This is a genomic window from Jiella sonneratiae (genome assembly GCF_017353515.1).
Lineage (GTDB): Bacteria > Pseudomonadota > Alphaproteobacteria > Rhizobiales > Rhizobiaceae > Jiella > Jiella sonneratiae.
Window position 1 is genome coordinate 1 of sequence record NZ_JAFMPY010000014.1, and the last position, 56,538, is coordinate 56,538.

The following is a 56,538-nucleotide window of genomic DNA, read 5'->3' on the forward strand; positions in this document are numbered from 1 at the left end:
CGAACCCTCCGCTGATCGCGAGGTGAATCGGACCACAAACCGGCGGAATTGGGAATCCGAAATCGCAAGAAACCCGGTGTCAAAACCCAGCTTTCCTGCAAAATCGAAACCTTGCCGAAGCCAAAAATCCAAACCCTATCAAGCCGTCAGCGATACTTCACGGATGACTCTTTTCGTCGGCGCATGATCGTTGCCGGAAACCGGTTCCCGCGCTTCGCAATCATGCTCTCGCGACGACGAGGTGGCCCGGCGCCGGCTTTCCCTCCTGCATGCGCACGACGATCGGCTCGAACGCGGCGACCTCGAGGCCGGCCGATCGCAGCGCCGCGCGGACATGGCCTTCGCCGTGATGGAAGCGATGGTCGCGGCCGACCGCAAAGCCGGCCTCGCCGCCTTCGTCCGGCGCGAGGCTTTCGGTCGAGGCGACGAACACACCACCCGGCGCGAGCCTTGCCGCGACGGCGAGAAAGAGCGGGCAAAGGTCGCCGATATAGGGCACGACGTCGGCGGCGGTGACGAGATCGAAGGGTTCCGGTTCCTCGAATTCCTGAAGAAAGCCCAGCGCCTCGCCGACATAGAGATGGTCGTACACCCCGGCCTCATAGGCGATCTCGACCATCCGTTCCGAGAGGTCGACGCCGTGCATCTCGTCGACGCGGCCGTCGAGCGCGGCGCCAACGAGCCCGGTGCCGCAGCCGAGATCGAGCGCTCGGTCGAAGTGGTGATGGCCGAGCCGCGCCAGCGCCTTTGCCATCAGGCCGGGCACCCCGTAAGCGAGCTGGCGGACGAGGATGTCTTCGAAGGCCGCCGCCTGCTGGTCGAACAGCGTCGTCACATAGGCCTCGCCGGCCGAGACGGGCGTCTCGCCGCGACAAAGGGCGGCGAGCCTGAGCATCGCCCCGACGTGGTCCTCAGGGTCGATCGCCAGACAGCGCCGATAGGCCTCGGCCGCCGCGTCGATCCGCCCGGCCTTTTCCGCGGCCAGCGCCTCGCCATAGGCGGCGTCGAGGGCTGCCTCGTCGAAGGGCGGCGTGCGGGTCATGGGATAATCCTCGGGCGGTCTGCAGCGGCATCGGCCCGGATGGCGGGGAGCGATCGTCCGCAAGCAGGATGGTTGGAATGACGATGTCGGAGCGTCCGTCCTGCGCTCTCGCGGACGCTCGGCGCCGTCGGCCGTCAGCCGGCAATCGGGCGCTCGACGTCAGTGCCCGCGGTCCCGACCGATTGCAAGAGCGCCAGCGCCGCCGCCTCGAGGGTCGCCATCGGCACACTCATGAACACCTCCGGCAGCGGAAGTTGCAGGACGAGATCGCCGACCCCCTCGTCGCTGGACGGCAGGTGGAAGAAGCCGAAGCGCTCGACGCCGAGACCGTCGGCGGCGAGCGCCAGGCGGTAGAGCGTGTCGTTGCAGAGATAGCCGCCGGCATTTGACGACCATTCGAAGTCGATCCCCGCCCGGCGCAGCGCCCCGGCGACGGCGCGCCAGTCGAGCCGGCAGGCGAGCGTCTCCGGGCCGTCGCCGATCGAGGGACCGGCGGGAAACGCTCCGAGCGCGTCGGGGCGGCCGAGCTCGCGGCGATTGCGGGCGACGAGTTCGACGCGAAAGCGCTCGGCCCGCAGATGCGCCCCGAACAACAGCACCGAGCGCGGCCGCAGCCGCAGGATCTCGGCCTTCAGCCGTTGAAACGCCTCGTCCCAGGAGACCGGGAGGACGACGGCGCCCGCCTGCGGCGGCAGGCGATCCGCGATCCGTTCCACGAGGTCCTGCGACGGATTGCGGGCGACGCCGGGGAAGGCGCCGAAGCCTGCGAGGAGTATCGACATTCTGGAAGGATTCCGGACGTTGTTGGCAGAGACAGTACTGGCGCGGCCGCTGTGCCGCAATGAAACGTGAAGCGCGTCAGAAATCTTTCACTTGCAATGATGCGGGGAAACTAGCATTGTCGAAGCCGTTCGGGCAAATTCGCGAACACGGGTAATGGACGAATTGCGTATCGGGAGCGCCTCTCCCGGGTGGGCCGTGGGTCCACGATGTGTCGGTTCCTATCCTCGTCAAGACTTGCCTGCCGCCGCCCTGTGGGCGCCCATACATGCCGGGATAAGGATTCCGATAATGGCACAGACCGGAACGGTCAAATTCTTCAATACCGAAAAGGGTTTCGGTTTCATCAAGCCGGACAATGGCGGTGCGGACATCTTCGTCCACATCTCCGCGGTGCAGGCGTCGGGTCTCGCCGGGCTCCAGGAGAACCAGAAGGTCTCCTTCGACACCGAGCCGGACAAGCGCGGCAAGGGCCCGAAGGCCGTCAATCTGCAGCCGGCCTGACGGCTCGCGGATAAGGCTGGCGTCGCTTGGCCCGAATCGCCGGGCCTTCCGCTTGCGGCCGAAATCGTCCGAACGAATGCGCATCTGCCGATCGATCCGGTCGGTGGGTGCTTCGGCGCGTCTGCCCCCCCCCCCCCACCGCGGCTGACCGGCGCTTCGCTGCAGCCAGATCCTGAAACGGCGTGATCTCTGAAAGTCGGAACCGGTTCTCGGGAAAGATCATGCGCGCAGAAGAGATCGCGCGCTGAGAAGAGATCGCGCGCTGAGAAGACGAGAGAGCAGGATGACGAGCGAAGCTCGCTTCATCCCCTGTTCGCGACGGGTCGGCCTGAAAGTCACGGCTGGTCTTCGCGTGAGACCGATGCATCGAGCCGAATTTGCGCAGAGACCATCCTTCGGCCCGCCCGTTGCGAGGCTTCAGCATCCGCTACCGCAGCCGCCGGCACTATCGGCGTCCCGCTCCCGCCTCTGGCATGCATCGCCCGCCCCTGCCGAACGAGGCTGACGCCTGAAGCAATCCGCCTCGCGCATGGGAGCGGCGGCGCCTCTGCGCGCGGATTTTTCGGTGACCCGGAGCCAGCACGGTCGTTCGTCCCCGATCATGCCCCCCGCGGCCGGGGCGGTCACGCGCTTGCCGAACTCCATCGCCACCTCGGTGGGTGGGGATGGCACAATGGGCGGTCTCGATCCGCACGCGGCCCGGAAACAGCTTCGTCGCCGCCGCCGTCACGGAGCCGAGCGAGCCCCTGCTGCAGACGAAGAGGTTCTTCGGCAAAGAGCGCCATTGTCCTTGTGGAGCGGCCGCATGCCGGTCGGGCAGAGCGCCGCGGCCCGGCAGGGCGGCCCGGCGGGGCGCCCTATCACAAGGCAATCCGGTACGGAGCCAGGCGTCCGAGATCGGGGGCGACGCCGAGGCCCGCGCCCGAAGGAATCGTCATCTCGCCGTCCGCGACCGCCGGAAAGCTGCTGACGAATTCGTCCCGCAGCGGGTTGGGATTGGCATCGACCTCGAGCACGCCGGCGCCGCCGGCCGCTGCGAGGTAATGCAGCGAGGCGACGAGGCCGATGCCGCCGCCGAGCCAGTGCGGGCACAGCGTGACGCCGCGCGACGCGGCATGCCGCGCGACCGCCATGCCGCCCGACAGGCCGCCCCACTTGCCGATGTCCGGCTGCAGGAAGCCGATCCCGCCGCCCTCCGCCATCGCCGCGAAGGCCGCCTCGCCCCTGAGGTTCTCGCCATTGGCGACCGCCACCGGCGCTGCCTCGGCGAAGCGCCGCCATTCGGCCACCGCCACGTCGGCACGCATCGGCTCCTCCAGCCATTCCGGCGCGCATTGGGCAAAGGCTTCGGCCATCGACAGCGCCTCGTCGAAGCCCCAGGCCTGGTTGGCATCCACCATGATCGGCGTCGCCGCCCCGAAGGCCGCGCGCAGCGTCCTCAGATTGCCGACGTCCCGGTCGCGGCCGAAGCCGACCTTCACCTTGAAGCGCCGATAGCCTTCGGCATGCTTCGCCTCGGCCAGGCGTTCCGGCGCGTCGGCGTTGAGACCGCTGGCATAGGCAGGCACCGAACGGCGCTCGCCGCCGCCGAGAAAGCGGTGAAGCGGCTCGCCCGCCCGGCGCGCCAGCATGTCCCAGATGCCGAGGTCGATGCCGGCAGTCGCCTGCGCCAGCGGCCCTGGCTCGCCGCTCTGGATCGCTAGGACTTCCGTTTGCGCCGTCAGAAACGCGAAGGCGGCCTGCGGCGCCTCGAAGCGCCGGCCGAGAAGCAGCGGCGCCAGCACCGAGCCGATCAGCCGCGCCCGGTGCTCCGCGCCGACGGCGGGAAAGTTGCACCACACCTCGCCCCAGCCCTCGGCGCCATCGCAGCCGACAACCCTGACGAACAGCGCCGGCCGGTCGCGCATCGTGCCGAAGGAGGTGACGACGGGAACCGCGATCGGCACGCGATAGACCTGCGGCTCGATGGCGGCGATCTCGAAGCCTCTCGTCACGGAGTGTCCTTTCCACGGTTGTCTTGCCCCGGCGCCGACGCCAGCCGTACGATCGCGCCTCGTCGCTCCATGGCCGCGACGCGGCGTCCGCGGCCCGGCGGCGGCAAGGGGCTGCGGCGGCGCGGCCGGGCAGCGCTCACTCTTTCGGCGGCGCGGTCGACTCGCGCACCACCAGCGAAAAGTCGATCTCGCGATGCGCCATCGTCGGCGCTCCCGCCAGCGTCTGGACGAGGTATTCCCCCGCCCGCACCCAGATCTCGTCGGTCGGCATGTGGATCGTCGTCAGGCTCGGGCTGAGGTGGCGGCTCCATTCGAGATCGTCGAAGCCGACCACCGAGACGTCGCCCGGCACGGCGAGGCCGAGCTTCAGCGCTTCGAGCATAACGCCATAGGCGATCACGTCGTTGCCGCAGACGACGGCGGTGGGGCGATGCGGCTGCGAGAGCAGCGTGCGCGCCGCCTGCCGGGCATCGTCGAGCTTGTAGTTCACCTGCAGCATCCAGGCCTCGGGCGGGGTCGCGTCATGCTCGCTCAGTTCGGCCAGGATGCCGGCGAGCCGCGCCTGGGCGCGGTCGTTGTTGCGCTGCATGGCCGCGACGATGCCGACCCTGCGGTGGCCGAGGTCGATCAGGTGGCGGGTGACCCGCCGGCCGGCCCTGGCGTTGTCGACGCCGATCGACGGATAGGGCTTGTCGGGCTCGTAGACGCCGACATTGACGAAGGGGATCGCCTGCGCGTCGAGCAGCCGGCGCAGCTCCTCGCTGTGTTTGTCGCCGCGCAGGATCAGCCCGTCGACGCCGCGGCTGACGAGATTGCGCGCCTGCTGCAGCTCCACCTCGAGATCGTATTCGTTGGTCGCCAGCAGCAGCAGGTAGTCGCGCTGCGCCAGAAAGGACTGCAGCGCCTGCAGCCCCTGCGCGAACATCGCATTGTCGATGGTCGGCACGATGGCACCGATGGTGCGGGTGCGCCGCGAGGAAAGCGCCCGCGCCGAGGCGTCCGGGATATAGCCGATCTCCTCGATGATGGCGCTGATCTTGGCCCGAAGCTCCGGGCTGACCGAGGCCGGGTTGTTCAGCGAGCGAGAGACCGTCGCCGTCGACACGCCGGCCCGCTTGGCGACCGCCCGGATGCCGACCGCCCGCCCCCCTTCTGCAGCGGGGGTTCGCGTATCCTTGTAAATCGGTTTCATTCGGCCTTTCGGTCGTCATCGCGCTTCTACGGGTGGTACAGGCTAGCAGATTGCGGTGAAAACCCGAAACAAAAGATCGGTCGGGGGCGCGATTGACACTGCCGTTCCTGCGGGTCTATGTAACCGGTTACAAGAAAAAGCCGCGGTCAAGCGGATGGCTCCGAACAACCGGACCGATCTGGGAGGATCTGTGACATGACACTGCCCATCAAGAAGGCCTGCGGCCTGACCGCCGCGCTTCTCGCCTCCGTCGCGCTCGCCTCGGCGGCCAGCGCACAGGGCTTCGACTGGATGGCCCACAAGGGCGAGACCATCACCTTCCTGGCGAACAACAACCCCGTCGCCACCGCCATCCTGAAATACAAGGACGACTTCGAGAAAAAGACCGGCATCACGCTGAAGGTCGACAGCTACCAGGAACAGCAGATGCGCCAGCGCCTGTTGACGGTGCTGAACGCCCATTCCGACGAGGTCGACGTCTTCATGACGCTGCCGTCCCGCGAGGGGCGCCAGTTCGCCGCCGCCGGCTGGTACCAGGATCTCAAGCCCTATACCGGCGATCAGACGGTGTCGCCCGACTACGATTTCGGCGGCCTCGGCAAGGCGCTGGTCGACGCCGCGGTGTTCGACGGCACGCTGACCGGCATTCCGCTCAACATCGAAGGGCCGCTCCTCTACTACCGGACCGACCTCTTCGAGAAGTGTGGCGTCGATGCCCCGAAGTCGATCGAGGACATCCAGAAGGCGGCAGAGAAGATCAAGGGCTGCTCGGACGCCTCGAACGTCACGCCCTTCGCCTCGCGCGGCCTGAAGCCGGCGCTGCCCTACACCTTCTCGAACTTCCTGCACAACGAAGGCGGGGAATACATGAAGGACGGCAAGTCGGCGCTCTGCTCGGATGCCGGCAAGAAGGCGCTGTCGACCTATGCCAACCTTCTGAAGGACTACGGCCCTCCGGGCGTCGTCAACTACAGCTTCTACCAGCTCACCTCGCTCTATCGCGCCGGCCGGGCGGCGATGTCCTTCCAGTCCTCCAACGAGTTTCCCTCGGTGATGGAGGGCGGCGAGCGGCTGAAGGACACCGGCATCATGCCGCTGCCGGCGGGCGCCGGCGGCTCGCATCCGACGACGATCGGCTGGGCGATGGCGGTGTCGAAATATTCCGCCCATCCGGAGACCGCCTGGTATTTCGTCCAGTGGGCGACGAGCCCGAAGATGCAGGCGAAGCTCGCCCTCGAAGGCATCGCGCCGCCGCGCGCCGCCGCCGCCGAGGACGCCGACTACAAGGCATGGCTCGCCGAGGAGCCGGTGCGCCAGAAGTGGCAGGAGGCGCTGCAGACGCTCGCGTCCGACGGCACCTCGGAGGTCGGCTATCCGATCGTCCAGAATCCGGAGTCGCGCGAATATATCGGCCAGGCGGTCGACGACATCCTGCTCGGCACCGCCGACGTCGATCAGGCCTGCGCCAATGCCGACCAGCAGCTGAACGCGCTGATCGAGCGCGAATAGGCTGGCAAGAGCCGCCCGACCCTCCCAGCCGGGCGGCTCCCTCCTGTGGTGTGATCCCCATGTCCCATGAGCAGTTTCAGTTCGCGCCCGGATTTCGCGCGGTCGTGATCGGCGGCCTCGGCGGCATCGGCGCGGCGATCGTCCGGCTTCTCGGCGAACTCGGCGCGCACGTCGCCGCCACCGGCGTCGGCGAGGCGGAGATGGCGGCCTGCGGCCTCGTCGCCTCGAAGACGCTTTCGCTGCACGTTCTCGACGTCACCGACGACGCCGCCATGCGCGGCTTTGCGGCAGGCTTCGACGGCGTCGACCTCCTGGTCAACTGCGCCGGCATCCTGAGGCGCGACGCCGAATTCGACCTCGACGTCTTCCGCAAGGTGATCGACGTCAACCTCACCGGCACCTTCAGCGCCTGCCTCGCCTTCCGGGCGGCGCTCGCCAAGAAGCACGGCTCGATCGTCAACATCGCCTCGATGAACGCCTATTCCGGCCTGCCGCGGATTCCCGCCTATTGCGCCAGCAAGGCCGGCGTCGTGATGCTGACCAAGAGCCTGGCGCTCGCTTGGGCGAACGATCCGATCCGCGTCAACGCCGTCGCCCCCGGCTTCATCGAGACGCAGATCAACGCCGAAGGCCGCAAGGAGCTCGCCCACTACCAGCGCATCGCCGGCCGCACCGCGCTCGGCCGCTGGGGCCAGCCGGAGGAGATCGCCGGCACCGTCGCCTTCCTCGCCATGCCCGCCAGCGCCTATGTCACCGGCACCGTCTTCGCCGTCGACGGCGGCTTCCTGGCCGGTTGAGGCGCGCGTGATGGCCAGGACCCTCTCCCCCCGCGGCCAGCTCCTCGGCCTCTCGGCCCCGGCGCTGGTCTTCACAGTCGTGATGATCGCCTTCCCGTTCGGCTATACGCTGTGGCTGAGCCTGCAGTCCTTCACCGCGACCGGCATGACGCGGTTCGAGGGCCTCGGCAACTACGGCCGCATGGTCTCCGACGGGCAGTTCTGGAACGGCCTGACCGTCACCTTCTACCTCTACTTCCTGTCGCTCGCTTTGCAGCTCTTCTTCGGCACGGTGCTGGCGCTCCTGCTCTTCCGCGCCAAGAAGCTGCCCGGCATCGTCCGCTCGCTGTTCATCTCGCCCTTCATGATGCCGCCGGTGGTCGCCGGGATGATGTGGCTGGTGATCCTCGATCCCTCGCTCGGCGCGGCGAACTTCATCCTCACCTCGCTCGGCCTGCCGCCGTCGACCTGGCTGGCATCGCCCGGCCTCGTGGTGCCGACGCTGGCGCTGATCGACAGCTGGCAGTGGAGCCCCTATGTCGCGCTCATCGTCCTCGGCGGCCTGCAGGCGCTGCCGCCGAGCGTCTACGAGGCGGCCGAGATCGACGGCGCCTCGGGCTGGAAGGTGCTCTGGCGGATCACCCTGCCGCTGCTCCTGCCGACGCTCGCCACCGCGACGATCCTGCGAAGCGTCGACCTCCTGCGCTTCTTCGATCTCATCTACATCACCACCCAGGGCGGGCCGGCCAACGCCTCCACGACCCTCAACATCTACGGCTTCCGCACCGGCTTCGAGTTCTTCCAGCTCGGCTATGCGAGCGCGCTGATGGTGACGCTCTCGGTGATCGTGCTCGGCGCGGTGCTCATCCTCAACCGCATGCGCGACGCGGTCGCCTGGTAGGAAAGAGACGATGTCCGCGATTGCAAGCTCCGACCGCCTCACGGCGTGGCTCAACGCCGTCCTGCTGTTCTTCGCCGGCTGCGTCGTGATGATCCCGACGCTGTGGATGGTGCTCTCCTCCTTCAAGCAGTCCTTCGAGGTCACCGCCTATCCGCCGACGCTGTTCTTCACGCCGACGCTCGAGAACTACGTTTCGCTGTCGGAGACGACGCCGTTCCTCCACTACGCCTTCAACTCGATGGTGGTGACCACCGCCTCGACCCTTCTCGGGCTGATCCTCGGCGCCCCCGCCGCCTTCGTCGCCTCCTGGACGCGGATCACCTGGCCGGCGGTGGTGACGCTGGTCGCGCGCATGGCGCCCGGCACGCTGTTCCTCCTGCCCTGGTACGTGATGTTTCGGCAGGTCGACATGATCGGCAGCTACTGGGCGCTGATCCTCACCCATGCGGTGATCACCATGCCGATCGTCATCTGGGTGCTGCTGCCGTTCTTCGACAACATCCCGCGCAGCGTCTACGAGGCGGCGCAGGTCGACGGCTGCTCGCCCTTCCGGGTGTTCTGGCGGATCGCCCTGCCGCTCGTCACCTCGGGCCTCGCTGTCTCGGCGATCCTCGCCTTCGTCTTCTCCTGGAACTACTTCCTCTTCGCGCTGGTCCTGTCGAATTCCGACACCAAGACGCTGATCGCCGCCTCCTTCAACTTCATCGGCGAAGGCTCGACCAACTGGGGCGCCCTGATGGCCGCCGCCACGCTGATCGCTTTGCCGCCCCTCGTCCTCGCCGTCATCGTCCAGCGCTGGCTGATCTCCGGCCTGACGCTCGGCGCCGTGAAAGGCTGATCCGCCATGCCGACCGCCGACCCCACCACCCAGCGCCCGCAGATGCGCGCGGCCGCCTTCCACGGCGAGGACCGCATCAGCGTCGAGACCGTTCCCCTGCCCGAGCCGGGACCCGGCGAGGCGCTGGTGAAGATCCTGCGCACCGCCCTCTGCGGCTCCGACTTCAAGCTCTGGCACAAGGGCGCCGAGCACATCGCCGGCCACGAGATCTTCGGCCGGGTGGAACAGCCGGGCCATGCGCTGCACGGCCGGCGCTGCGCCGTCTACATCCCGGTCCATTGCGGGCACTGCGCGGCATGCCGGGCCGGCGACACGCAGATGTGCCTCGAGGTCTCCTCGCTGATCGGCTGGAACCGCGACGGCGGCTACTGCGAATATGTCGCCGTTCCCAACGACTGCCTGCTGCCGGTGCCCGACGACATTCCCGACGATCTCGGGCCCCTCCTCCTCGACACGATCGGCACCTCGGCCCATGCCGTGCGCGAGGCGCAGCGCTTCGTCGCCCGCGACGGCGACCCGGCGGTGCTCGTCACCGGCGCGGGGCCCGTCGGCCTCGGCGTCGTCCTCGCCCTCAGGGCGCTCGGCTACGGCCGGGTCTTCGTCTCCGACCCGAACCCGGAGCGCCTTTCGATCGCCGTCTCCTTCGGCGCGGCGGCACATCCGGTCGGCAGCCGCGAGGCCCGTTTCAAGATGATCGTCGAATGCTCCGGCGCCCATGCCGCGCGCAACCTCGCGATCGAGCTGGTCCTGCCGAAGGGCGTCATCGTCCTCGTCGGCGAGAACGCCGCGCCCTGGACGATCACCGAGGACAAGGTGTTCCGCCGCAAGGACTTCGCCATGCTGCGCACCTTCTATTTCCCGAAGGGTGATCTCGACGCCAACGTCGAGCTGCTGCGCGCCAACAAGGAGCGCTACGCCCGGCTGGTGGACGAGCGCTTCGGCCTCGACGCCTTGCCCGAACGCTTCGCCCGTTTCGCCGAAGGCAAGTCGATCAAGCCGGTCCTCGCCTTCGAGGAGACCCGCTGATGGCCTCGCTCTCGATGCGCAAGCTGGTGAAGAAATACGGCGACTTCACCGTCATTCCCGATCTCGACCTGGAAATTCCCGACCACGAATTCGTCGTGCTGGTCGGCCCGTCCGGCTGCGGCAAGTCCACCCTCCTGCGGGTGCTCGCCGGGCTCGAATCGATCAATGGCGGCGACCTGTTCATCGGCGACCAGCGGGTCAACGACGTGCCGGCGGCCAAGCGCGACATCGCCATGGTTTTCCAGGACTACGCGCTCTATCCGCACATGACGGTGCGCCAGAACATGGCCTTCTCGCTCGAGATGCGCGGCATGACCAGGGAGGAGATCGCCGGGCGGGTCGAGCGCGCCGCCGGCCTCCTGCACATCGGCGACTTCCTCGACCGGCGGCCGAAGCAGCTCTCCGGCGGCCAGCGCCAGCGCGTCGCCATGGGCCGCGCCATCGTGCGCAATCCCAAGGTCTTCCTGTTCGACGAGCCGCTGTCGAACCTCGACGCCAAGCTGCGCGCCCAGGTGCGCGCCGAGATCAAGGCGCTGTCGCAGCAGCTGAGGACGACGATGGTCTTCGTCACCCACGATCAGGTCGAGGCGATGACCATGGCCGACCGGATCGTCGTCATGAAGTCCGGCGTCATCCAGCAGGTCGGAACGCCGGAGGAGGTCTACGAGACCCCGAACAACCTCTTCGTCGCCGGCTTCATCGGCTCGCCGGCGATGAACTTCCTGCCCGTGACGCTCGGCGACGGCAGAGCGCGGCTCGCCGACGGCCGCGCGCTGCCGGCCGAAATCCTCGGATCCGGCCTCGCGCCCTCTGCCGGATCCGGCGAAGGGCTGGTCCTCGGCGTGCGGCCGGAGCATTTCGCCGTCGCGCCAAACGATGCCGACGCGCTGCCCGTCACCGTCGACCTCGTCGAGCCGCTCGGCTCCGACACGCTGGTCCACTTCAAGCTGGCCGAGACGGATGCGATCGCGCGGGTCTCGCCGGACCTTCGCCCGAAGCCCGGCGACACGCTTCCCCTCATCCCGGTCCGCGGCAAGGCGCTCCTGTTCGAGCAGGAATCCGGTCGCGCGATCCGCTGACAGCAAGAAGACAAGGAGTTCCGCCATGGCGATCACCGGCCTCACCGACCCGAGCCTCTTCACAGAGAGCTGCCTCGTCGCCGGCGAATGGATCGGCGCCGGGACCGGCGCCTCGATCCCCGTCACCGATCCCGCCGACGGCAGCGTCATCGCCGCCGTGCCGAGCCTCGACACCGCCGCGGTGAGACGCGCGATCGACGCCGCCGAAGCCGCACAGAAGAACTGGGCGAAGCGCTCCGCCAAGGAGCGTGCCGGGCTGATCCGCCGCTGGTACGAGCTGATCGTCGCGAATGCCGACGACCTCGCCAGGATCCTCACCGCCGAGCAGGGCAAGCCGCTCGCCGAAGCCAAAGGCGAGATCGTCGCCAACGCCGCCTATCTCGAATGGTTCGCGGAGGAGGCCAAGCGCGTCTATGGCGACATCGTGCCGCCGCCGGGTGCCGACCGCCGCATCCTCGTGATGAAGCAGCCGGTCGGCGTCTGTGCGGCGATCACGCCGTGGAACTTTCCGAACGGCATGATCACCCGCAAGGCCGGGCCGGCGCTGGCGGCGGGCTGCAGCATCGTCGTCAAGCCGGCCTCCCAGACGCCGCTCTCGGCGCTCTCGCTCGGCGTCCTCGCCGAACGCGCCGGAATTCCCGCCGGCGTCTTCCAGGTCGTCACCGGCAAGGCCCGCGAGATCGGCACCGAGTTCACCGCCAATCCGAAGGTCGCCAAGATCTCCTTCACCGGCTCGACCGAGGTCGGGCGCTGGCTGATGCGCGAGGGCGCCGCGACGATCAAGCGTCTGTCGCTGGAACTCGGCGGCAATGCACCCTTCATCGTCTTCGAGGACGCCGATCTCGACGCAGCGGTCGAGGGCGCGATGATCGCGAAGTTCCGCAATTCCGGGCAGACCTGCGTCTGCGCCAACCGGATCTACGTCCATGAGAGCCTCGCCGACGCCTTTGCGCAGAAGCTCGCGGCGGCTGCGGACGGGCTGAAGGTCGGGCGCGGCACCGAGGCGGGCGTCACCCAGGGCCCGCTGATCGACGAGGCCGCCGTCGCCAAGATGGAGGAGCATCTGAGAAACGCCCTCGACAACGGCGCGCGGCTCGTCACCGGCGGCGGGCGCCACGAACTCGGCGGCACCTTCTTCCAGCCGACGGTCCTCTCCGGCGTCACGCAGGCGATGAAGCTCGCCCATGAGGAGACCTTCGCGCCGCTCGCGCCGATCATCCCCTTCGCCAGCGAGGCCGACGTCGTCGCGATGGCCAACGACACCGAGTTCGGTCTCGCCGCCTATTTCTACACCCGCGACCTCGCCCGCATGTTCCGCGTCGCCGAGGCGCTCGAAAGCGGCATCGTCGGGGTGAATTCCGGCCTCATCGCCAACGAGATGGCGCCCTTCGGCGGCTACAAGCAGTCGGGTCTCGGCCGCGAGGGATCGAAATACGGGATCGAGGAATATCTCGAGACCAAATATGTCTGCGTCGCCGGGCTATGACCGGTCTCGCGCCGGCCTTCGGCGAGCGCCCGTCCACGGTGATCTGCCTCGGCCTTTCGGCCTTCGACTACATCTGGCAGGTCGAGCGGCTGCCCGAGGGCCGCAGCGACAAGGTGCGGGCGCCCGAATTCATGACCAAGGGCGGCGGCATGGCCGCCACCGCGGCGGTGGCGGTGGCGCGTCTCGGCGGCAAGGCGCACTTCTGGGGCCGGGCCGGCGAGGACCGCGAAGGCGCGGCGATGCGGGACGAACTCGCGGCCGAAGGCGTCGACGTCTCGGGTTTCCGGCTGTTTGCCGGCGGCCGCTCGTCGATTTCCGGCGTCTTCGTCGACCCGGCGGGCGAACGCCACATCGCGAATTTCCGCGGCGAGAAGCTTCCCGCCGCGCCGGACTTTCTGCCGCTCGCCGAGATCGCAGCGGCCGGCGCCGTGCTCGCCGATCCGCGCTGGCCGGAGGGGGCCGAGGCCGCCTTTGCCGCCGCGCGCGAAGCCGGCGTTCCGACGGTTCTCGATGCCGACGTCGCGGACCGGGCGGTGTTCGAGATGCTGCTTCCCCTCACCGACCATGCGGTGTTCTCGGCGCCGGCCCTGGCGGGCTTTGCCGGAAGGGATGCGGAGGCCGCCCTCGCGGAGGTCGCGGGCTACGGCTGCCGGATCGCGGCGGCGACGCTCGGCGGCGACGGCGTCCTGTGGCGGGAAGCCGGCGCGACCGCCCGCCGGCCGGCCTTCGCGGTTCCGGTCGTCGACACGACGGGGGCGGGCGACGTCTTCCACGGCGCCTATGCGCTCGCCGTCGCACAGGGCGCCGCGACGGGCGATGCGATCGGCTTCGCCAGCGCCGCCGCGGCGCTCAAATGCACCGCGCCCGGCGGCCGGCGCGGCATCCCGACATTCGATCAGACGATAAAATTCTGGAGAGACAATTCATGACGACGATCGGCAAGAGCCGCGGCCTCGCCCGCCTCGCGGACGCGGACGGACATTTCACCATGGTGGCGCTCGACCAGCGACCGCCGCTGATCGCCGCCATCGCCAAGGCCAAGGGCGTTTCGGCCGCGGACGTCACCTTCGCCGACATGCTCGCGGCGAAGCGCCTCCTGGTGAAGGCGCTCGCCGACGAGGCCTCCTCGATGCTGTTCGATCCGAATTTCGCGATCCCCGCGGCGATCGACATCCTGCCGGCCAGGACCGGCCTGATCGTCACTTTGGAGGAGCACCGCTTCGAGGAGACGCCCGGCGGGCGCAAGTCGCGCTCGATCGACAACTGGAGCGTCGGCAAGATCCGCCGGCTCGGCGGCGACGCGGTCAAGGTGCTCGCCTGGTACCGGCCCGACGCCGCGGCCGAGGTCGTCGCCCACCAGAAGGCCTATGTGCGCGCCGTCGGCGCCGAATGCCGCCGCCACGACATCCCCTATGTGCTGGAACTCCTGGTCTATCCGTTCCCGGACAGCGCCTCCCACACCACCGACTACGTGGAATCCCCCGACAAGCGCGCCGAGCTGGTGATCGACAGCGTGCGGGAATTCGCCAGGCCCGAATACGGCGTCGACCTCTTCAAGCTGGAGACGCCGCTTCCCGGCGCCTCCCTGCCGGAATTCGGTGCCGGCGCGGCGTCGAAAAAGGCCGCGGCCGAGTTCGAGGCGATCGGCGGCATCTGCCGCGAGGCCGGCGTGCCGTGGGTCATGCTGTCCGGCGGCGTCGCTCCGGATCAGTTCGAGCGGGTGATGACCTATTCCTACGCTGCGGGCGCGCAGGGCTTCCTCGCCGGCCGCACGATCTGGCTCGACGCCGTGCAGTCGCACTTCCCGGACGAGGCCGGCGTCCTCGGGGCGCTGAGGGGCGACGGTTTGACGCGGCTGACGTCGCTGAAGACGCTGACCCGGGCGAAGGGCGTCCCCTTTGTGGCACGCTACGACTTCGCCGGCGTCCGGCGCGAGGGCGACGTCGCGGCCTCCTACGCCTGAGCCCGCCGCCCCCTTTGGCCCCAGACGGCCCATGAGACGCACCGAGCGGCGGCAAAGCCACGCCGCTCGGCGCCGTCCGAGCCCTGGCCCGTCCGGAGGGAAGGGTCCACCGGAGGCCGGCCGTAGTACAACTTATTGTAGAATTCCCAGGGCGCCAGGACGAAACCCACGCGCGTCCCTCCCGCGCGCCGCCGCGCGAAATTGATTTATAAGCTTATCTTTGTCGAGCCACGCCGCTAACCAATTATAATACAATGTATTCTAGCAAGGGATGGGTCCAGGTGCTTGGAGCGTCCCGTGCAGAAGCGGATGCCACGGTTGACCGCTGTGCTGTTTCTACCAGTGATTGGCTTGTTGCTTGTCACGGGCGGATTCGTTGCATTTGCGATCCATTGGTCCGCCAGCCAGACCGACGCGCAGTCGGTCCGCCGCGAGACCACCCTGGTGCACAAGCTGATGGACCAGCGGATCGCCCAGATCACCAAGAACCAGCAGACCACGACGTCGTGGGACGATGCGCTGCGGCAGGTGCTCGGCCGCCGCGATCCCGTATGGTTCGACGAAAATCTCGGGATCTGGATGTATAATTATTTCGGCATCGACCGCACCTTCATCCTCGACGGGGCGGATCATGCCGTCTACGCGATGATCGACGGCCGCCGCGACGAGCCGGGCAGCTATTTCACCCAGGCCTCGGCGGTCGCGCCGGTCGTCGCGGAACTCCGGCAGCGCCGGAGGAAGGCCGGGGCCTCCGAGGACGCGCCGACGGCGGTGAAACGCTACGTCATCCTGGAGAACCGGCCTGCCGTGGCCAGTGCCGCCGCGATCCTCTCCGATACCGGGCAAATCGAGCAGGTCGCGGGAGAAGAGGCGGTGCATATCGCCGTCCAGTTCCTCGACGGACGTTTCCTCGCCCAGCTCGACGCCGACTTCCTGATCGACCATCCGCGCTTTTCCTGGACCGGCCATCTGGGTCCTCACGAGGCGGCCTTCCCCCTGAATGCCGACGGCGCGGAACTCGGCTATCTGGTCTGGACGGTGCAGCAGCCCGGGACGAAGATCCTCAAACAGATGGTGCCGACGCTCGCCGCGGCCGGCGCCGTCATCGTGCTGCTCGCCGGCGTCCTTCTCTTCCGGGTCCACCAGACGACGCGCAAGCTCGCCGTTTCGCAGCGGCAGATCGAGTTCATGGCGCATCACGACTCGCTGACGGGCCTTGCCAACCGCTTCACCTTCCAGTGCCACCTCGACGAGCGGATGCGGGAGTTCGACCGCACGTGTCGGGGTTTCGCGGTTCTCTATCTCGATCTCGACCGGTTCAAGACGGTCAACGACACGCTCGGCCACCAGGCCGGCGACGAACTTCTCCGGCAGACCGGAGAGCGCATCACGGCGCTGGTCGCGGCGCACGACATGGTGGCGCGTCTCGGCGGCGACGAATTCGCCGTCCTGTGCGACGATGTCCGCGATCGCTCCGAGGTCGAGACCCTGTCGCGGAACATCGTCGAAGCCGTCCAGAATCCGTTCGAGATCGCGGGGGAGCCGGTGTTCGTCGGCGTGTCGATCGGTGCCGCGATGGCCTCGCGCGAGATGGCGGACGAGGCCGATCTCGTCCGCCGCGCCGACGTCGCGCTCTACCGCGTGAAGAATTCCGGCCGCAACGGCTACGTCGTCTTCGGGGAGAACGACGGCGTGCCGGAGGCCGGACGCAAGGGCGCCCACCTCGGCGTGGCCCGGCTCGCCTATGGCTGAGGCAGGATAAGCCGGCAAAGCAACCCGTCGCCGGCGATCACGCCTCGCCTTCCGCACGCCGCTTGTGGGCGGCGAGCGCCATCAGCCGCCGGTCGCGCCAGGCGGTGCGCTGTCTCAGCCCGTCGCGCGGCAGGCTCTCGCGCCGCTCCGCCTCGACGCGGGCGATCAGCGCCTCGCTCCATGGCTGCGGATCGGTGCGCTCCCTGGCGATGGCGAGATAGAGGCCGCCCAGGCGCTCGGCATAGTCGCGGACGCCGCCGGGGGCGTTGAGGTCGATGGTCTCGAACGGCCCCATGAACGACCAGCGCAGGCCGAGGCCCTTCGAGACCGTCGCATCGATGTCCTCCAGCGAGCAGTAGCCCTCCTCGTAGAGCGCCCAGGCCTCGCGCAGCAGCGCACCCTGCAGCCGGTTGAGCACGAAGCCCTCGATCTCGCGGGCGACGCGGATCGGATGCTGCCCGACGCGGGACATCAGCCCGTGCACCGCCTCCAGCGCCCCCGGTTCCGTCCATTCGGCCGGCACCAGTTCGACGACGGGCGCAAGATAGGGCGGATTGACCGGATGCGCGATCAGGCATCGCGGCGCGATCGAAAGCCCGGCCGTGAAGGCCGAGGACGGGATTCCCGACGACGACGAGCCGACGATCGCATCGGCGCCGAGACAGCTCTCCAGCCGCTCGTAGAGCTCCCGCTTGACGTCCGTCCGCTCGAAGACCGACTCCTGGACGTAGTCGACCCCGGCCACCGCCTGCCCGAGATCGGCGACGGTGGTGACGCGCGCTGCCACCGCCTCCGGCCGCTCCTCGATCAGCCCGGCTTCCAGGAGATCGGTCAGCGAGGCCAGAAGCCGTTCCGGCACCTCGGCGAGCCGGCCGGCGTCGCCGTCGTGGACCCGCACCGGAAGTCCCGCCCGCGCGAAGACGATCGCCCAGCCGAGGCCGACAAGGCCGGCGCCGACCACCGCGATGCCGGCGGAGCCGAACTCCTTCCCGCCGCTCACGCGACCACCGAGGCGCTGCCGTCGGCGAGGCAGATCTCGCTGATCCGGAGCTTCTCTCCGGTGATGCGCGAGGGGAAGCGATCGGCGAGCCCCTCCTCGTGGATCGGAATGACCCGGCGGTCGTCGTAGCCGACCTGCTTCATCATCTCCTCGGTCGCCAGAAGCAGATTCATCTGGCTGCCGAGCGCGAGACCCACCGGCGTATACATGGTGTCGACGCCGACGACGGAGCCGTCGTTCTTCAGATTGGTGAACTGGTAGACGAGGTCGCCGGCGAGCACCCAGACGTCTTCGGACGTCGCCTTGCCGTCGTTGCGCACCGTCACCCACATCGAGCCGAAGGTGTGGCTGTCCTTGGCGAGATGGAGATCGATCCCCGGCAACACGTCTTCCAGCGAGCCGTCGACGGTGCGCAGCCGCCCTTCGGCGGCAAGCCCCACCCCGCGCAGGATGTCGCTCGGATCGACGGCGATCATCATCCAGCGCAGTCGGTCGGGCAGCGACATCGCCCAGACCCATTTCTCGATCTCCTCGCGCTGGATGTAGAAGGTCGCGTTGGGAAAGTCCTCGACGCTGCCGAAATGATCGAAATGGGCGTGGCTGATGAACACCGTGTCGACGTCTTCCGGCGTCAGCCCCATCTCGGCGAGCACGACCTTCGGCGAGCGCCAGTTCTCGACGCCGAACTTGTCGGCGAGATGCTTGCCGTAGTCCTTGTGATTGTAGCCGACGTCGACCAGCGCCACGTGGCCGCGGCCCTTGATGAGCACGTAGCAGTAGGGCAGCTTCACATAGCCCTGATTGTGGGCGCCGTAGAGCACGCCGCTCTTGTGGTATTTCGGCACGTAGCTGTATTCCAGAACGTGGATCGAATAGTCGGCCATGGTGTCTCCTCCCACTTGGCGAATGTCGTTACCGGGCGGCCTTCAGCCGGACGGCGCTGCCGCAGCTGCAGCAGGCATGCGAGAAGTCGATCGGGGTGATGCCGGCATCGGGCTCGGCGGCGGCGATCAGCAGCCCCTGGGCGGCGTGAAGCTGGCGCAGGACGCCGCGCTTGCCGTCTTCGTCCGGCGCGGCGCCGCGGCTCGCGGCGAGGCGGTCCATCGCCTGCGCCGCAGCGGCGAGATGGCCGGCCATCAACGACAGCGCCGCGTGATGGCGCGTCGCCGCCGCCGGCACGGCCAGCGCCCGGAGATCGTCGCGGCCGGCGGCCAGCTGGTCGCAGGCGACGCCGAACATCGGATGATCGAGCTGCAGCGCCCGGCCGCCCCCGGTCAGCCGCAGGAGAAACAGCCCGGAAAGCTGCGCCATCACCCGGGCGAGCGTCTCGTAGACCGGGCGCACGCCGCTGCGGTATCGCTGCATCGCCTCGTCGCCCGGCTCGACATGCGCGAGCCGCGCATCGGCTTCGGGCGGCGGCGGCAGATCCCAGACGTCGCAGTGGCTGGCATGGAATGGCGTGCGGCTCATGGGCGAAGCGTCTCCGGCAGGCGCGCCGACCCGCGGATCATCAGCCGCCCCGGCAGGAAATGCTGTTCGGGCCTGCCGGGCTCGCGCTTCTGCAGGCGGGTGATCTCGGCAATGGTGCGATCGATCATCGCGTTCATCGGCTGGCGGACGGTCGTCAGGTCGTGCGAGGGCCACGCCGCCATGGCGATGTCGTCGAAGCCGACGATCGAGACGTCCTCGGGAATGCGCAGGCCGAGCTCGCAGCGGGCGGCGTCCATTGCGCCGATCGCGACGATGTCGTTGCCGCAGAACACGGCGTCGGTCGAGGGAGCGCGCGCGAACAGCGCCTTCATCCCGTCGTAGCCGGCCTCGTAGGTGAAGTCGCCGCCGGAGGCGGCGTCCGGCGTCGGCAGGCCCGCCGCCTCGCAGCCGCCGAGGAATCCGCGCATCCGGTCGACGTTGGTGCTCGCGGTGGCGAGGCCCTGGATATAGGCCGGGCGCCGGTGGCCCGCCGCGGCGAGCCGCGCCGCGACGAGGGCCCCGCCGGCCTCGTTGTCGCAGCACACGACGCTCGCCCGCGCCCCCGTCACGTAGCGATTGAACAGGATGATCGGCGTCTCGCTTTCCTGGAAGTGCTTCAGGAAGTCGGGGGTCATCGTCGCGGCGAGGACCACCACCATGTCCGGGGCGATCTGGCGCAGCGCCGGCAGCGAGTGCTCGACGGAATCCTCCCACGAAATGAGCATCGTGTGGAGGTTCATCTCCTGCAGGCGGCGGGTCAGCTTGACCGTCACCTCCGGGTAGAAGGGATTGGTGATGTTGTTGGCGAGCAGCGCGACGATGCCGCTCTTCCTGGTGATCAGCCCGCGGGCGAAGAGATTGGGCGCATATCCCATCTCCTTGGCCTTTTCGAGCACCCGCTCGCGGGTTTCCCGGGCGATCGTCGGATCGTCGCTCAGGGCCCGCGACACGGTGGCGACGGAGACCTTGGCCTCGCGCGCCACGTCCCTGACGGTGATCCGGCCGCGACCGGCGCGGCCGCCCGCCGGCGCCATCACCCCGTCTTTTCCGGCATCGTCCACCGCTCGCCTCACCGCGCCGTCACTCTGCGGCGTCCATCGCCGGCGCGCCCTCGCCATAGGGCACGTTGATCCGGCCGTAGCGCCTCACCCGGATGTTGCACTGTTCGGCGTGGCCGACGAAACCCTCGAGGATGCAGAGCCGCGAGCCGTACTGGCCGATCAGGCTCGCCGCCTCGTCGGTCAGGACCTTCTGATAGCTGTGGGTCTTGAGGAACTTGCCGACCCACAGCCCGCCGGTGTAGCGGCCGGCCTTCTTGGTCGGCAGCGTGTGGTTCGTGCCGATCACCTTGTCGCCGTTCGCGACGTTGGTGCGCGGCCCGAGGAAGAGCGCGCCGTAGGAATGCATGTTCTCGAGAAACCAGTCGTCGCGATCGGTCATCACCTGGACGTGCTCCGAGGCGATGTCGTTGGCCGCGGCGAGCATCTCCTCGTAACTGTCGCAGAGGATCACCTCGCCATAGTCCTGCCAGCTCCTGCCCGCCGTCTCGGCGGTGGGCAGGATCTCGAGGATCCGGCCGATCTCCTCCATCGTCGCTTCGGCGAGCCTGCGCGAATTGGTGATCAGCACCGCCGGCGAATTGTAGCCGTGCTCGGCCTGGCCGAGGAGGTCCGTCGCGCAGAGCTCGGCGTCCACCGTCTCGTCGGCGATCACCATCGTCTCGGTCGGGCCGGCGAAGAGGTCGATGCCGACCCGGCCGTAGAGCTGGCGCTTGGCCTCGGCGACGAAGGCGTTTCCGGGGCCGACCAGCATGTGCACCGGCTCGATCGTCTCGGTCCCCAGCGCCATGGCGCCGATCGCCTGGATACCGCCAAGTACGTAGATCTCGTGGGCGCCGCCGAAATGCATGGCGGCGATGACGCCGGGGTTGGGGCGGCCCTTGAAGGGCGGCGTCGCGGCGACGATGCGCGGCACGCCGGCCACCGCGGCGGTGACGACCGACATGTGGGCGCTCGCCACCATCGGGAACTTGCCGCCCGGGACGTAGCAGCCGACCGACTGCACCGGAATGTTGCGATGCCCGAGGATCACCCCCGGCAGGGTCTCGACCTCGAGGTCGAGCATGGTCTCGCGCTGGGCCCTGGCGAAGTTGCGGACCTGCTCCTGCGCGAACTTGATGTCGGCGATCTCGCGCGGCGTCAGTTCGCCGATCAGCGCCTCGATCTCCTCGGGCGACAGGCGGAAGGCGGCGGGGCTGTAGCCGTCGAATTTCTCCGAAAGCGCGCGGATGGCCGCGTCGCCCCGCGCCTCGATGTCCTTCAGCGTTTGCTCGACGATCTGCCGGACCTTGGAATCTTCTTCGTTGCGCTCGGACTCGGACTTGCCGCGCTTGAGATGTTCGATCGCCATTTTCAATATCCTTTGTCATCGGCCGGGATCGCTTCGACCCACGCGCCGCAGATCAGCCAAACCAATGGCAGGACGCCGCCGCTTCAAGGGGCGGCGTCCTCTCTGCGACGGCGATCAGGGCTTCACCGTCGGCTCGACCTTGGTGAGGGAGTAGATGTCTTCCGGCGCCTCGCACTGGCGGCAGTTGATACCGGGCGCATCCGGCGCCTTCTCCACCGCGTCGGCCGGCAGCGGCTGGATCGTCGCGTCCGCCGTCGGCTTGCCGTCGAGGGCCGAGGCCAGCGACAGTTCCGGCAGCAGTTCAGGGTTGAACACCTCCGTCACGAAGGAGCTCGGCACCTTGCCCTCGGGAAAGGTGTTGCAGCCGTCCTCGAAGGTGTCGCCCTTGCAGAGCTGGACCTTGTCGGCGGGCACCCAGGGCAGCGGATATTGGATGTTGCGCTCGCCCTCGGCCAGCGGCTCGCGCTTGCCTTCGAGGATCTCCATCATCAGCTTGAACGCAAAGCCCGACTGGGCCGGCGGCGAACCGGCGGAAACGCCGGCCAGCCCCTTCGCCTGGTAGTCGGGATTGGCGAGGGCGAGACGGAAGCCGTTGGAATTTTCGCCCGTCACCGGCACCAGGCGGTCCGGATTGGCCTGCATCAGCGCCTGGATCGCGCCGAACTCGCCGGCCTGGGCCCAGATGCCGTCGACGTCGGGATGCGCGGCGAGCGCCTTGGCGGTCTCCTGCTGGGTCGTGCGGTCGTCCCAGTAGCTGTAGTACTCCGCGGCGATCTCGATGCCGGGATACTGCTTGAACACATGCATCGCACCGCTGGTGTGACGCTCGTCGACGGAGTTGCCGGGCACGCCGCGCGACAGGAAGATCTTGCCCTTGCCGCCGAGCGCGTTGACCAGCGCCTGCGCCGAGTTCTCGCCGAAGCCCGACGTGATGTAGCTGATGTTGTAGGCGCAGGGCTCCGTCACCGTGGCGTCGTACATGAAGAACAGCGTGCCCTGCTGGCAGCCGCGATGGACGGTCCGGTTGAGGGCGGTCGACGAGATTGGGAAGCTGACGATCCCGTCCGCGCCGTTGGCGATCATGCTCTCGTAGTCGGAGATCTGTGCCTGCGGGTCGGTGCCGGAGATGACTTCCGTCAGTTCCACCGTCTTGTCGAAGGGCGGCGTCTTGGCCAGCGCCTTGACGATGTTGGCGGCCTCGCTCTGCCAGGAATTGCCGGAATAGCTGAGCGACAGATAGATCCGCCACTTGCCGTCCTTGGTCTTGGCCTCCGCCGGCTGCATGCCGCCGGCAAGGAGGGCCGTGCCGAGAAGCGCCGCGAGCGACACACCCCATTTTCTCCTCCATGCGGTCCTTCTCAGTCCCATCGTCTTCCTCCCTTTTTCTGGTCGAGAACGGTGCCCTTCTCTCCATTGGCGGGATTCGCACCGAAACCCCGCCTGGAAACGTTTCCAAAATTGGGCGCGGGAGACGCGTCCGACATGCCTCCCGCCCTCAGCCCTTCTTCAGGCCGCGCAGCCCCGCCTGCAGCGCGTCGAACACCTGCTCGCGCAGCACGATCAGCGCGACGAGGATCACCAGGCCTTCGAGGATCGTCTTCCAGCCCTGACCGATGCCGAGCGCGCTCAGGATGGTGGCGAGCGTCGTCAGGAGCAGCGCGCCGCCCACCGTGCCGAGGAAGCTGCCCCGGCCGCCGAGGATCGACGAGCCGCCGACCACCACGGCGGCGATGGAGGGCAGCAGATAGTCGTCCCCCATCCGCAGCGTCGCACCGTTGGCATAGGCGGCAAGCAGGATGCCGGTCAGCCCGGCGCAGGCGGCCGAGACGGCATAGGCCGAGATCGTCAGGGTGCGCGCCGAGAGGCCGGCGACATAGGCGGCCTCGGGATTGTTGCCGACCGCGTTCAGCTTCCGCCCGAAGGCCGAATAGCCCTGCAGCACCGTCCCGACGGCGACGAAGGCGAGGAGCAGCCAGATCGGCGCCGGTATGGCGAGGAGGCGCGCCTGCATGAGGTCGCGCAGGAGCGGCGAGGGAAAGCCGCGCGGCGTGCCCTGGGTGAAGCCGAGGCAGAGGCTGTAGACGATGATGCCGACGGCCATCGTCATGATGAAGGGCGGGATGGCGAAGAAAGTGACGCCGATGCCGCTGACGACGCCGATCAGCGCGCAGGCGAGCAGGATCGCCGGCAGGATGTAGAACAGGCCGTCGTTCGATCCGGCCATCAGCGCCGTCGAGAGGACGCCGCCGAGGGTGATCAGCGAGGCGATCGAAAGGTCGAGCCCGCGCACCAGGATGACCAGCCCCTGGCCGAAAGCGCAGAAGACCAGGAAGGCGGCGAGATAGAAGATGGTCTCGACCTGCGACAGGCCGCCGAAGGCCGGGCTGACCGCCCGCGACAGCAGGATCATGGCGACGACGAGGCCGTAGATCGCGATCACCGCGACGGAGGTGCTGCTGAGGCGCTGTGCCCGCCGGGTGTCCTGCGGCGTCGTCGCCGGCCCGTCCATCGTTTCGCTGGACTGGGTCATGGCCGCTTCCCCGAGCGTATGGCGAGTTGCACACCGGCTGCGAACAGGACGGCGAGGATCATGATCAGGCCCTGGATCACGCCGGTGTAGAAGGAGGAGACGCCGAGGGCGAACATGACCTTCTGCATGAGCATCAGCGTCGCCGCGCCGAACAGCGAGGCGGTGACGCTGCCGCGCCCGCCGCCGAAGGCGGTGCCCCCGAGCGCCACCGCGGCGAAGGTCAGGAGCAGGAAGGGCTCGCCGGCGTTGGGGCTGCCCGTCGAGGTCTGCGCCGCGAGCATGTAGGCCGCGAGGGCATAGTAGGCGCCGGCCCAGACGAAGGAGAAGAATTCCGTGCGCGCGACGTCGATGCCCGACAGCGCCGCCGCCTTGCGGTCCTGGCCGACGGCGAGGAGGTTCCGCCCGGCGTCGGTGCGCCGGTAGACGCTCCACAGCGCGACGCCGGCCAGCGCGATCCAGAGCGCCAGCGGCACGCCGAGGACGGAGCCCGTCAGCTCGTAGGCCATGAAGTCGGAGACGTAGCCTCCCGGCGCCCCGAGGACGAGGAGCGCGGCACCCTGGCAGACGATCATCGTCGCCAGCGTCGCCGCGATGGCCTGGATCTTCAGCCCGGCGACGATCAGGCCGTTGACGGCGCCGACGCCCATCCCGATGAGAAGCGCGATCGCGAGGAGCCCGAGCGCACCCAGCGGCCCTTCGAGCGGGGTGACGGCGACGACCACGTTGACGAGCGAGATGACGCCCGCCACCGACAGGTCGAACCCGCCCTGCAGGATCACGAAGGTGGCGCCGGCGGCCGCCAGCATCAGCGGCAGGGAATTGTTGAACAGCGACTCGATCGAATAGGCCGAGAGCGCCGAAGGCTGCACAGAGACGTAGATCGCGCCCATGATCAGATAGATCGTCGCGATCAGCAGGGCGCTTTCGGCAAGCGCGCGCAGGCTCGGGCCGCGCGCGGCGAAGCTCGAAGAGGAGATGCCGGTGTCGCTCATGCTCACCCCGCCATCCGCATGCCGTTGCCCGCCCGGCCTGCCGCCGGCGCTTCGCCGGCACCGTGGGCGGCGGCGAGCAGCCGCTCCTCGGACATCGCCTGCCGCGGCACTTCGGCCGCGATCCGCCCGTCATAGAGGACGAGGCAGCGGGTGCTGAGCTGCACCAGTTCGGACAGTTCCGAGGAATAGAACAGGATGGCGCCGCCCTGGGCGGCGAAGCGCTGCATCATCGCGTAGATCGACTGCTTGGTGCCGACGTCGACGCCGCGGGCGGGATCGAACAGCACGAGGATCTGCGCGCGGGTCATCAGCGCCCGGGCGAGCAGCACCTTCTGCTGGTTGCCGCCGGAAAGGTTGGCGACCTCGAAGTCGAGATAGCGCGGGGCAAGGGAGACCCGTTCGGCCGGTTCGGCGGACAGCCGGCGCTCGACCCGGCCGTTGACGAGCCGGGCCCAGCCGCGGTTGGCGAATTCCGGCAAGGCGATGTTGGCCGCCGCCGTCAGATTGCCGAAGATGCCCTCGGTCTTGCGCTCCTCCGGCACGAAGGCGATGCCGGGCGGCGTGCGCTGGGCCCGCAGCGGCGAGCCGAGGGCGGCGCGCTGGCCGCCGACGCGGATCTCGCCGCTGCCGAGGCGCGAGGCGCCGCCGAGAATACGGAAGAGTTCGTGCTGGCCCTGGCCCTCGAGCCCCGCGACGCCGATGATCTCGCCGGCACGCAGCGTCAGGTCGACGCCGCGCAAGAGCCCGCCCTTCAGGCCGCGCGCCTCGATCATCACCCTGCCGTCGGCCGGCGGGTCCGTGCGCGTCCGCCTTTCGTTCGCCGGGCCGCGGCCGACCATCATCGCGAAGATGCCGTTGTCGTCGACCCCTTCGAGATCGACCGTGCCGATGCTCTCGCCGTTGCGCAGCACCGTCGCCCGCTCGCAGATCTCGCGCACTTCGCTGAGGCGGTGCGAGATGTAGAGGACGCCGACGCCCTCCGCCGTCACGCGGCGGATCTGCGCGAACAGCCATGTCGTATCGGGGAGCGCGGCCGTCGGCTCGTCGAGGATCAAAAGCCGGCTTGCATGGCCGAGGGCGCGGGCGATCTCGACGCGCTGGCGCTGGGCGAGCGTCAGGTCGGCGACGATGGCGGCGGGCCTGATGTCGGCGACGCCCCAGCGGTCGAGGATCGCCTGGGCGCGGCGCATGATGGCGGAGCGGCGCTCCGGCCAGTACCAGCGGCTCGACACCGCCGGCAGCAGCAGATTCTCCGCGACGGTCAGCCGCGGCACGAGGCTGAGTTCCTGGAAGGCGGTCGACACGCCGGCCGCGCGCGCCTGGCCGATGGAGGTCGGCGCATAGTCGGCGCCGTCGATCGCCCGCCGCCCCTCGTCGGGCCGGGCGACGCCGGACAGGAGCTTGACGAGGGTCGACTTCCCGGCGCCGTTTTCGCCGAGGACGGCATGGACCTCGCCGGGGCGGATCGCCATGCGCACGCCGCTGAGCGCGACGGTCGCTCCGTAGCGCTTGGTCAGGCCGTCGATCGACAGAAGTTCCGTCACCTGAGCCTCCCTTCTCAGACAACAGCCATCGCCCTTTTTCGGCGATGCTTGGGATTAAAACGTTTCCAAGCGGATTGGAAACGTTTCCACACCATACTGAAGCCGCCCCGATCGCCCTGTCAAGATCGCAGGAGTGGTGCTTGGAAAATTCGCGCGGCGACCGCCTGACCACCGCCGGAGGCGGCCGAAGCCCGCCTCCCCCGTCCATCCGGGGTCGGCTTCCGTTGGAGCTTGTCGCCGCCCCCCCGGGCCGACCCGCAGGCGGCGCCTCAGCCGGCCCCGGTGCCCGCCCGGTAACGCGCCAGCCAGCCGAGGCCGGCCTCCGTCGTCCCCCGCGGCCGGTATTCCGCCCCGAAGGCGGCGTCGTAGCCGAGCCCCGCGAGCGCCGGCAGCAGCCGGTCGTAGGCGACCTCGCCCTCGTCGGGCTCGGCGCGCGACGGCACCGCGGCGAACTGCACATGGCCGACCATCGCGCGATGGGCCTTGAAGCGTTCGATGAGATCGCCGCCGGTGATCTGCAGGTGGTAGCAGTCGAACATGATCTTCAGCTCGGGCCGGCCGAGCCGCTCCACCGTCGCCGCCGCCTTGTCGAGGCCGATCAGGAAATAGCCCGGGGCGTCGCGCGGGTTGAGCGGCTCGATCAGCACGGTCATGTCCGCGTCGCGGGCAAGGTCGCAGGCATAGGTCAGATTGGCGTCGAAGACCTCGGCGGCGCGCGGATCGGCGGTCTTGCCGGCCATCACGTGCACGGCCCTCGCCCCGATCGCCGCGCCGTAGTCGAAGGCCTCGTCGATCGCCGCCCGCGCCTCGGCCTCGCGCCCCGGCACCGCGGCGAGGCCGAAGTCGCCCGGCTGCGATCCCTTGCGCGTGTTGAGACCGAGCATCGGCAGGCCGGTCTCGGCCAGGGCGCCCCGCACCGCCTCGCGGTCCTCGCCGTAGGGCCAGTGGCATTCGACGGCGTCGAACCCCGCCGCCTTGGCGCGGCGGATCGCTTCGGCGAGCGGCATTTGCGTCCAGAGAAAGCCGAGATTGGCGGAAAACCGCATGGTTCACTCCCATTCCACGTCGAATTTCTTGACCACCCGGCCGATTTCCTCGGCCGAGAGCAGGCGCGGCCCGAGGCCCCGCGTCAACAGCGCCAGCCGCGCCGTCGCCTCGAGTTCCTCGACGGCGTTGACCGCCGAGACGAGATCCTTGCCCGCGACCACCGGCCCGTGATTGGCCAGCATCACCGCCGAGCGCTTGCCCGCCAGCCCGCGGATCGCCTCCCCCATCGCCGGATCGCCGGGCACGAAGAACGGCAGGAGCTTGACCCTGCCGAGCTGCATGATCGCGTAAGGGGTCAGCGGCGGCAGCATGTCGTCGGGATCGACGTCCGGCATCATCGACAGGGCGACCGAATGGGCCGAGTGGAGATGGACGACGGCGCCGGCCGTCGAGCGCGTCTCGTAGAAGGCCCGGTGCAGCGGCACTTCCTTGGTCGGTCTGTCGCCCTCGACCAGCCTACCCGCCGCGTCGAGCCGGCTCAGCCTTGCGGGATCGAGATTGCCGAAGGACGATCCCGTCGGCGTCACCAGCGCGCCGCCGTCCTCGAGGCGCACCGAGACGTTGCCGGTCGAGCCGTGGGTGAGGCCGCGCTCGAAGAGCGAGCGGGCGAATTCGCAGATCGCCTCGCGCAGACGCGTCGTTTCGCTCATTCGGGCCTCCGCTTCAGGACGGCGAGCGCCTCGGCGAAGAAGGTCTCGGTGCCGAAGTTCCCGGATTTCAAAGTCAGCCACAGCGGCCGGTCGCTGGCCTTGAGGGCAGGCACGCCCGGCGCGATCTCCGGGCCGATCTGCAGCGCCTCGAGGCCGAGGCCCTCGACCACGGCGCCGGAGGTCTCGCCGCCGGCGACGACGAGGCGGGTGACGCCGGCCTCCGTCAGGAGCCGCGCGGTCTCGGCGAAGAAGCCCTCCACCGCGGCGGCGACGCGCTCCTTGCCGTGCCGCTGCTGCGCCGCCTTCACCCGTTCCGGATCGGCGGAGGAATAGATCAGCGGCGCGGCCTTCGAGGCCGCGGACGCTGCCCAGTCGGCGACCTCCGCGGGCGTCTCGTCGCCGGCAAGCAGCCGGTCGGCGTCGATCTCCAGGGCCGGATGGTCGGCCCGGTAGCGCTCGACCTGGGCGCGGGTCATCGTCGAGCAGGAGCCGGAGAGGATCGCCGCCAGCCCGCCGTCGCCGCACCATGCGGTCTTTCGCCCGGCGAGCGTCTCGCGGTCGAGGAAGTTCGCCGGCAGGCCGAGCGCGATGCCCGAGCCGCCGGTGACGAGCGCGAGATCGCGCACCGCCGCCCCGATCGCCAGGAGATCCTCGTCGCGGATCGCGTCGACGACGACGACCGGCCGCCCGGCCTCCGCCTCGCGGGCGATGCCGGCGCGGATCGCCTCGGCACCGGAAAACACCGTTTCGGCCGCGACGTGGCCGACCCCCTGGCGCGTCTGCGGCGCCAGCCAGCGGCGCAGGTCCGCGTCGGTCATCGGCGTCAGCGGATGGTTCTCCATGCCGCTTTCGCTGAGCAGCCTGTCCTTCACGAAGAGATGGCCCTGGTAGATGCTGCGGCCGGTGGCGGGAAACGCCGGACAGACGATCGTCGCGGCGGCGCCGAGGCGGTGCATCAGGGCGTCGATGACCGGGCCGATGTTGCCGTCCGGCGTCGAATCGAAGGTCGAGCAATATTTGAACAGGAACTGCCGGCAGCCCTCAGCGACCAGCCAGTCGAGGGCCTGCAGCGATTTCGCCACGGCGTCCGCGACCGGGATCGTCCGGGATTTCAGCGCGACGACCCCGGCCTCCACCTGCGGGTCACAGGGTCCGTGCGGGACCCCGCAATACTGGACCACCCGCATTCCGCCCTTGGCGAGGGTGTTGGCGAGATCCGACGAGCCGGTGAAATCGTCGCCGATGCAGCCGAGAAGCATGACCACCTCCTGCGGTTCCTTTCGAGTGTCCTCACCCCGGCGATTGTAGGAACAGCCGGGCGACGGCGTAGGCGCCGAGCGAGAGTTCCGTGCCCGAGGCGGGTGCGAGCCCGTCGAGGAAGGCGGGATCGCCGCATGCCGCGACGAAGCCCTCCGCATCGAGCTGCTTCGCCGCGACGAGCTTTGCCGGCAAACCGACCGTCTGGGCCTGCGGCGTGAGATTGGCGATCAGCATCTCGATGCCGTCTGGCCCCGCCGCCGCGACGGCGAGGACGCGCGCCGGGTCGTCGACGCCGACGGCATGGAGCCGGCGGCCGGCGAGCCGGGCGAGCGCCCGCTCCACGTGGAACACCGGGAAGACCCCGCCCGCCGCGTCGAAATGCGGCTGCGGCCAGTCCTGCGGCGTCGCGACGACGCCCTGGGCGCCCGTCGTCCCACCGAAGGCCACCGCTTCGAGGCCCTCTTCGGCCATGACGGCATAATAGCCAAGGGTGAAGGCGACGCCGATCAGGCCGCGCTGGCGCGGATCGTTGCGGTTCATCGCCTGGCGGATGTTGCCGGGGTTCTCCATCGGCGCGGCGCCATAGGGGTTGAGCCGCATGCCGATGGCGCTCGGCCCCGCCACGACCGGCCTGTCCCCTGCGATCGCCCGGGCGCTGCGGGCGACGTAGGGCAAGGCTTCGAGGCTCTCGAACACCGTCCGGTCGTCGCCGGCGTGGACGATCGCCGCGGTGGTGAAGCCGACGAGGTCGAGATCGTCCAGCGGCGGCCGCTTGCGGTTCAGTTCGGTGAAGAAGGAGAACATCCCGCCGCCGATCCGCGCCTTGGGAAAGGCCGAACGCGCCGCGCGGTAGAGCGCGTCGAGGGGCGCTGCCGGCGGCCAGGGGCTGCCGGGCAGCGTTCCCTTCATGTCGGCGGCGGGCGACACCCGCACCACCGCGAAGGGATCGCCGATCTCCGCCGCCTGCCGGCCGATGCCGGCGAGCTCCCCGGCGAAGTCCTCCACCTCGGCGACCACCAGGTCGAGCCAGGCCTCGGCGCCGATCCGCCGGGCGATGTCCGCCGCGGCCGCGAGTTCGGCGGCGCCGCAGGCGCGCGGATCGTGGTGATAGACGAGAAAGGCCGGCTGCAGCGTCGCCAGCGTCTCGACGACGCCTTCGGTCGCCGCGATCTCGCCCGCCTGAAGGCCGATCCCGAGCCGCGGCGCAGGCCCCGCCTCGCCGTCGAGCGCAATCCGGACCGGGCCGGCGGCCCCGCCCGAGGCGGTGCTCTCGGCCTCGCCTTCGATGCCGATCGTCACCGTCTGGTCGAGGACGTCGGCCGGCGTCAGCCTGTAGGGCCACGGCAAGCCGAGGGGGCGGACATAGGTCTTGTAGGAGGCGTCGGTCCAGTTCCTCTGGTCTTCCATCTCGAAGGTGTCGCCCTCCATCCGGCAGACGACCTTGAGACCCGGCACCGGCTCGTGGGTGAGCGCGCGAAGATCCATCATCGGCTGCAGGGGATCGATGATCTCGGGAAACCGCCCATCCTCGATGCTGCCGTCGACATGCTCGATGGTCACCTTCGATCCGGCGACGCCCTTGACGGGGTGGAGGACGACGAAGCCGGTGCGGTTGGTGACGAACGCGCCCTCCGCGCTGCCCCTGCCGCGAAACGTCACGGAGCGCGGCGTCCCGACGATCTCGGCGCGATAGCGAAAGCCCCGGCCCGGTTCGCCCGCCCTCGCCTCGTAGCGCACGGCGAAGGTCTCGCCGTCCTCCTCGACCGAAAGATCGGTGATCGAGGCGTTGTAGGTGCCCCAGTTCTCGTCGCGGACGATGAAGGACACCGCCCGGATGATCTCGATGCCGTCATGGCGGATGGCGCGCAGATTGCCGGCGTCGAGTTCGGCCGAGAGCCTGCCGGCGCGCAGCAGGCGCGGCGGGGCGACGATCTCCTCGGTGCCGGTCAGCCGCACCGCAAGGCTCGGTTCCTGCATGATGTCCTCCCGTCGTCGTTCTTCGTCGCGTCAGCGGTCGGTGCGGCTGCTCACCAGCCGTTCCACCAGGAGCGCCAGGATGATGATCGAGCCGATCGCCGAGCCCTGCCAGAACGGCGAGACGCCCATGAGATTGAGCCCGTTGCGGATCATCACCATGATCAGGACGCCGATCAGCGTGCCGATGATCGAGCCGCGGCCGCCGTAGAGGCTGGCGCCGCCGATGACGACGGCGGCGATCGCGTCGAGTTCCATGAGGTTGCCCGCCAGCGGATCGGCCGAGAGGATCTGGGCGATCGAGAAGGTGATCGCCACCGCCGAGAATGCCCCCGAGACGACGTAGGGCAGGATCGAATAGAACAGGACGTTCAGCCCGGCGGCGCGCGCCGCCTCCTTGTTCGAGCCGATCGCGTAGATCGTCCGTCCGCCCTTGGTGTAGGTGAGGTAGAGCCAGGCGAGGAGATACATCACGCCGAGGAAGAAGACGTTCGACGGAATGCCGAGGATCGAGGCGTAGACGATGTCGGAGAGGTTCGACGGGATGCCGGAGATCGCCGTCTGGCCGGACAGGATGTAGGCGAGGCTTCGTCCGATCGCCATGACGCCGAGGGTCACCACGAAGGCGGCGAGGCCGAAATAGGCGACGAGGATGCCGGAGATCAGCCCGATGCCCGCGCCGGCGAGGACGGCGGTGAGGATCGCCACCGGGATCGGATAGTCCTTCAGCGTCAGCCCCAGCACGATGCCGGTGAGGCCGGCCACCGAGCCGACCGACAGGTCGATGCCGCCGGTGAGGATGACGAAGGTCATGCCGATGGCGACGAGGCCGATCACCACCGACTGGTCGAGGATGTTGAAGACGTTGGTCTTGGTCAGGAAGTAGGGCGAGGCGAGCGACAGCGCGACGGCGATCAGGAGCGCCAGACCCAGCATCCGGAACTCCAGCCGCGTGAAGATCCGCGTTGCGATCGACGCGGCACCGTTCGGCGCGGCGCGCGACGGGCTCTGCTCGGCCATGGTGGCCGGTTTGGCTCGTTCAAGCATTGAGACCCTCGATGCGTTGTCTGATCTCTTCGGCCGACCGCCCCTCGGCGCGGCCGGGCACCGTCAGGCCGACCCAGCCCAGATCGTGGCCCCGGTGGCTGCGGATGGGCACGACGAGGGTCGAGCGGCTGCCGTCGGTTTCGGTGACGAAACCCTGCCCCCGTGCCGCGAGCCCGGCGGGAATGGCGCTTTCTTCGATGCGCACGGCGTCGCCGGCGGCAAAGCCGGGCGATGCGTCCGGCGCCGCGACGACGCTGTTGAGGCAGATGAGGCGGTCCTCGTCGATCAGCGCCCAGAAGCCGGCGCCGCCGCAGTCCGAGGCGAGCGCGCCGAGGAGCTCGGTGTTGCGGCGCATCGAGGTGCGCGGCGCGGCATGCAGCGTCAGCTTCTCCTCGTCGAGCGCCGAGCTCGGCAGATCGGCGATCGACCGGCCGTCGCTGATCACGACGATCCGCGCCGAAAGGCCGAGCAGTTCCTCGAAGTCGGAGGAGATGACCACGACGGCGGTGCCCTCGCCGGCAATCCGCTGCAGCAGCTCGTAGATCGCCTGCCGCGTCCCGATGTCGACGCCCTTGGTCGGCTCGTCGAGGATCAGCACCTTCGGTTCGAGCAGCAGCCAGCGGGCGATGATGATCTTCTGCTGCATGCCGCCGGAAAAATTCAGCATCGAGGCGTCGAGCAGCCGGTGGCCCGGCAGGTTCAGGAGCTGCAGCAGCTCGTCGATCTTCGCCTGCCGCGCCGCATAGCCGAGGCCGAAGCCGCGATGCGCCCCGAGATGGGCGAGCAGCAGGTTCTCCTTCACCGACAGGTCGGGAACGATGTTCTGGACCCGGCGGTCCTCGGGCACGAAGCCGAGGCCGGCCCTGACCGCCTGGGCCGGACGGCGGAAGGCCACCTTCCGGCCGTCGAGCCACATCTCGCCGCCCGATCGCGGCCGCAGGCCGAAGATCGCCTCGGCGGTTTCCGAGCGCCCCGCCCCGACGAGCCCGCCGAGGCCGAGGATCTCGCCGCTGCGGACCGCGAAGCTGACGTCGCGCACCGCCGGCGGCGCCGCGAGGTTCTTCACCTCGAAGACCACGGGCCGCTCCGCACCGTCGCGCGCGGCCTGCCGTTCGGCGTAGATCGCGCCGATCTCCCGGCCGACCATCAGCCGGATGATCTCGCCCTGGGTCAGCGACCGCGTCTCCAGCCCGGCGGCGACGGTCGCCCCCTCGCGCATGACGGTCACCCGGTCGGTGATCGCGAGCACTTCCTCCAGCCGGTGCGAGACGAAGATCAGCGAGCGGCCGCCCTCCTTGAGCCGGGCCATCACGTCGAACAGACGCTCGACCTCGCCGGCGCTGAGCGAGGCGGTCGGCTCGTCGAAGATGATCAGTTCGGCGTCGAGGGCGAGCGCCTTGGCGATCTCCACCAGCTGCCGCTGGGCCGCGGAGAGCCGCGCGACTTCGGTGTCGAGCGACAGCGCGCCGGCCTGGCCGAGATCGTCGAGGATCTGGGCCGCGCGGCGGCGCATCTTCGCGCGCGAGAGAAAGCCGCTGGTGCCGAGTTCCGGCAGGAAGACGTTTTCGAGGACGCTGAGATCCGCCGCGAGCGTCGTCTCCTGCATGACGATCGCAATGCCCGCCGAAAGCGCGTCGCGCGTCGAGCGCAGCTGCAGCGGCCGGCCCTTGAAGAGTAGCTCGCCCGCATCGGCCCGGACGTGGCCGGAAATCACCTTGGAGAGCGTCGACTTGCCGGCGCCGTTGGCGCCGAGCAAAGCATGGATCTCGCCCTCGCGGAGTTCGAAGGACGCCCCGGCGAGCGCCCGCGTGCGGCCGAACGTCTTTTCGACGCCGGTCGCCTTCAGGAGGGTCGCCGGGCCGCCCTTGGCGGGGCGCGCCCTTGAATGCGATGGAGCGGTCATAGAGATCTGGTCCAAACCCCGGCCGGCGGCGGGACGCGCCGCAGGCCGGCACTCTCGGCCACGGGCCCGGCCGGCGGCGCCGGCCGGGTGCTTCGAAGCGGTCGGATCACTTCATTTCGTTGGCGAAGACGGTTTCCTTCACGGTCGGGAGCACCTCCTCGATGTTCTTCGAGGTGACGACCAGGATCGGCACGGTGATCTCCTTTTCCGGCGTGCCGCCGTTCAGGTGCTCGAACATCGCCTCGGCCGACTTCTGCCCCATCAGATAGGGCTGCTGCATGCCGCTCGCGACGATGTCGCCGGACTTCAAGAGATCGACGAATTCGGGAATGCCGTCGAAGGCGGCGAGCAGGACCTCGCCCTGGCGCCGTGCGGCGCGGATCGCCCTGAGCGCGCCGACCGCCGGCTGGTCGGTCTGGATGAACAGGCCGCGCATCTCGGGATTGGCGGTCAGCATGTCCTGGACGAACTTGAAGGTCTCGTCGGCGGTGTAGGACTGCATCTGCTGCAGGCCCGCCTCCTTGCCGGTGACGCCGCCCTCCTTCAGCCCGTCGCGGAAGCCCTTGGTCCGGGCCTGGCCGTTCTTGCGGGCCTGCGAGATGGTGACGAGGCCGACCGAGCCGTCCTCCCAGCCCTTCTCCTTCAGCGCGGCGGCGAGCGCCTCGCCGACGCCCTTGGCGCCCTCGTAGTTGTCGGAGATGATGAAGGAGACGTAGTCGCCCTCGTTGGTGCCGATGTCGGCGATGACCACCGGGATGTCGCGCTGCTTGGCGAGCTGCAGGACGCTCGGCGCCGTGGAGGAATCGGTCGGCGAGATGACGATGCCGGCAACGCCGCGCGCGATCGCGTCCTGGGCATTCTGGAGCTGGGTCTGGGCGTTGTTGCGCGAATCCAGCGCCTGGAAACCGTAGCCGTTCTTCGTGGCGACGGATTCGACCCCCTTCGAGAGATAGCGCCAGAACGGCAGGTCGAGACCGGGCGTCAGATAGACGATCTCCTTCGACGCCGCCGCGGCCGGCGCCGAACCGGCAAGGCCGAGACCCGCCGCGAAGGCCAGCGCGACGGCCGCCTTCAGGACATTGCGTTTCAACATGTCTTTCCTCCCTTTCAACACGGTTCCTCGAGCCGGGAACCCACGGCGGATCAGCAGCCTCCCGCCGGCGATCCGCCGGCCGGAAGCGCCGAGGCGTCCTGGCCGGCGGTTCCTCCCGCGCCGGCCAGAATCGTCATGGTCGTGTGATAGATGCGGTCGAGATGCACCTCGAAGGCGCGGACCGTTTGCGCGACGTCGCGCGAGCGCAGGGCCGCGACGATCGCCCGGTGGTCCCGGTAGCTGCTCTCGATGGCACCGGGCTTGGCGACCGCGCGGTGCCGGTGCTCCATCATGAAGCCGTAGAGGTCGCCGACGAAGTCGGCGAGCACGGCGTTGCCGCAGCAGCGATAGACCGCGAGATGGAACTCCCGGTCGATGATCAGGAAGCGGACCGGATCGTCCGTCGCCTTGCGCTGCGCCTTCAGCGACTCTTCCAGAAAGGCGAGCGTCGCGTCGTCGATGCGGGCGGCGGCGTCCGCCACCACCCGGCGTTCCACCAGCCAGCGCGAGGCGTGGATGTCCCCGATGTCGTAGCCGTTGATCCGCCTCGCCTCGCGCAGGCCGACGAAATCCGGATCGACGTCGTCGCTGACGACCTTGGTCCGCGCCCCGTGGACCACTGCAAGGAGGCCCTTGGCGGCGAGGATCTGGATGCCGCCGCGGACCGTTTCCCGGCTCACCTGCAGGGCGGCGGCGAGTTCGCGCTCGCTCGGCAGCGCGTCGCCCACCTTCAGGAGGCCCGAGGCGACGAGCGCGGCGAGCTTCGCGGCCACCACGTCGCGGACGTTGTGGCGCAGGATCGCCTCGCGCAGCTGCGGCGCATTTTCGAGGACGTATTCCGTCGACGACATGGGCAAGGGCGGACGCTTGATCTTCTGGTCCGACCACCGGACCAGTCGGCCGACTATCGATCGGCCGCGCATGGCTGTCAATCGGACTCTGCGGGGCGGGCTTTGGCGGGGCGGGGTCCGGGGGAGGAACCCGCCGGAATGAACTTTGCGCCGGCGAACTGCGGGCGCGACGTGCATGGAGGAGTGCCACCCGGGTCCTGGAGCCGTCCGGCCGAAACGGCCCTTCGAGCCTGGAGCGGGATGGGATGACTTTCGCCCGTCATCCCGGACTTTTTCCTCTGTGCACATGATCTTTTGCGGAAACCGTTCCCGCTCTTCGCGATCCCGCCCTATGCGCCGAGCAGCCCGTCAGCCGGGCCGAAGCGCGGGCGCGCGAACTGGTCCTGATGCCAGTGCGGATAGATCAGCGGCGGCCGGCTCACCGCGTCGAGCCGCTGCAGCTCGGCCTGCGACAGCGTGAGGTCGAGGGCGCGGAAATTCGCCTCGAACTGCTCGACGCTCCGCCCGCCGACGATCAGCGAGGCGACGGCGGGCCGGGTCAGCGTCCAGGCGAGCGCCACCTGCGCCGCCTCGACGCCGTGGTCGCCGGCAATGGCGAGGAGTTCGTCGACGATCCGCCAAAGCCGCTCCATGTCGCGCACCGGCGGTTCGGTCCAGCCCTTCTCCTGGCGGCTTCCCGGCGCCACCGGCCGGTCGCGCCGATGCTTGCCGGAGAGCAGGCCCGCGGCGAGCGGGCTCCAGACCGTGACGCCGATGCCCTGGTCGACGGAGATCGGCAGGAGCTCGTATTCGGCCTCCCGCGCCTCCAGCGTATAGTGGATCTGCTGGGTGACGAAGCGGGCGAGGCCGTGGCGTTCGGAGGCCATCAGCGACTTCATCAGCTGCCAGCCGGTATAGTTCGAGCAGCCGGCATAGCGGATCTTGCCCTGGCCGATCAGCGTGTCGAGCGCCGCCATCGTCTCCTCGACCGGGGTCGAGCCGTCCCATTCGTGGATGTGATAGACGTCGATGTGGTCGGTCTTCAGCCGCTTCAGGCTGCGATCGCATTCGCGGATCAGGTGCCAGCGGCTGGCGCCTTCGTCGTTCGGCCCGTCGCCGATCCGCATGCGCGCCTTGGAGGAGAGCACCACGCGGTCGCGCCGGCCCTCCAGCGCCTCGCCGACGATCTCCTCGGCAAGGCCGGTCGAATACATGTTGGCCGTGTCGACGAAGTTGACGCCGTGGTCGAGGCAGCAGTCGATCAGCCGGCGGGCATCGGCGACGCCGTGCTCGCCGACCATGGCGAAGGGCCCCTTTCCGCCGAAGGTGAAGGTGCCCATGGCGAGGGCCGAGACCTTGAGGCCGCTGCGACCGAGCGAACGATACTGCATGATTGATTCCTCGAATTTTCGTCTTTGGCGGGATCGCCGGGCCGGTCAGCCGGCCTCGGCGAAGGCCGCGTGAAAGGCTTCGGCGAGAATCAGCGCCGCCGTGCCGCCGGCATCGGGGAGCCCGCGCGACTTTTCCTGGAAGGCCGCGGCCTTGCCGTGCTGGGCGACGAGGTCCCGCGTCTTTTCCAGCCCGTCGCGTGCCGCCTCGACGGCATGGGCGAGAGCAGGTTCCGGCGCCGTGCCCCGGGCGGCCTCCGCCTCGAGCGCCGCGGCGATCGGATCGAGGACGTCGAGAACCGTCTTGTCGCCCAGCTTGGCGCGGCCGCGCTGGGCGATGCCGTCGCGAAAGGCGGCGAAGAAGGCCGCAAGTTCCGCCGTGCCGACGGACTCGGCGGTCTCGATCGCCTTCGATCCGCGCAGGAAGCCGGTGCCCATCAGCGTGCCCATGGTCGAGGGCGCCGCCTTGGCGATCGCCGCGCCCGCATGCTTCGCCTGGGCGGCCGGGCTCGCCGCGCCGAGCGCCGAGACCGCGTCGCGGGCGGCGGCAAAGCCCTTCGCCATGGTGATGCCGAGATCGCTGTCGCCCACCTTGCCGTCGAGGGCGATCAGTTCGTCGCGCTTTTCCTCGAAGGCTCTGGCGAGCCGCTCGAACAGCGGCCTGAGATCGTGAAGGCTCATGGCGCAGACCCCTTACGTCACCGCGCGACGTGCTTGAAGAACGGCGTGTCGGCGGAAGCGGCGATCAGCGGCTCGAGCTCGGCGTCGAGGCGCAGCACCGAGATCGACGCACCGGCCATCTCCATCGAGGTCGCGAACTCGCCGAGCCAGACGTTCCGCACGGCGGCGCCCGCCTCCTCGAAGCGCTGCGAGACGCGGCGGAAGAGGATGTATAGCTCTTCCAGCGGGGTGGCGCCGAGGCCGTTCACCAGCACCGCCACCGCGTCGCCCGCGCCGAAGCTCTCTTCGGCGAAGATGCGGTCGAGCATCTGGTCGACGACGGCGTCGGCCGGCGCCAGCTTGCTGCGGGAGATGCCCGGCTCGCCATGGATGCCCATGCCGATCTCCATCTCGTCCGCACCGATCTCGAAACCCGGCTTGCCGACCTCCGGCACGATGCAGGGCGACAGCGCGACGCCCATGGTGCGGGTGTTCGCCCGCGCCTTCTCTGCGATCCGGGCGACTTCGTCCAGCGGCATCATCTGCGCGGCGGCCGCGCCGGCGGCCTTGTAGAGGAAGAAGATGCCGGCGACGCCACGCCGCTTGTGCTCCTCGCCGACGATGGAGGAGGCGACGTCGTCGTTGCCGATCACCGTCCTGACGGCGATGTCCTCCATCTCCGCCAGTTCGCCGGCCATGTCGAAGTTCATGATGTCGCCGGTGTAGTTGCCGTAGATGTAGAGGACGCCGGCACCCTGTTCGACGTATTTCGTCACCTCCAGGATCTGGTCGGAACTCGGCGACTGGAAGACGCCGCCGACGGCCGCGCCGTCCAGCATGTTCTCGCCGACATAGCCGAGGAACAGCGGCAGATGCCCCGAGCCGCCGCCGGTGACGATGCCGACCTTGCCGGGTCTCGGATGCGCGGTCACGTAGCAGCGCAGGTCGTCTGCCGTCTTCGTCACCTGCGGATGGGCGCGATAGATGCCCTCGAGCATCTCGTCGACGAAATCTTCGGGGCGGTTCAGAAACTTCTTCATGGCGCTCACTTGATGCTCTCGGAGTGGAACTGGCGCTGCCGGGTGACGAAGAACGCGGCGGCAAGCAGGATGAAGGAGCCGACGACGACGCGCTGCCAGGTGCTCGGAATGCCGACGAGGACGAGCACGTTGTTGACGACCGTGATGAGCAGGACGCCGACGACGGTCCCGAACACCGAGCCGGTGCCCCCGGTGATCCGCGCCCCGCCGAGCACCACGGCGGCGATCACCGGGATCTCGGAGCCGACGAGGTCGAAGGGATTGGCCATGCGGTTGGCGCTGACGTGGACGATGCCGGCGAGCCCGGCCAGCGCTCCGGCGTAGGCGAAGACGAAGACATGGACGAGGCGCTGGTCGTAGCCGAGCCGCGCCGCCACCTCGGCATTGCCGCCGGTGGCGAAGATCGCCCGTCCCATGAGCGTCCTCTGGAACAAGAGCCAGGTGAGGATCGCCGCCGCCGGAAACACCAGGAAATAGACCGGCAGGGTAATGATCGCGCCGTTTGCGGTCTCGAAGTCGAACAGCGAGGCCTTGCCGAAGGCGACCATCTGGGGCGGCAGTTCCATCAGCCAGACGGTGCCGATGAAGGCGAGGAGAATGCCGCGGAAGAGGTACTGAGTGCCGATCGTGACGATCAGCGAGGGCACGCCGAGGCCGTAGACGAGAAGGCCGTTGATCGCCCCGAGGATCGCGCCCGAGACGATGCTAAGGACGAGGATCAGCGACATCGGCATCCACGGCGCCACCGTGAGAACCATCAGCGTCAGGGAATACATCGTCAGGGCGGCGATGGCGGTGAAGGAGACGTCGATGCCGCCGGCCGCGAGGATCGCGAAGACGCCGAGGGCGAAAAGGCCGGTCACCACGCTCGCCCGGCCCATGTCGACCAGCGAGGAGGCCTGCAGGAAGGCCGGGTTGACGACGGCGACCGCAATGCAGATCGCCACGAGGAGGAACAGGCTGGCGAGTTCCGGCCGCCGCTGCAGAAGGTCGGTCGCGGCCGGGCGCCGCGCGGGGGCGGCCTGCGAGGCGGCGGTCTTCAGGTCCATGTCGTCGTGGAGCGTGGTCATTCGGCAGCATCCCGTTCGGAGGCGACCATCGTCTGGTAGAGCCGGTCCTCGTCGGCGCCCTCGGCCCTCAGCTCGTCGACGATCCGCCCGCCGTTCATCACCGCGATGCGGTCGCAGTTCTGCAGGAGTTCCGGCAGGTCGTCCGAGACGATGATCAGGCCGATGCCGCGTTCCGACATGGCCTGGATCGCCCGGTAGATCGTATCCTTCGAGCCGACGTCGACGCCCACCGTCGGACCGTGCAGGATCAGGAGCTTCGGCTCGATGCTGAGCCAGCGGCCGATGAGGACGCGCTGCTGGTTGCCTCCCGACAGCGCCCCGACCGGCAGGTCGATGTCGTCGGTGTTGAGCTGCATCTCGGCCGAGATGCGCCGCGCCTCCGCACGGCCCTTGCGGTCGTCGAGGAGACCGAGGAAGCCGGCGATCCGATCGAGGATCAGCGGCGTCTCGTTGGCGTAGATCGACTTTTCCAGGAACAGCCCCTCACTCAGGCGGTCTTCCGGCACGTAGCCGATGCCGAGCGCGATGGCGTCGGCGGGCCGGGCGATGCGGACCTTCTCGCCGGCAATCGTCAACTCGCCGGCGGTCAGGGGCAGATGCCCGGCAAGGGCCAGGGAAAGCTCGTTGCGGCCGGAATCCGACAGGCCGGTGATGCCGAGGATCTCGCCGCGCCGCAGCGTGATGTCGACATCCTCGAAATGCCGGCCGGCGGAAAGGCCCCGCGCCCGGAACAGGATCTCCGGCTGCGGCGCGGCGCGGCGATAGCGCTGGGCCTCGATCGGCCGGCCGGTCATCAGCTCGGCGAGCCGGCTGCGGCTGAAGCTGTCGATCGGCGCCTGCGCCACCGACTGGCCGTCGCGGAAGACGATCGCCTGGCCGCCGATGCGGTAGCACTCCTCGAGCTTGTGGGTGACGAAGAGCACGGCGACGTTCTGCGCCCGAAGCCGGCCCACCACCTCGATCAGCGTCTCGACCTCGTGCCTTGTGAGCGACGTCGTCGGTTCGTCCATGATGACCAGCCGCGCCTCGCAGGCGATGGCCCGGGCGATCGCGACGCGCTGGCGGATGGCGAGCGGCAGGTCGGCGACCTTGGTGCGCATCAGCGCCGGCGTCGGATCGAGGCCCACCTCGGTGAGCGCCCGCCGGGCGGTCTCGACCAGCCGGCGCCGGTCGAGGCCGCGGAGCAGGCGGCCCTTGCCGCCGACCAGCTGTTCCCCGAGCGCGACGTTCTCCTCGACCGTCAGGTTGGGGAGCAGCGAGAGATCCTGATAGACCGTCTCGATCCCCGCCTCCATCGCCATCAGCGGCGTCAGCGCGCGGCGGCTGCGGCCGTCGAGTACGATCTCGCCGTCGCTCGGCTCGTAGGCCCCGGAGATGATCTTGATGGCGGTGCTCTTGCCGCAGCCGTTCTCGCCGAGGAGGTGGTAGGCCTCGCCGGTGCGGATCGTCAGATCGACGCCGCGCAGGGCGTGCACGCCGCCGAAGCGCTTGTGGATTCCCCGCAATTGGAGGAACGGCTCGTCCGATCCTGGCAGTTTCGACACGCTCGACAATCTCCGGCAAGTATCGCCGCGCCTCTCCAGCCGCCGATCGTCCGGCAAAAAGGCAGAAGGAGGCGAGCGCAGGCACGCTTCATCGGGGCTCGGCGCCCCGGCATCGGCGCCCGGCGGCCATCGCCGCCGCGGCGCGCGGCCGGAAAGGGGCGCTGCCGCCCCCTCCCGTGACCCTACCCCCGGCGGCGAAGGCCCGGAAGGCCCCGCCGCCGACAGCGGAAGCTGCCTTCAGAAGAGGTATTCCTTGTAGTTGTCCTTGTCGGCGAGGACCATGCCGTTGCCGATCACCAGCTGGCCCTTGCCGGCGCCCTGCTTGACCGACACCTTCTCGTAGCCCGGAACGCCGAGATCCATGCCGTCCTCGACCGACTTGCCCTCGAGCAGCAGCTTGGCGACGGCGTTCATCGCCATGCCGGCCTTCTGCGGATCCCAGAAGCCGATCGCCGTGATGGCGCCGGAGTCGAGATAGGCAGCGGAGGGGTTCGGAAGGCCCGTCCCGACCAGGCAGACCTTGCCGGTCAGGCCGGCTTCCTCGATCGCCCGCCCGACGCCGAGCACGTCGTTGCCGGCCGAGGTCTGGAAGCCCTTGATGTCGGGATGCTTGCGCAGGATCTCCTTGGCCTTCTCGTAGGTGGCGTTGGCGTCGTCGAAGGATTCGTTGTTCGGGTCGACGAGTTCCATGTCGGCATGCTTGGACTTGGCGTTCTCCTCGCCGGCGCCGACCCACTGCATGTGGGTGCGGCTGCCGAGCGAGCCGACGAAGGTCGTCCACTTGCCCTTGCCGCCCATGCATTCGGCGAGCCGCTCGTTCAGCGCGGCGCCGTAGGCGTCGTTGTCGAAGGCCTCGACGTCGACCATCGTGTTCTTCTGATTGTCGGCCTCGTGGGTCACGACGATCGTGCCGCGGTCCATCGCCCGCTTGAAGATGCCCTCGAGGATCGACGGGTCCATCGGGACCACGGCGAGGGCGTCGGTGCCCTTGGCGACGAGATCCTGGACGATCTGCAGCTGCTGGGCGGAATCGGCGGTGGCCGGACCGACCTGGGTGATGGCCATGTCGGGATTTTCGTTGGCGAACTTCTCGACGCCGGTCTTCATCCGGTCGAACCAGGGAATGCCGCTGATCTTGACGACGGTGGTGATCGACTTCTCCTGCGCCAGCGCGGCTTCAGGCGCGAAGGCGACGGCGGAGACCATGAGGGCCGTAACAAGGCCGATGTGGACGGATAGTTTCTTCACGCTGCTTTCCTCCCTGGAAACGTGAGGCCCTCGATGACGTCAGACCCTTGAAGCGCGAGGGCGGCGCTTCAGGGCGAAGATCGACGCGAACTGTTCGATGAGGGCGAAGCGCCCGACGGCGAGGAAGCCGAGGAGCAGCGCACCCCATGCGAAATCCCGCACGAAGTTGGACAGGCCGACGAAGTTGAGCAGGCTCGACAGGAGCTGCAGCACGACGGCCGACAGGACGACGCAGACGACGCGGCCGTAGCCGCCCTGGGGCCGCACCCCGGCCATCACCGCGATCAGGATGGCGATCAGGAGGTAGGACGTGCCGTAGTCCCACTTCACGTTGACGTTGCGCGCAGCGATGATCACCCCGGCGATTCCCGCGAGGGTTCCGGAGATGGTGTAGGTGGTGGCGATGATCCGGCGCTTCGGAAAGCCGCTGTAGTCGGCCGCCTTCGGATTGGCGCCGGTGAGCATCAGCTGCAGGCCGTAGGGGGTGTAGCGGAGCACCGCGCTCAAAAGCGCCGCGACGGCGCAGAAGATCAGGAAGCTCGTCGGCACCTGGAACAGCAGGCCGTTGCCGATCTCGTAGAGCGGATCGGGCGAGCCGACGGTGACGGAGCGCCCGTCCGAGAGCACGACGGCGAGGCCGGTATAGAGCATCTGGGTGCCCAGCGTGCACAGGATCGGCGTGATGCCGAAGCGCGAGATGATCCAGCCGTTGAGGAAGCCGCCGGCGACCCCGACCAGCACCGCGCCGGCGGCGAAGGTGACCGTGAACAGCATCGGCGCGTCGTCGGCGGAGAACAGCGACAGCGCCAAGAGGCCCGAGGCGACGCCGGCGAGATTGGCGAGCGCGATCCCCGACAGGTCGATGCCGCCGTTGCCGGCGCACATGGCGAGCATCACGCCGATGGCGAGCAGCCCGATCTCCGGCACCTGCATGGCCATCGACTGGAGATTGTAGAGGGAGAGATAGGTTCCATCGGAAGCCGCGCCCCCGACGACGAGGAGCACGACGACGAGCACCGACAGCACGACCAGATGGCCGTCGAGTTTACGCAATCCCTCCTCCCAAAGGTTTAGTAAACAAAAACTCGATTTAGTGAATTGCTAGCAGACATCGCCGGGCTTCACAACAGGGTCGCGGGCCGATCCCGACCTTCCGCCGCCGTCCGGGCGTCACGATCTCCCCGGTCCAGGCGCCCGAAAGGCGCCTGCCCGGCCCCCTCCGACATGGGCCAGCGCCGCCCGATTCAGGCTCAAATATCGGAATTCCATACGCTTTTCGCCTCAGCCGTCGCATCCGCCGGCTTGCGGCAGCCAATGTCGAATGGCCGCACCGCTCCCCTAGCGAGCCGCGGCAAATCAGTTTACTAAACATCCACGATGGCGGGCCGCGAGCTCGAGCCCGCCGCAACAGCAGGAAGCAATCATTGAAGCGGTCGGTGACGCTGCGCCAAGTGGCTGAACATGCCAGGGTTTCGGCCTCCACGGCCTCGTTGGTCCTGAACGGCAAGGGCGACATATCGGAAGCGACGCGCCAGCGGGTCATGCGCGCGGTCAGCGAGATGAACTACGTCCCGCGTGCCGGCCGCGCCCGGCCGGAGGCCGGCAACACCATCTCCTTCCTGAAGATCGCCAAGCATGGCCACACGGTGAACCGCGACCACAACCACTTCATCTCGGACTATATCGACGGCATGTCCTTCGAGGCGACGCGGCGGGACTATTCGCTGCACGTCGTCAGCATCGAGGGCAGCAATCTGCGCCCGGCCTTCGACGCGCTTTCCAACGGCGATCTCAGCGGCGTCGTCGTGCTCGGCACCGAACTCGCGCAGGAGGACGTGCAGAGCTTCCAGCGCGAGGGCCTGCCGATGGTCTTCATCGACACCTTCTTCCCGCAGCTCGACGCCAACTTCGTCGACATGGACAACGCGCAGTCGATCCACCAGGCGATCGAGCATCTGAAGGACCGCGGCCTCACCCGCATCGGCCTCGTCGGCAGCTATTCGGCGGTCACCAATTTCAGCCTGCGCCAGCAGGCCTTCTCGAGCGGTCTCGCGGCGCTCGGACTGTCCGCCCGAAGCGACGCGATCCTCTCGGTCGACTCGACCCTCGACGGCGCCTATCAGGACGGGTTGCGCCTCCTGAAACAGGGCGCCGCGGTCGCCGAGGCCTATTGCTGCGTCAACGACATCGTCGCCCTCGGCTTCATGCGGGCCCTGAAGGAATGCGGCTACCGGGTGCCGGAGGACGTCTCGCTCATCGGCTTCGACAACCTGCCGATGAGCGCCATCGTCGACCCGCCGCTGACGACCATCGAGGTGCCGAAACAGCGGATCGGGGCGATGGCCATCCGCCTGCTCGACGATCTGATCGTCGCGGAGGCGCCGCAGCCCGCCGTCAAGGCGCTCGTCAGCGGGCGGCTGGTGCTGCGCGACAGCGTCGCCGAAAGCGTCTCGGCCGGCTCCCGTGTCCGGCGGGCCGCCGGCGTTTCCTGAAACCATCGGGCCGGCCGGCGATGCGAGGCCGATCGCTGCAGAAGCCGGATGTTCCAGACCATCCCCAAACCTGCATGACGGGCCGGAAGCGCCATGCCGGAAGCGCATGGCAGTCCTGTCCCTGGGCCGGCTTCTTAAGAGAATGTTTCCCGTTTATGTGCACTGCATCATAACGACGAAAAAATCCGGACTGGAGTTCCAACCATGCACCGCTCGCGCCTCACGGCCATCGCCATGGATCACGTCGTGACCGCCCGCCTGACCGGCCGCTCGGCCACCAACGGCGAGGGCATGCGGCGCCCGCCCGTCTCGGTGATGAAGACCCTCGGCATCGACACGCCGTTCATGATGCGGGCGCGCTGACAGCCGCAGGCTCCTTTGGGCGCGGGTCGGGCGCGGCAGGCCGCAAGCCCGCCCCCGGCGACCCCGATCCACGGCCGCGGGCTTTGCCCCGGCCGTTCCCCCCGGCGAACGGCCGGCTGCCCTGGTCCGCACGCGCGGTGAGGCGCCGGCGAACGGCGCGACACCGTCACCAGGCGCAGATCTTGGTCACCGTCTCGGGATTCGACCAGCAGGCCGGCTGGTCGCGCTCGCGCACATACATGCCGGGCAGGGCGACGTTCCGCCCGGTGCCGTAATCGGCATAGGCCGAGGCGAAGCCCGGCCGGTCGACGAGAAGCGAGAAGGTCGGCTTGCCCGGCGCCGAGATCTCGAAGCTGCCCGCCGCATCGGTTCCCTGGAAGTTGCAGGAATAGTAGCCGTCGTCGGTGGTGAAGCACCGTGCGGGCTTGGCGGCGGCCCCGTCGGCGAAGAGCACCACGGCGGCAGCCGCAGCGGCGGCCATGGCAAGACGTCTGTTCAGCGTGTTCGGCATCGATGTTCAACTCCCGCGAACGCCCCGCGACACCCTACGCCATCGCGCCGTCCGGCGGCAGGCCCTCGGGAGCGACGCGGCGCCGCGGCCGCGGCCAAGCGCGGCGGCGTCCGCCCGCCGCGCCGATGCCGTGCCTTCTCAGCGGGTCAGGCGCTTGTAGGTCGGGCGCTTGGGATTGACCGATTCCGGGCCGAGCCGGCGGATCTTGTCCTGCTCGTAATCCTCGAAGTTGCCCTCGAACCATTCGACGTGGCTGTCGCCCTCGAAGGCGAGGATGTGGGTGGCCAGCCGGTCGAGGAACATGCGGTCGTGGCTGATGACGACGGCGCAGCCGGCATATTCCTCCAGCGCGTCCTCGAGCGCCGTCAGCGTCTCGGTGTCGAGGTCGTTGGTCGGCTCGTCGAGCAGGATGACGTTGGCGCCGGACTTCAGCATCTTGGCGAGATGCACGCGATTGCGCTGGCCGCCGGAAAGCGTGCCGACCTTCTGCTGCTGGTTCGGGCCCTTGAAGTTGAAGTTGCCGACATAGGCCCGGCTGTTCATCTCGTATTTGCCGAGCTTCATGATGTCGACGCCGCCGGAGATCTCCTCCCAGACGTTGTGGTTGGGGTTCAGATCGTCGCGGCTCTGGTCGACATAGCCGAGATCGACCGTCTCGCCGACGGTGATCGTGCCGGAATCGGGCTTCTCCTGGCCGGTGATCATCTTGAACAGCGTCGACTTGCCGGCGCCGTTCGGGCCGATGATGCCGACGATGCCGCCGGCTGGCAGCTTGAAGGAGAGGTTCTCGATCAGCACCCGGTCGCCGAAGCTCTTGGTCAGGTTCTCGACCTCGATCACCCGGTTGCCGAGCCGCTCGCCGGTCGGGATGACGATCTTGCCGTCGGCGGGCTTTCTGTTTTCGGCGGCCTCGACCAGTTCGTGATAGGCCTTGATGCGGGCCTTCGACTTGGTCTGGCGGGCCTTGGCGCCCTGGCTGATCCACTCGCGCTCGCGGTTGATCGCCCGCATGCGGGCGTCGTCCTCGCGGCCCTCCTGGGCCATGCGCTTGGCCTTCTTCTCCAGATAGATCGAGTAGTTGCCCTCGTAGGGCACGCCATGGCCGCGATCGAGCTCGAGGATCCAGCCGGTGACGTTGTCGAGGAAGTAGCGGTCGTGGGTGACCATCAGCACCGAGCCCTCATACTCGCGCAGGTGCTTTTCGAGCCAGAGGATGGTCTCGGCGTCGAGATGGTTGGTCGGCTCGTCGAGGAGCAGGATGTCGGGCTTCGACAGGAGCAGCTTGCAGAGCGCGACGCGGCGCTTCTCGCCGCCGGAGAGCGGCTCGATCTCGGCGTCGGCCGGCGGACAGCGCAGCGCGTCCATCGCCATCTCGACCTGGTTCTCGAGGTCCCAGAGGTTCTGCGCGTCGATGACGTCCTGGAGCTTCGCCCCCTCCTCCGCCGTCTCGTCGGAGTAGTTCATCATCAGTTCGTTGTAGCGGTCGAGGATCGCCTGCTTGTCGGCAACGCCCTCCATGACGTTCTCGAACACCGTCTTGTCGGGGTTGAGGTGCGGCTCCTGCGGCAGGTAGCCGACGGTCGCGCCCTCGGCGGCCCAGGCCTCGCCGGTGAATTCGGTGTCGACGCCAGCCATGATCTTCAGAAGCGTCGACTTGCCGGCGCCGTTCGGGCCGAGAATGCCGATCTTGGCGTCCGGATAGAAGGAGAGGTGGATGTTCTCCAGGACCTTCTTGTTGCCATAGGCCTTGGTGAGGCCCGACATGTGATAGATGAACTGGCGTGCCATGGGGCGCTGCCTCTTTCCTGTCGAAGACTGTGCGTGAAATTGCGCCGTGTCTAAGCCATCGGGCGAGAGGCCGCAACGGGAGAAACGGACCGCCGCCGCGAGCGCTCCGGGGATGCGCGGGGACGCGCGGGCCGGCGGAAGAGCTTCCTTAACCACGGCGCCAACTCCCCGCAGCGGAATTCGCCGCGCAACGCGCCCGGAACGCTCCCCCGGTTAACCAATCGAGGGCCCTTCGACCCGCAAAAGCCGCCGGATCGACGCCGCGGAGGCCGGCATCGCGGCGGCGAAGGCCCTGCCTCGCGCGGCTTCGGCATCTTCGGTCCACCCCTCTCCTTGCCCGGCGAAGCGGGCCGGAAAGCCGGCACTTCGCCGCATGGCGAGCCCGACCGAACTCAGAAGAGCGCCGACGCCGGAACCGCCCGGCGGCCGTCATGCTTTTCAAGTCGTGAATCCGGCGATGGCAATTTGCCGAACACGCGCCATCTTTCGCAAAGTATATCTTCTCGCCAAATTACGTCGAATTTGAATTTAATTGCCACTCCGCGTTTTTTCGCGAAGTAAAAGCCGTCTGCCATTCTCGCCTCAACGACGGGGAGAATGACAATGAAAAAGATCAACAAGCATTTCGGACTGGCCGTTGCGGCGATCGCGCTGATGATGTCGACGTCGATGGCGGCCGCCGGGGCCTCCTCGCCGATGCCGACGACCAGCTACACGTCGCAGCCGATCGGCCATTACGAATTCTGCAAGCGCTATCCCACGACCTGCCGTGCCAACGCCACGGCGGCGGCGGTCAAGCTCTCGCCGCAGGTCTGGGCGCGCGTCGTCGACGTCAACAGCGTCGTCAACACCAACATCTTCCCCCGCACGGACCAGGAAGTCTACGGCGTTCCGGAATACTGGGCCTATCCGACGACCGAGGGCGACTGCGAGGATTTCGCCCTGCTCAAGCAGTACATGCTGGAGCGCGAGGGCATTCCCGCCTCGGCGCTTCTGGTCACGGTGGTCAAGCAGACCAACGGCGACGGCCATGCGGTGCTGACGCTCCGCACCGACCAGGGCGACTTCGTCCTCGACAATCTCGACAACCGCGTCCTGCCCTGGGAGGCGACGAGCTACACCTATCTGAAGCGCCAGGCCGCCGACAACGCCGGCAAGTGGGTCGGCATCGTCGACGACCGCAACCTCCTGGTCGGCAGCGTCCGCTGATCGCCGGGCCGGGCGGACCGAGACGGGTCCGCCGGCGGGAATGGTCACACGAGGAGCATCGGGGGCGACCCGTCCCGCCCCCGGCCGCCGGGACCGGACGTCATCGAGAGACGGCCGGTCCCGGTCCTCGTCTGCCGGGCTTTACGCCGGGCATCGTTCGAAACTGCGCCGCGGTTCTCGCGATCCGCGGCTTTCGCCTGTTCGGCGCTCTGCGCCTCCCGCGCCCTTGCCGGGCGCCCGCCTATTCGAGGTCGATGTCGAGGATCGTCATCGTCAGGTGGTAGGAGAGTTCGCCCTCGTCGGTGTCCTTGTCGATCAGTCCGGCGAACTCGCCGTTGACGTAGACTTCCGCGGAGTCGGCTTTGCGAGGCAGACCGCGCACTGACAGATCGACGCCCTTGAAGGTCTTTTTCAGATAGGCTTCGAGCTTTCGGATTTCGGCGGGGCTCAAAGGTTTCTCCTCGCTGCTGTGGGAGGTCGTTAGCTAGGGTGCGGCCGCGCGAAATCGATGGCAGCGCCGGGCCGCGGGTCACGCACGCCGGACTTGGAGATGTGCGCGCCTGTCCGGAACACGCCGTCTCGTGCCTGCGACGACCCGCCGGCTGCCGCTCCCCCGTCGCGCGGTCGCGGCAGCAAACGCGGCAAGGCCTGTCCCGCAAAGACGCGCCGGCAGGCAGGCAGGCGGCACGAATGTCCGGCGGCTTCGCCCGTCAGTCGGTGCGGTCGAAGCTCTGGTCCATCTCCCGCGCCGGCTGGTCGCAGCGGGTCTCGCCGATGACCTTGGCGGGAACGCCGGCCACCGTCGTCTGCGGCGGTACCTCCTTCAGCACCACCGAGCCGGCGGCGATCTTGGCGCAGTGGCCGATGCGGATGTTGCCGAGCACCTTCGCCCCGGCGCCGATCAGCACGCCGGAACCGACCTTCGGATGCCGGTCGCCGAACTCCTTGCCGGTGCCGCCGAGGGTGACGCCCTGGAGGATCGAGACGTTGTCGCCGATCGCCGCCGTCATGCCGACGACGATGCCGGTGGCATGGTCGAAGAAGATGCCGCGCCCCATCCGGCTCGCCGGATGGATGTCGGTCTGGAACACCGCCGAGGAGCGCGACTGCAGATAGAGCGCGAAGTCGCGCCGGCCGGTGTCCCACAGCCAGTGCGCCAGACGGTGGGTCTGGATGGCGTGGAAGCCTTTGAAGTAGAGGAGCGCGTCGAGATAGCGCTCGCAGGCGGGATCCCGGTCATAGACCGCCTGGATGTCGGTACGCACCGTCTCGGCAAATTCCGGATCGGCCTCGATCATGTCGCCGAAGGCCTGGGAGATCAGCACGGCCGGCACGTCCGGGTGGTCCAGCCGCTGCGAAATCCGGTGGACCAGCGCCGCCTCGAAGCTCGACTGGTTGAGCACGGTGGCGTGGATGAAGCTTGCCAGCACCGGCTCGTTGGCCGCAACCTCCATCGCTTCGCTGCGGATTGCGGCGAAGATCGGATCGACGGCCTGGATCCGCTCGTGGCTCTTGGTGCTCGCGACGCTCATGGCGCTCTCCCGCAGACGTCTTCGCCGGCATGCCGGATGCGGCAACGGCCGGCGTTCGTTTGGCGGGATATGTAAACCCGCCGGGCAGCGGCGTGAAGGGCCGGCCCCTTCAACTCTGCATGCGGGGGTTTCGGCATCGCAGGGCCGGATCGGGTCGCAGGCTGCCGCGGCGGCGCCGGACGGGCGCCGAACCGGCATCCGCGGGCCGATGAACTCAGGCGCCGAGAAAATCCAGGACCCGCCGCTTGAACCGCCGGTCGCCGACCGAGAGCATGTGGTCCCGCCCCTCGATGGCGAAGACCTCGGCATTCGGCAGCAGCGCCGCCAGCGGCTCCGGTGCGCCGGCAATCTCGTCCGCGGTCCCGACGCCGATGAGGACCGGCTGGGCGATCCGCCCGACATCCTCGCGCGTCACCTCGTCCCGCGAGGTCTCGATGCAGGCGGCGAGCGCCAGCCGGTCGCTCTTCGTGCGGTCGGCAAAGGCCCGGAACATCCGCCCCCGCGGATCGGTGACGTCGTCGAGCGACGGCGCCCGCAGGGCCGCGGCGATGGGATCCCAGTCGCCGACGCCGGTCACGAGGCCGATGCCGAGACCGCCGAGGATCAGCCGCTCGACCCGCGCCGGCGCCTGCAGCGCCGCGAAGGCCGAGACCCGCGCCCCCATCGAATAGCCGAAGAAGGTCGCCGCAGGAACCTCCAGCCGGTCGAGCAGCGCGACGCAGTCGGAGACCATCTTCCTCGGCGTATAGGCCGACGATTCCCGCGGCTTGTCGCTCTCGCCATGGCCGCGGTGGTCGAAGGCGAGCACCCGGAAGCCGGCCTCGGCAAGGGTCGTCACCCAGCCCGGCTCGATCCAGTTCACCCGCATCGAGGAGGCAAAGCCGTGGACGAGGAGGACCGCCGGCGCCCCGCGCTCGCCCTCGTCGAGAAAGGCGAAGCGCAGCCCGTCGTTTTCGAAATGGCCCCGCGTCATCGATGATCCTTCCGGAATTCGCTGGTTCATGCCGTGTGGTCGATAGCGCGGCGCGGCCGCCCTGACACCCCCTGTTCTTTTCGCGGCGGGGGAACTATGGTCCGGCCGCATCGAAGGCAGGACGATTTTCGCAAGGTTGCACGCAGACATGGCCGGTCATCCGATCCCGCATTTTTCCAACGACGCCGGGCACGCCACGATCTCGGTCGGCGTCAAGGAGTTCATGTGCTGCGGGGCCAATCCGCCGCACGACCATCCGCACGTCTTCCTCGACATGGGCGACGAGCCGGAGATCGTCTGCAGCTACTGCTCGACGCTCTATCGCTACGATCCGGCACTGAAGGCCGACGAGACGCGGCCGGAAGGCTGCCTGTTTCCGGAAGCGGCCTGAGAAGGCACCCGCCGTGTCGCCGCGCGTTTCGTGCGGCGGACAGTCCGGCCGCCTGAGCGACGCCGCTCCGCGCCCGTCCGCGACGACGCGTTCCTGCCGGGCCTGACCAGATGACCAGCCCGAAGATGACCCCCCGCATCGCGATCGCCGGCGCCGGCATCGCCGGCCTGACGGCCGCGCTGTGCCTATCCCGCCTCGGCATCGCCTCGAGCGTCCTCGAACGTTCGGAAACGCTCGACGAGGTGGGCGCCGGCCTGCAGCTTTCGCCGAACGCCCTGTCGGTCCTCGACGAACTCGATCTCCTGCCGCCGCTGCGTGCGGCCGGCGTCGCGGCGGACCTCGTCGAGCTCCGCAGCGGCCGGAGCGGCCGGACGATCGCCGAGGTCCCCGTGCGCTCGAAGGACGGCACGCCCTACCTCTCGATCCACCGCGCCGACCTGCAGGCGGTGCTCGTCGCGGCGGTCAAGAGCGATCCGAAGATCACGCTGCGGCTCGGCGCGGAGGTCGCCACGGTCGCGACCGTCGCCGGCGGCCTCGACATCGGCCTTGCAGCCGGCGAGACGATCGGGGCGGCGCTTCTCGTCGGCGCCGACGGCGTCCGATCCGCCGTCGCCCGGCGCTTCGGCCTCGCGCCGGCGCAGCCGACCGGCACCACCGCCTGGCGCACCACCGTCGCCGCCGATCCGAAAGGGCCCGGCCCGGCCGGGTCGGGCACAGGGCGCGAGGCCGGCACGCCGCCGGCCCGGATCACTGCCTGGCTCGGCCCGCGGCGGCATGCCGTCGCCTATCCGGTCCGCGCCGGCACGCTGCGCAATCTCGTCCTCGTCACCCGCAGCGGCGACGGCCCAAAGGACGCCGCGGCCCTCCTCGGCGGCTTCGCGCTCGGGGGCTTCGCGCACTGGGACCCGCGGCTCGTGCGGCTGATCGGCGCGGCGGCCCCGCCGACCCCCTGGCCGCTGTTTTCGGCGCCGGCCGCGCGGCCCTTCGTCCTCGGCGACGGGCGTGTCGTGCTGATCGGCGACGCCGCCCACGCGATGGCTCCCTATGCCGCGCAAGGCGCCGGCATGGCGATCGAAGACGCCGCCGTGCTTGCCGCCGCGCTCGCCACGGAAGCCTCGCCCGCCGCCGCAGCGCGGCGCTACGAGGCCGCGCGGCGACCGCGCATCGACAGGGTCCGCCGGCGGGTCGGCTTCCACCGCCTGGTCTACCACCTGCCGCCGCCGTTTTCGCTCGGCCGAAACGCCGTCCTCGGCCTGCGTCCGGCGGAGGCGCTGCGCGCCGATCTCGCCTGGCTCTACGACTGGCGAAGCCCGAAGCTGCGTCCCTGACAGCCTCCGCCGGCAGTGCCTCCGGACGCGCTTTCGGCGCGGCGGAGGGAACACCTCGCCCGGCCCGGTCGTTTGACGTCACCCCATCGTTTCAAAGGACGGTGCGAAAACAGCGGCGCCTCCGGCTGCCGCGCGGGCATCGCGACGCGAGGGGACGTTGCAAGGGACGAAACGCGAAGGTCAGTTCTTCATGTCGAACATCAAACGCGGCGGCAAGCTCATCGGCGTTGCCGCCCTGGCCGCCTCGACGGCGCTTTCGGGGCCGGTCACCACCACGGCCTATGCCGGCCCGGTGGCGGGCGTCGCCTCCTACGACACCGCGCTGGTCAGATCCGCCCCGGCGTCCGACGGTTCGTTCCGGATCGCCCAGGCCGACGCGGCGCCGGGCGACGCGCCCGAGGAGCGCAAGCGCCGCCGCAAGCAGGCGGGAGACGAGGCGCCCAGCAAGGGAGCCGGCGGCGAGGAAGGTCGCGGCGGCGCCCGCAAGGGCGCAGCGGCCGGCGACGAGGCGCCGCGCCAGCGCCGCGGCAAGGCGGATGCCGCCGGGGACGGCGGCGCCGATGCGGCGCCGAAGGCGCGTCAGGCGGACGACGCGCCGCAGCCCAAGCGCAAGCCGAAGGCCGCCGGGACCGCCGACGCCCCCGCTGCGAAGGGCGACGCCGAGGCTCCGGCAAAAAAGCGGCAGGCGGCTGAGGAAAAGCGCCGGGAGAAGCCGGCCGACCGGGAGCCGGCCGCGAAAGCCGCCGCAAAGGGCGGCGAGGCCCCGGACGGCGCCGACACGCAGAAGCCGAAGAAGCCCGGCCGCCGGCAGCAGCCCGAGGCGACCGAGGCCGGCAGCGCGAAGGACGGCGGCGGATCCACCGCCGAAGCGCCGAAGAAGAAGGCGGCGCCCCAGCCCGAGGCACGGCCGTCGAACGAGCCCGTGCCGGAAAAGAAGCCCGGCAAGGCCGAGCCCGATGCGCCGGTGCCGGCAGCCTCGCCGAACAAGCGCAAGCCCGCCGAGGACACCCAGGCAGGCGCAGGCGACGCCGGAGCGAGGGACAAGGCCGGCAACCGCAAGGGCCGCGGCGATGCGGCCGCCTCCGACGAAGCTGCGGGGCAGCGTCCGGGCGAGCGCCGCGACCGCAAGCCCGCAGGGGCCGAAGCGGCGGGTGACCAGCCTGATGGCCGGGATGCCCCCGGCAAGGCTCGGCCCGCCCGCCAGGCGGGCGAACCGGTCGATCCCAATGCCGGGCCGGCCAATCCGGACCTCCTGAAGCAGCGCCAGGACGAGGACGGCCAGCGCCGCAATGCCGAGAAACCCCGCGAAAAGCCGGCCGAGAAGCCCCAGCCGGTGCCGGCCGCGACCCAGAACCAGCCGGTCGAGGCGGGCAAGATCAATGCCAGCGACGCCCGCGTCCAGAAGCTGCGTGAGCCGGTGAAGATCACGCCCATCACCGAGGAACAGGGCGAGCGCATCCAGCCGCCCGCCCGCGGTGATCGCCGGGCCGATCGCGACCGCAGCCGCCGCGGCGAGAACGGCCGCGGCGACAGGGAGCGTCGCGGCGAGCGCGGCGACCGGGACAACTTCGATCCGTCGCGCGGCGAGCTGCCGCCGAATGTCGAGGTCGTGAAGCGCGACGACGACGGCCGGCAGATCCTGTCGATCGTCGGCGCGGCGGCAGCGGGTGCCGCCGCGGGGGCTGCAGCCGCCTATTTCATCAAGGGCGACGACGAGCAGCGCCTGTCGCGCAATGCCGACGACACCTATTACGAGCGCCTGCCCCGCGGCCGGACGCGCCAGGTGATCGTCCGCGAGAACGGCGTCAAGGTGATCACCGTCACCAACCGTTACGGCGACATCGTGCGCCGCTCGCGGGTGCTGCCGAACGGGCGCGAGGTGGTGCTGTTCTACGACCCGTATTCGTCCGACGACGAGCGGCCGACCTACGAGCGCGACCCCGGGCGCGATCTGCCGCCGATCCAGGTCGGCATCCCGCGCGACGAATACATCGTCGACGTCGACCGGCCTGACGAGCAACTGTACTACAAAACCCTCGTCGCGCCGCCGGTCGAAACGGTCGAGCGGATCTATTCGGTGGACGAGGTGGTGCGTTCGGAGCGCATCCGCGACAAGGTCCGCCGGATCGACCTCAACACCATCAACTTCGACTTCGGCTCCGACTCCATCGGCCAGGACCAGGTCGGCAATCTCGAAGCGCTGGCAAAGGCGATCCAGGAAGTCGTCGACAAGAACCCGTCGGAGACATTCCTGATCGAAGGTCACACCGACGCCGTCGGCAGCGAAGTCGCCAATCTGGCGCTTTCCGACCGCCGCGCCGAGTCCGTCGCTTCGGCCCTGACGCAGTATTTCGACGTGCCGCCCGAAAACCTCGTCACCCAGGGCTACGGCGAGGCGGACCTCAAGGTG

At 69.0% G+C, this 56,538-nt stretch carries 51 protein-coding genes (1 of these 51 only partly in view); 18 read left to right on the top strand and 33 right to left on the bottom strand.

What is annotated here, in order from left to right; genetic code table 11:
* The coding region (locus tag J1C47_RS13765; RefSeq protein ID WP_207351353.1) for a hypothetical protein at positions 1 to 187 on the top strand (187 nt) is incomplete at its 5' end.
* A 33-nt stretch (positions 188 to 220) separates the two neighbouring features.
* Here J1C47_RS13765 and J1C47_RS13770 read toward each other — a convergent pair.
* Together J1C47_RS13770 and J1C47_RS13775 are read right to left on the bottom strand one after the other, a co-directional pair.
* Positions 221 to 1,042, bottom strand: a complete 822-nt coding sequence (locus J1C47_RS13770; RefSeq protein WP_207351354.1) for a class I SAM-dependent DNA methyltransferase — start codon at positions 1,040 to 1,042, stop codon at positions 221 to 223.
* 134 nt (positions 1,043 to 1,176) lie between these two features.
* Positions 1,177 to 1,824, bottom strand: coding sequence for a pyroglutamyl-peptidase I (locus J1C47_RS13775; protein ID WP_207351355.1), 648 nt, complete (start codon positions 1,822 to 1,824; stop codon positions 1,177 to 1,179).
* Between the two features lie 289 nt (positions 1,825 to 2,113).
* On the opposite strand from J1C47_RS13775, the gene J1C47_RS13780 reads away from it, so the two are divergent.
* Positions 2,114 to 2,326: a cold-shock protein gene (locus tag J1C47_RS13780; protein ID WP_207351356.1), complete on the top strand. Its 213-nt coding sequence runs from the start codon at positions 2,114 to 2,116 to the stop codon at positions 2,324 to 2,326.
* A gap of 860 nt (positions 2,327 to 3,186) precedes the next feature.
* On the opposite strand, the gene J1C47_RS24125 is transcribed toward J1C47_RS13780, so the two are convergent.
* Positions 3,187 to 4,320 carry a mandelate racemase/muconate lactonizing enzyme family protein gene (locus J1C47_RS24125; RefSeq protein WP_207351357.1) on the bottom strand — a complete coding sequence of 378 codons (1,134 nt, stop codon included), beginning with the start codon at positions 4,318 to 4,320 and terminating at the stop codon, positions 3,187 to 3,189.
* 136 nt (positions 4,321 to 4,456) lie between these two features.
* Positions 4,457 to 5,512: a LacI family DNA-binding transcriptional regulator gene (locus J1C47_RS13790; protein ID WP_207351358.1), complete on the bottom strand. Its 1,056-nt coding sequence runs from the start codon at positions 5,510 to 5,512 to the stop codon at positions 4,457 to 4,459.
* Positions 5,513 to 5,707: 195 nt separating this feature from the next.
* Here J1C47_RS13790 and J1C47_RS13795 point away from each other — a divergent pair, with 195 nt between their 5' ends.
* The 10 genes from J1C47_RS13795 (at position 5,708) to J1C47_RS13840 (ending at position 16,842) form a co-directional block, all read left to right on the top strand.
* On the top strand, positions 5,708 to 7,021 hold the full coding sequence (locus tag J1C47_RS13795) for an ABC transporter substrate-binding protein (protein ID WP_207351359.1): 1,314 nt from the start codon (positions 5,708 to 5,710) through the stop codon (positions 7,019 to 7,021).
* Positions 7,022 to 7,080: 59 nt separating this feature from the next.
* Positions 7,081 to 7,818, top strand: a complete 738-nt coding sequence (locus J1C47_RS13800; protein ID WP_207351360.1) for an SDR family NAD(P)-dependent oxidoreductase — start codon at positions 7,081 to 7,083, stop codon at positions 7,816 to 7,818.
* A gap of 10 nt (positions 7,819 to 7,828) precedes the next feature.
* Complete coding sequence (locus J1C47_RS13805; RefSeq protein WP_207351361.1) at positions 7,829 to 8,698, top strand: carbohydrate ABC transporter permease; 870 nt, start codon at positions 7,829 to 7,831, stop codon at positions 8,696 to 8,698.
* Between the two features lie 10 nt (positions 8,699 to 8,708).
* A complete protein-coding gene (locus J1C47_RS13810) occupies positions 8,709 to 9,536 on the top strand; it encodes a carbohydrate ABC transporter permease (protein WP_207351362.1) in 828 nt (275 codons plus the stop codon).
* A 6-nt stretch (positions 9,537 to 9,542) separates the two neighbouring features.
* Positions 9,543 to 10,562: an alcohol dehydrogenase catalytic domain-containing protein gene (locus tag J1C47_RS13815; protein WP_245396559.1), complete on the top strand. Its 1,020-nt coding sequence runs from the start codon at positions 9,543 to 9,545 to the stop codon at positions 10,560 to 10,562.
* Positions 10,562 to 11,641: an ABC transporter ATP-binding protein gene (locus J1C47_RS13820; protein WP_207351363.1), complete on the top strand. Its 1,080-nt coding sequence runs from the start codon at positions 10,562 to 10,564 to the stop codon at positions 11,639 to 11,641. The genes J1C47_RS13815 and J1C47_RS13820 overlap by 1 nt, the downstream gene beginning before the upstream one ends.
* 25 nt (positions 11,642 to 11,666) lie before the next feature.
* Positions 11,667 to 13,127, top strand: a complete 1,461-nt coding sequence (locus J1C47_RS13825; protein ID WP_207351364.1) for an NAD-dependent succinate-semialdehyde dehydrogenase — start codon at positions 11,667 to 11,669, stop codon at positions 13,125 to 13,127.
* A complete protein-coding gene (locus J1C47_RS13830) occupies positions 13,124 to 14,056 on the top strand; it encodes a PfkB family carbohydrate kinase (RefSeq protein ID WP_207351365.1) in 933 nt (310 codons plus the stop codon). Before J1C47_RS13825 ends, J1C47_RS13830 begins: the two co-directional genes overlap by 4 nt.
* The gene (locus J1C47_RS13835; RefSeq protein ID WP_207351366.1) at positions 14,053 to 15,090 is read left to right on the top strand and encodes a tagatose 1,6-diphosphate aldolase; all 1,038 of its coding nucleotides are present in this window, start codon (positions 14,053 to 14,055) and stop codon (positions 15,088 to 15,090) included. The genes J1C47_RS13830 and J1C47_RS13835 overlap by 4 nt, the downstream gene beginning before the upstream one ends.
* Before the next feature lie 444 nt (positions 15,091 to 15,534).
* Positions 15,535 to 16,842 carry a diguanylate cyclase domain-containing protein gene (locus tag J1C47_RS13840; protein ID WP_207351367.1) on the top strand — a complete coding sequence of 436 codons (1,308 nt, stop codon included), beginning with the start codon at positions 15,535 to 15,537 and terminating at the stop codon, positions 16,840 to 16,842.
* Between the two features lie 37 nt (positions 16,843 to 16,879).
* On the opposite strand, the gene J1C47_RS13845 is transcribed toward J1C47_RS13840, so the two are convergent.
* From J1C47_RS13845 to J1C47_RS13960, 24 genes are all read right to left on the bottom strand, one after another.
* Positions 16,880 to 17,842: a 3-hydroxyacyl-CoA dehydrogenase gene (locus J1C47_RS13845; RefSeq protein ID WP_207351368.1), complete on the bottom strand. Its 963-nt coding sequence runs from the start codon at positions 17,840 to 17,842 to the stop codon at positions 16,880 to 16,882.
* Positions 17,839 to 18,726, bottom strand: coding sequence for an N-acyl homoserine lactonase family protein (locus J1C47_RS13850; protein ID WP_207351369.1), 888 nt, complete (start codon positions 18,724 to 18,726; stop codon positions 17,839 to 17,841). The genes J1C47_RS13845 and J1C47_RS13850 overlap by 4 nt, the downstream gene beginning before the upstream one ends.
* 28 nt (positions 18,727 to 18,754) lie before the next feature.
* On the bottom strand, positions 18,755 to 19,312 hold the full coding sequence (locus tag J1C47_RS13855; protein WP_207351370.1) for a hypothetical protein: 558 nt from the start codon (positions 19,310 to 19,312) through the stop codon (positions 18,755 to 18,757).
* Complete coding sequence (locus tag J1C47_RS13860; RefSeq protein ID WP_207351371.1) at positions 19,309 to 20,373, bottom strand: substrate-binding domain-containing protein; 1,065 nt, start codon at positions 20,371 to 20,373, stop codon at positions 19,309 to 19,311. The genes J1C47_RS13855 and J1C47_RS13860 overlap by 4 nt, the downstream gene beginning before the upstream one ends.
* Before the next feature lie 19 nt (positions 20,374 to 20,392).
* Positions 20,393 to 21,721: a histidinol dehydrogenase gene (gene hisD, locus J1C47_RS13865; protein WP_207351372.1), complete on the bottom strand. Its 1,329-nt coding sequence runs from the start codon at positions 21,719 to 21,721 to the stop codon at positions 20,393 to 20,395.
* Positions 21,722 to 21,835: 114 nt separating this feature from the next.
* A complete protein-coding gene (locus J1C47_RS13870; protein WP_342591984.1) occupies positions 21,836 to 23,050 on the bottom strand; it encodes a sugar ABC transporter substrate-binding protein in 1,215 nt (404 codons plus the stop codon).
* A gap of 166 nt (positions 23,051 to 23,216) precedes the next feature.
* Positions 23,217 to 24,251: an ABC transporter permease gene (locus J1C47_RS13875; RefSeq protein WP_207351373.1), complete on the bottom strand. Its 1,035-nt coding sequence runs from the start codon at positions 24,249 to 24,251 to the stop codon at positions 23,217 to 23,219.
* A complete protein-coding gene (locus J1C47_RS13880; protein ID WP_207351374.1) occupies positions 24,248 to 25,243 on the bottom strand; it encodes an ABC transporter permease in 996 nt (331 codons plus the stop codon). Before J1C47_RS13880 ends, J1C47_RS13875 begins: the two co-directional genes overlap by 4 nt.
* A gap of 2 nt (positions 25,244 to 25,245) precedes the next feature.
* Positions 25,246 to 26,787: a sugar ABC transporter ATP-binding protein gene (locus tag J1C47_RS13885; RefSeq protein WP_342591985.1), complete on the bottom strand. Its 1,542-nt coding sequence runs from the start codon at positions 26,785 to 26,787 to the stop codon at positions 25,246 to 25,248.
* 269 nt (positions 26,788 to 27,056) lie between these two features.
* Positions 27,057 to 27,833, bottom strand: a complete 777-nt coding sequence (locus J1C47_RS13890) for a hydroxypyruvate isomerase family protein (RefSeq protein ID WP_207351375.1) — start codon at positions 27,831 to 27,833, stop codon at positions 27,057 to 27,059.
* A 3-nt stretch (positions 27,834 to 27,836) separates the two neighbouring features.
* Complete coding sequence (otnC, locus tag J1C47_RS13895) at positions 27,837 to 28,484, bottom strand: 3-oxo-tetronate 4-phosphate decarboxylase (protein ID WP_207351376.1); 648 nt, start codon at positions 28,482 to 28,484, stop codon at positions 27,837 to 27,839.
* Entirely contained in the window at positions 28,481 to 29,743 is a 1,263-nt protein-coding gene (gene otnK / locus J1C47_RS13900) for a 3-oxo-tetronate kinase (protein ID WP_207351377.1), read from the bottom strand. The genes otnC and otnK overlap by 4 nt, the downstream gene beginning before the upstream one ends.
* Before the next feature lie 31 nt (positions 29,744 to 29,774).
* Positions 29,775 to 31,721: a D-apionate lactonase family protein gene (locus tag J1C47_RS13905; RefSeq protein ID WP_207351378.1), complete on the bottom strand. Its 1,947-nt coding sequence runs from the start codon at positions 31,719 to 31,721 to the stop codon at positions 29,775 to 29,777.
* A 30-nt stretch (positions 31,722 to 31,751) separates the two neighbouring features.
* The gene (locus J1C47_RS13910) at positions 31,752 to 32,765 is read right to left on the bottom strand and encodes an ABC transporter permease (RefSeq protein ID WP_245396560.1); all 1,014 of its coding nucleotides are present in this window, start codon (positions 32,763 to 32,765) and stop codon (positions 31,752 to 31,754) included.
* On the bottom strand, positions 32,758 to 34,668 hold the full coding sequence (locus J1C47_RS13915; RefSeq protein ID WP_207351379.1) for a sugar ABC transporter ATP-binding protein: 1,911 nt from the start codon (positions 34,666 to 34,668) through the stop codon (positions 32,758 to 32,760). The genes J1C47_RS13910 and J1C47_RS13915 overlap by 8 nt, the downstream gene beginning before the upstream one ends.
* A 106-nt stretch (positions 34,669 to 34,774) precedes the next feature.
* Positions 34,775 to 35,761, bottom strand: coding sequence for a substrate-binding domain-containing protein (locus J1C47_RS13920; protein WP_207351380.1), 987 nt, complete (start codon positions 35,759 to 35,761; stop codon positions 34,775 to 34,777).
* A 50-nt stretch (positions 35,762 to 35,811) separates the two neighbouring features.
* Positions 35,812 to 36,612, bottom strand: a complete 801-nt coding sequence (locus tag J1C47_RS13925; RefSeq protein WP_207351484.1) for a FadR/GntR family transcriptional regulator — start codon at positions 36,610 to 36,612, stop codon at positions 35,812 to 35,814.
* A gap of 329 nt (positions 36,613 to 36,941) precedes the next feature.
* Positions 36,942 to 37,982 (bottom strand): aldo/keto reductase, encoded by a 1,041-nt coding sequence (locus J1C47_RS13930; protein ID WP_207351381.1) that lies wholly within the window; start codon positions 37,980 to 37,982, stop codon positions 36,942 to 36,944.
* 45 nt (positions 37,983 to 38,027) lie between these two features.
* Positions 38,028 to 38,660 carry a dihydroxyacetone kinase subunit L gene (locus J1C47_RS13935; RefSeq protein ID WP_207351382.1) on the bottom strand — a complete coding sequence of 211 codons (633 nt, stop codon included), beginning with the start codon at positions 38,658 to 38,660 and terminating at the stop codon, positions 38,028 to 38,030.
* 17 nt (positions 38,661 to 38,677) lie between these two features.
* Complete coding sequence (locus tag J1C47_RS13940; protein ID WP_207351383.1) at positions 38,678 to 39,679, bottom strand: dihydroxyacetone kinase subunit DhaK; 1,002 nt, start codon at positions 39,677 to 39,679, stop codon at positions 38,678 to 38,680.
* Between the two features lie 5 nt (positions 39,680 to 39,684).
* Entirely contained in the window at positions 39,685 to 40,728 is a 1,044-nt protein-coding gene (locus tag J1C47_RS13945; protein ID WP_207351485.1) for an ABC transporter permease, read from the bottom strand.
* 17 nt (positions 40,729 to 40,745) lie between these two features.
* A complete protein-coding gene (locus J1C47_RS13950) occupies positions 40,746 to 42,302 on the bottom strand; it encodes a sugar ABC transporter ATP-binding protein (protein WP_245396561.1) in 1,557 nt (518 codons plus the stop codon).
* A gap of 228 nt (positions 42,303 to 42,530) precedes the next feature.
* Positions 42,531 to 43,499 (bottom strand): substrate-binding domain-containing protein, encoded by a 969-nt coding sequence (locus J1C47_RS13955; RefSeq protein WP_207351487.1) that lies wholly within the window; start codon positions 43,497 to 43,499, stop codon positions 42,531 to 42,533.
* 81 nt (positions 43,500 to 43,580) lie between these two features.
* On the bottom strand, positions 43,581 to 44,594 hold the full coding sequence (locus tag J1C47_RS13960) for an ABC transporter permease (protein ID WP_207351384.1): 1,014 nt from the start codon (positions 44,592 to 44,594) through the stop codon (positions 43,581 to 43,583).
* Positions 44,595 to 44,965: 371 nt separating this feature from the next.
* Here J1C47_RS13960 and J1C47_RS13965 point away from each other — a divergent pair, with 371 nt between their 5' ends.
* Both J1C47_RS13965 and J1C47_RS13970 read left to right on the top strand, forming a co-directional pair.
* On the top strand, positions 44,966 to 46,033 hold the full coding sequence (locus J1C47_RS13965) for a LacI family DNA-binding transcriptional regulator (RefSeq protein WP_207351385.1): 1,068 nt from the start codon (positions 44,966 to 44,968) through the stop codon (positions 46,031 to 46,033).
* A gap of 204 nt (positions 46,034 to 46,237) precedes the next feature.
* Complete coding sequence (locus J1C47_RS13970; RefSeq protein ID WP_207351386.1) at positions 46,238 to 46,396, top strand: hypothetical protein; 159 nt, start codon at positions 46,238 to 46,240, stop codon at positions 46,394 to 46,396.
* A 166-nt stretch (positions 46,397 to 46,562) separates the two neighbouring features.
* Here the strand turns inward: J1C47_RS13970 and J1C47_RS13975 are convergent, their stop codons facing one another.
* Both J1C47_RS13975 and ettA read right to left on the bottom strand, forming a co-directional pair.
* Positions 46,563 to 46,907 carry a hypothetical protein gene (locus J1C47_RS13975; protein WP_207351387.1) on the bottom strand — a complete coding sequence of 115 codons (345 nt, stop codon included), beginning with the start codon at positions 46,905 to 46,907 and terminating at the stop codon, positions 46,563 to 46,565.
* Between the two features lie 138 nt (positions 46,908 to 47,045).
* Positions 47,046 to 48,695 (bottom strand): energy-dependent translational throttle protein EttA, encoded by a 1,650-nt coding sequence (ettA, locus tag J1C47_RS13980; protein WP_207351388.1) that lies wholly within the window; start codon positions 48,693 to 48,695, stop codon positions 47,046 to 47,048.
* Between the two features lie 603 nt (positions 48,696 to 49,298).
* On the opposite strand from ettA, the gene J1C47_RS13985 reads away from it, so the two are divergent.
* A complete protein-coding gene (locus tag J1C47_RS13985) occupies positions 49,299 to 49,904 on the top strand; it encodes a transglutaminase-like cysteine peptidase (RefSeq protein ID WP_425354564.1) in 606 nt (201 codons plus the stop codon).
* 241 nt (positions 49,905 to 50,145) lie between these two features.
* On the opposite strand, the gene J1C47_RS13990 is transcribed toward J1C47_RS13985, so the two are convergent.
* The 3 genes from J1C47_RS13990 to J1C47_RS14000 all read right to left on the bottom strand — a co-directional run bounded on the left by J1C47_RS13990 (position 50,146) and on the right by J1C47_RS14000 (position 52,439).
* A complete protein-coding gene (locus J1C47_RS13990) occupies positions 50,146 to 50,355 on the bottom strand; it encodes a DUF3126 family protein (protein ID WP_207351390.1) in 210 nt (69 codons plus the stop codon).
* 259 nt (positions 50,356 to 50,614) lie between these two features.
* Positions 50,615 to 51,436 (bottom strand): serine O-acetyltransferase, encoded by an 822-nt coding sequence (gene cysE / locus J1C47_RS13995; protein ID WP_207351391.1) that lies wholly within the window; start codon positions 51,434 to 51,436, stop codon positions 50,615 to 50,617.
* Positions 51,437 to 51,650: 214 nt separating this feature from the next.
* Entirely contained in the window at positions 51,651 to 52,439 is a 789-nt protein-coding gene (locus J1C47_RS14000; protein ID WP_207351392.1) for an alpha/beta fold hydrolase, read from the bottom strand.
* Positions 52,440 to 52,557: 118 nt separating this feature from the next.
* On the opposite strand from J1C47_RS14000, the gene J1C47_RS14005 reads away from it, so the two are divergent.
* The 3 genes from J1C47_RS14005 to J1C47_RS14015 form a co-directional block, all read left to right on the top strand.
* Positions 52,558 to 52,800, top strand: coding sequence for a zinc-finger domain-containing protein (locus tag J1C47_RS14005; protein ID WP_207351393.1), 243 nt, complete (start codon positions 52,558 to 52,560; stop codon positions 52,798 to 52,800).
* Between the two features lie 110 nt (positions 52,801 to 52,910).
* Positions 52,911 to 54,128, top strand: coding sequence for an FAD-dependent monooxygenase (locus J1C47_RS14010; protein WP_207351394.1), 1,218 nt, complete (start codon positions 52,911 to 52,913; stop codon positions 54,126 to 54,128).
* Between the two features lie 190 nt (positions 54,129 to 54,318).
* Positions 54,319 to 56,538: the 5' portion of an OmpA family protein gene (locus J1C47_RS14015; RefSeq protein ID WP_207351395.1), read on the top strand. It continues 90 nt past the right edge of the window; 2,220 of the gene's 2,310 nt are visible here — the first part of the coding sequence; the start codon lies at positions 54,319 to 54,321; its stop codon lies beyond the right edge, outside the window.

Bases quoted from the DNA above. Each gene is read 5' to 3' on its own strand.
- J1C47_RS13800 (WP_207351360.1), top strand. From the start codon at position 7,081: ATGTCCCATGAGCAGTTTCAGTTCGCGCCCGGATTTCGCGCGGTCGTG.
- J1C47_RS13920 (WP_207351380.1), bottom strand. From the start codon at position 35,761: ATGTTGAAACGCAATGTCCTGAAGGCGGCCGTCGCGCTGGCCTTCGCG.
- otnK (WP_207351377.1), bottom strand. From the start codon at position 29,743: ATGCTTCTCGGCTGCATCGGCGACGATTTCACCGGCTCGTCGGATCTC.
- J1C47_RS13790 (WP_207351358.1), bottom strand. From the start codon at position 5,512: ATGAAACCGATTTACAAGGATACGCGAACCCCCGCTGCAGAAGGGGGG.
- J1C47_RS13890 (WP_207351375.1), bottom strand. From the start codon at position 27,833: ATGCGGTTTTCCGCCAATCTCGGCTTTCTCTGGACGCAAATGCCGCTC.
- J1C47_RS13805 (WP_207351361.1), top strand. From the start codon at position 7,829: ATGGCCAGGACCCTCTCCCCCCGCGGCCAGCTCCTCGGCCTCTCGGCC.
- ettA (WP_207351388.1), bottom strand. From the start codon at position 48,695: ATGGCACGCCAGTTCATCTATCACATGTCGGGCCTCACCAAGGCCTAT.
- J1C47_RS13880 (WP_207351374.1), bottom strand. From the start codon at position 25,243: ATGAGCGACACCGGCATCTCCTCTTCGAGCTTCGCCGCGCGCGGCCCG.
- J1C47_RS13795 (WP_207351359.1), top strand. From the start codon at position 5,708: ATGACACTGCCCATCAAGAAGGCCTGCGGCCTGACCGCCGCGCTTCTC.
- J1C47_RS14005 (WP_207351393.1), top strand. From the start codon at position 52,558: ATGGCCGGTCATCCGATCCCGCATTTTTCCAACGACGCCGGGCACGCC.
- J1C47_RS13875 (WP_207351373.1), bottom strand. From the start codon at position 24,251: ATGACCCAGTCCAGCGAAACGATGGACGGGCCGGCGACGACGCCGCAG.
- cysE (WP_207351391.1), bottom strand. From the start codon at position 51,436: ATGAGCGTCGCGAGCACCAAGAGCCACGAGCGGATCCAGGCCGTCGAT.
- J1C47_RS13905 (WP_207351378.1), bottom strand. From the start codon at position 31,721: ATGCAGGAACCGAGCCTTGCGGTGCGGCTGACCGGCACCGAGGAGATC.
- J1C47_RS13935 (WP_207351382.1), bottom strand. From the start codon at position 38,660: ATGAGCCTTCACGATCTCAGGCCGCTGTTCGAGCGGCTCGCCAGAGCC.
- J1C47_RS13940 (WP_207351383.1), bottom strand. From the start codon at position 39,679: ATGAAGAAGTTTCTGAACCGCCCCGAAGATTTCGTCGACGAGATGCTC.
- J1C47_RS13810 (WP_207351362.1), top strand. From the start codon at position 8,709: ATGTCCGCGATTGCAAGCTCCGACCGCCTCACGGCGTGGCTCAACGCC.
- J1C47_RS13985 (WP_425354564.1), top strand. From the start codon at position 49,299: ATGAAAAAGATCAACAAGCATTTCGGACTGGCCGTTGCGGCGATCGCG.
- J1C47_RS13820 (WP_207351363.1), top strand. From the start codon at position 10,562: ATGGCCTCGCTCTCGATGCGCAAGCTGGTGAAGAAATACGGCGACTTC.
- J1C47_RS13970 (WP_207351386.1), top strand. From the start codon at position 46,238: ATGCACCGCTCGCGCCTCACGGCCATCGCCATGGATCACGTCGTGACC.
- J1C47_RS13910 (WP_245396560.1), bottom strand. From the start codon at position 32,765: ATGCTTGAACGAGCCAAACCGGCCACCATGGCCGAGCAGAGCCCGTCG.
- J1C47_RS14000 (WP_207351392.1), bottom strand. From the start codon at position 52,439: ATGAACCAGCGAATTCCGGAAGGATCATCGATGACGCGGGGCCATTTC.
- J1C47_RS13945 (WP_207351485.1), bottom strand. From the start codon at position 40,728: ATGGACCTGAAGACCGCCGCCTCGCAGGCCGCCCCCGCGCGGCGCCCG.
- J1C47_RS13850 (WP_207351369.1), bottom strand. From the start codon at position 18,726: ATGGCCGACTATTCGATCCACGTTCTGGAATACAGCTACGTGCCGAAA.
- J1C47_RS13915 (WP_207351379.1), bottom strand. From the start codon at position 34,668: ATGACCGCTCCATCGCATTCAAGGGCGCGCCCCGCCAAGGGCGGCCCG.
- hisD (WP_207351372.1), bottom strand. From the start codon at position 21,721: ATGGCGATCGAACATCTCAAGCGCGGCAAGTCCGAGTCCGAGCGCAAC.
- J1C47_RS13780 (WP_207351356.1), top strand. From the start codon at position 2,114: ATGGCACAGACCGGAACGGTCAAATTCTTCAATACCGAAAAGGGTTTC.
- otnC (WP_207351376.1), bottom strand. From the start codon at position 28,484: ATGAGCGAAACGACGCGTCTGCGCGAGGCGATCTGCGAATTCGCCCGC.
- J1C47_RS13775 (WP_207351355.1), bottom strand. From the start codon at position 1,824: ATGTCGATACTCCTCGCAGGCTTCGGCGCCTTCCCCGGCGTCGCCCGC.
- J1C47_RS13770 (WP_207351354.1), bottom strand. From the start codon at position 1,042: ATGACCCGCACGCCGCCCTTCGACGAGGCAGCCCTCGACGCCGCCTAT.
- J1C47_RS13855 (WP_207351370.1), bottom strand. From the start codon at position 19,312: ATGAGCCGCACGCCATTCCATGCCAGCCACTGCGACGTCTGGGATCTG.
- J1C47_RS13825 (WP_207351364.1), top strand. From the start codon at position 11,667: ATGGCGATCACCGGCCTCACCGACCCGAGCCTCTTCACAGAGAGCTGC.
- J1C47_RS13955 (WP_207351487.1), bottom strand. From the start codon at position 43,499: ATGGTCTCCGCCGTCGCCTTCGCGCCTGAAGCCGCGCTGGCGCAGGAG.
- J1C47_RS13815 (WP_245396559.1), top strand. From the start codon at position 9,543: ATGCCGACCGCCGACCCCACCACCCAGCGCCCGCAGATGCGCGCGGCC.
- J1C47_RS13830 (WP_207351365.1), top strand. From the start codon at position 13,124: ATGACCGGTCTCGCGCCGGCCTTCGGCGAGCGCCCGTCCACGGTGATC.
- J1C47_RS13925 (WP_207351484.1), bottom strand. From the start codon at position 36,612: ATGTCGTCGACGGAATACGTCCTCGAAAATGCGCCGCAGCTGCGCGAG.
- J1C47_RS13975 (WP_207351387.1), bottom strand. From the start codon at position 46,907: ATGCCGAACACGCTGAACAGACGTCTTGCCATGGCCGCCGCTGCGGCT.
- J1C47_RS13930 (WP_207351381.1), bottom strand. From the start codon at position 37,982: ATGCAGTATCGTTCGCTCGGTCGCAGCGGCCTCAAGGTCTCGGCCCTC.
- J1C47_RS14010 (WP_207351394.1), top strand. From the start codon at position 52,911: ATGACCAGCCCGAAGATGACCCCCCGCATCGCGATCGCCGGCGCCGGC.
- J1C47_RS13835 (WP_207351366.1), top strand. From the start codon at position 14,053: ATGACGACGATCGGCAAGAGCCGCGGCCTCGCCCGCCTCGCGGACGCG.